Below are 57,671 nucleotides of genomic sequence, written 5' to 3'. Positions count from 1 at the left end.
GCGGGTAAAACCGGCTGGCTGTACCGCGTGGTGCTGGCAGGGCAGGTATCTGCGGATGCGCCGCTTGAGCTGGTATCGCGCCTGAGCGACGTGTCCGTTTACGACGCCTGCGCGATTGCCTGGCATATGCCGTTTGACGACGAGCAGTATCACCGCCTGCTGTCTGCGGCGGGGTTATCGACAAGCTGGACCAGAACGATGCAAAAGCGGCGCTTAAGCAACAAGATCGAAGATAATTCGCGGAGATTGTGGGGGAAATAACTTCTCCTCACCCCGGCCCGTACACCCCAAAGAGGCGGGGGTGTTTTACGTCCCCTCTCCCCTATGGGGAGAGGGTTAGGGTGAGGGGATTACGAACGCTTATACAACGGCAGCCACAGCGTTAACCGCAACCCGCCCAGCGGGCTGTCGTCGGCTTTCACCCAGCCGCGATGCTGCTGCATGGCGGTTTCTACAATCGCCAGCCCCAGCCCCGTGCCGCCAGATTCGCGGTCGCGCGCTTCGTCGGTACGGTAGAACGGACGGAAAATCTGCTCGCGGTCTTCCGGGCTGACGCCAGGGCCGTCGTCATCGACAATGACGGTAATCCCGTCTTTATCCACCGAAAACGCCACCTCAATCTTCGTGTGCGAGTAGCGCAGGGCGTTACGCACGATATTCTCCAGCGCGCTTTCCAGCGTGTTGGGGTTACCGTACAGCGGCCACGGGCCCGGCGGGAAGTTGACGGTGAACGATTTACCCATCTGCTCCGCTTCGAACGCCGCGTTGTCCAGCACCTCGTGCCACAGGTGATTGGCCTTCACCGTTTCGCTCACCAGCGCGTTTTTCTGCTGATTGCGCGACATCACCAGCAGATCGTTAATCATGCTGTCCAGACGATGGGCTTCAGTTTCAATGCGCTCCAGCTCTTTGCTTTCGCCGCTGCGGCGGCGCAGCAGGGCGGTGCCCAGCTGTAAGCGCGTGAGCGGGGTACGCAGCTCGTGCGAGATGTCTGACAGCAGGCGTTGCTGCGCGGTCATCATCCGATCCAGCGCGCTCACCATCTGGTTAAAACTGGTCCCGGCGGCCAGGAACTCCTGCGGCCCGGATTCCAGCTCTGGATGCTGTCGCAGGTTACCCTGCGCCACTTCATCGGCGGCATTTTTCAGCTTACGCGCCGGTTTTGCCAGGCTCCATGCCAGCCATAGCAGCAGCGGGGAACTGACCAGCATCGTGACAATCAGCAGCAGAAGCGGACGGTCAAACAGCAGGTTGATGAAGTCGGACTGGGAGCTGCTCGCGGGGCGAATCAGATAGAGCTGATAATTGTCTTCCCCATCACGTACCGAGAAAGGACCGACCATCTCTACCCGACCATATTTCTTCTTCTGTGGGTGATCGGCGTTATCCGCCTGGCCAATAAAGTTGCGGATGATCTGCATTTCATTGCGATCGGCTCCGATCACGCGGCCTTCGCTGGTGACCAGCAAAAGACGTTGTCCTGGCGGTGCCCACTTGTCGATAGCGCGAAACAGCCTGCGCCACCACATCAAATCGTTCGGCGGATCGTTTGCCAGCTCCGCTTCTACGTGCTGCTCGATCATCACGCCCTGACGTTGCTCGCTGTCGAGAAGCTCCGTCATCTGGCGTGAGTCGAGTTTTGGCAACATCAAAACGAGCATTAAAACCAGTGCCAGCGTCAGCCAGAAGATGGCGAAGATGCGGGCGGTTAAGCTGCCTATCATGAAGCGGAAACCATCAGATAACCGCGACCACGCAGGGTTTTAAACCATGGGTGACCGTCTTTACGCTCCGGCAGCTTGCGGCGCAGGTTAGAGATGTGCATGTCGATGGCGCGGTCAAACGGCGTGAGGCGTTTGCCCAGCACTTCCTGGCTTAAATGTTCACGCGAAACTACCTGGCCGAGGTGCTGCGCCAGCAGATACAGCAGCGTGAATTCGGTGCCGGTGAGTTCCAGCGTCTGGCCGTCGAAGCTCGCTTCCTGACGGCCCGGGTTCAGGCTCAGGGAGTCCACTTCCAGCGTTGGCGAGCTGTTGTCGGTATTCTGCTGCTGCTCGCTCCAGTGGGAACGGCGCAGGATCGCGCGAATACGGGCCACCAGTTCACGGTCGTTGAACGGCTTCGGTAAATAGTCATCCGCACCCAGCTCAAGGCCGAGAACGCGGTCAAGCTCGCTGCCGCGGGCGGTCAGCATGATAACGGGGGTCTGGTGTGTCTGGCGAAGCTCTTTTAGCGTATCAATACCGTTTTTCTTCGGCATCATTACGTCGAGCAAAAGTAGATCGATGCTGTCGTCAAGGAGACTCAGCGCCTGCTCGCCATCATGGGCAACCAGGACGTTGAAACCTTCCATGTCGAGCAACTCCTTTAAAAGGGATGTGAGCTCTCGGTCATCATCAACTAACAGGATTTTATTCATTGTTTAAATACCTCCGAGGCAGAAATTACGACATCAAGGCTATCTAATCCATGACTTTACGTTGTTTTACACCCCCTGACGCATGTTTGCAGCCTGAATCGTAGACTGTCTCTCGTTGAATCGCGACACGAAAGATTTTGGGAGCAAGTGATGCGCAAAGTTACCGCTGCCGTCATGGCCTCAACGCTGGCGTTCAGTGCGTTTAGCCAGGCTGCTGTAGCTATCATCGGCGATAACGGTTCCTCGCAAGAGGGCGCAACGCACAGCAGCCAAAGCCATATGTTTGACGGCATAAGTTTAACCGAACATCAGCGTCAACAGATGAGAGATCTGATGCAGAGGGCACGACACGACCAGCCCCCTGTTAATGTTAGCGAAATGGAGACAATGCATCGCCTTGTCACCGCAGAAAATTTTGACGAAAGCGCTGTCCGCGCTCAGGCCGAAAAAATGGCACAGGAACAGGTTGCCCGCCAGGTAGAGATGGCGAAGGTCCGCAACCAGATGTACCACCTGCTAACGCCCGAGCAGCAAGCGGTTTTGAATACCAAACATCAGCAGCGGATGGACCAGTTGCGTGAGGTTGCACGGATGCAGCGAAGCTCAGAAACGACGTTTTTCAGTAGCAATAGCAGTACCCGTAGTAACCAGTAAACCCTGTTTTCCTTGCCATAGACACCATCCCTGTCTTCCCCCACATGATGTGGGGGTTTTTTTTGCCCTGCATTCTGATTTGTTAACCGTTTATTCATCCTTTGCCTCCCCGTGCTTCCGTTATACTAGCGGCATGACATGACAGGAGCGTTTATGAATCAATCCTATGGAAGGCTGGTAAGCCGGGCCGCCATTGCGGCGACCGTCATGGCCTCTGGCCTGCTGCTGATCAAAATCTTTGCCTGGTGGTATACCGGCTCGGTCAGTATTCTGGCGGCGCTGGTGGATTCACTGGTAGATATCGCCGCCTCGCTGACCAACCTTCTGGTGGTGCGCTACTCGCTGCAGCCGGCGGATGAAGAGCACACGTTTGGGCACGGCAAAGCGGAGTCGCTGGCCGCGCTGGCGCAAAGTATGTTCATTTCTGGCTCCGCGCTGTTCCTGTTTTTGACCGGTATTCAGCATCTGGTTTCGCCTTCACCGATGAACAATCCCGGGGTCGGCGTGGTCGTCACAGTAATTGCACTTATAAGCACACTAGTTCTGGTAACGTTCCAGCGCTGGGTTGTTCGCAAAACGCAAAGTCAGGCCGTACGGGCGGATATGCTTCATTATCAATCTGATGTTATGATGAATGGGGCTATTCTTATTGCGCTCGGTCTGGCTTGGTATGGCTGGCATCGGGCCGATGCGTTGTTTGCGTTAGGGATTGGTATCTATATTTTATATAGCGCCCTGCGGATGGGGTATGACGCGGTGCAATCACTGCTCGATCGCGCTCTTCCGGACTCAGAACGTAGTGAAATTTTTTCCATCGTGACCTCCTGGCCCGGCGTCAGCGGTGCACACGATCTTCGAACGCGGCAGTCAGGGCCGACCCGCTTTATACAGATTCACATTGAAATGGAAGACAACCTGCCGCTGGTTCAGGCTCACGTGATTGCTGAACAGGTCGAGCAGGCGATTTTGCAGCGTTTTCCTGGTTCAGACGTCATCATTCACCAGGATCCCTGCTCGGTTGTACCCGGACATGTTGGGCTTTCGTAATTCGTTGTAAAAAAGTGAGCCAGGCCAGCATTTTGTGTATAAATTACCGCCATTTGGTCTGACCTGAATCAATTCAGCCAGAAGGGATTGATATACTATTTGCAGTATTCGTTGGTCGATAAGTTTCTTCCGGCAACAGATTTCAATTTTGCATTCCTAAGTTCAGAGGTAGTCATGATTAAGAAAATCGGTGTGTTGACAAGCGGCGGTGATGCGCCGGGCATGAACGCGGCAATTCGTGGGGTTGTCCGTGCAGCGCTGACGGAAGGTCTGGAAGTTTTTGGTATCTATGATGGTTACCTGGGTCTGTATGAAGACCGTATGGTTCAGCTCGACCGTTACAGCGTGTCTGACATGATCAACCGTGGCGGCACCTTCCTTGGGTCTGCGCGCTTCCCGGAATTCCGTGACGAACACATCCGTGAAGTGGCTATCGAGAACATGAAAAAGCGTGGCCTGGACGCGCTGGTTGTTATCGGCGGTGACGGCTCGTACATGGGTGCAAAACGTCTGACCGAAATGGGCTTCCCGTGCATCGGCCTGCCGGGCACCATCGACAACGACATCAAAGGCACTGACTACACCATCGGTTACTTCACCGCGCTGGGCACCGTTGTGGAAGCCATTGACCGCCTGCGTGACACCTCATCTTCTCACCAGCGTATCTCTATCGTTGAAGTGATGGGCCGCTACTGCGGTGACCTGACCCTGGCGGCGGCTATCGCCGGTGGCTGTGAGTTCGTGGTGGTTCCTGAAGTGGAATTCAGCCGTGAAGATCTGGTTGCTGAAATCAAAGCCGGTATCGCGAAAGGTAAGAAACACGCGATTGTGGCTATCACCGAGCACATCTGTGACGTTGACGAACTGGCGAAGTACATCGAAACCGAAACCAAACGCGAAACCCGCGCGACCGTTCTGGGTCACATCCAGCGCGGCGGTTCCCCGGGCCCGTACGACCGTATCCTGGCCTCCCGTATGGGCGCGTACGCTATCGAGCTGCTGCTGCAGGGCCACGGCGGCCGTTGCGTCGGTATTCAGAATGAACAGCTGGTTCACCATGACATCATCGACGCGATTGAAAACATGAAGCGTCCGTTCAAAGGTGACTGGCTGGACTGCGCGAAAAAACTGTATTGATCCTTCGAGCCCTCTTCTATCTGAAGAGGGCTTTTATTCCTCCACGTTATAGCCAATCTTTTTTTATTCTTTAATCCTCGATTCGCTTTCTGGCACGCTGCATTCATCAAAACACTACACAAGAGAGCTGGGCGATGAATAAATGGGGCGTGGGGTTAACGTTATTGCTGGCATCGACCAGCGTGCTGGCAAAGGACATTCAACTCCTCAACGTGTCGTACGACCCGACGCGTGAGCTGTACGATCAATACAACAAAGCCTTCGCGGCGCACTGGAAGCAGGAAACCGGCGATAACGTGGTGGTTCGCCAGTCGCATGGTGGCTCCGGTAAGCAGGCAACGTCTGTGATTAACGGTATTGAAGCCGACGTGGTTACCCTGGCGCTGGCCTATGATGTCGACGCCATCGCCGAGCGTGGTCGTATCGACAAAAACTGGATCAAACGTCTGCCGGATAACTCCGCGCCATACACCTCGACCATCGTCTTCCTGGTGCGTAAAGGCAACCCGAAACAAATTAAGGACTGGAACGACCTGATCAAACCGGGCGTTTCTGTGATTACCCCGAACCCGAAAAGCTCCGGCGGCGCACGCTGGAACTACCTGGCGGCCTGGGGATACGCGCTGCACCACAACAACGGTGACCAGGCAAAAGCGCAGGAATTCGTCAAATCCCTGTATAAAAACGTTGAAGTGCTGGACTCCGGCGCACGCGGTGCCACTAACACCTTCGTCGAGCGCGGAATTGGCGACGTGCTAATTGCCTGGGAAAACGAAGCCCTGCTGGCGACTCACGAACTGGGTAAAGACAAGTTTGAGATCGTGACCCCGAGCGAATCCATCCTCGCTGAGCCGACCGTTTCCGTGGTCGATAAGGTTGTTGATAAGAAAGGGACCAAAGCGGTGGCGGAAGCCTACCTGAAGTATCTCTACTCGCCGGAAGGCCAGGAAATCGCGGCGAAGAACTTCTATCGCCCACGCGATGCGGCTGTCGCGAAGAAATACGATAGCGAATTCCCGAAACTGAAGCTCTTCACCATTGATGATGTGTTCGGCGGCTGGACGAAAGCGCAGAAAGAGCACTTCTCTAATGGCGGCACCTTCGACCAGATTAGCCAGCGCTAACCCTCAACAAACGACACGGCGACCCGGTGTGAGAAATCCACCGGGTTTTTTATTTGGTCATCATTTTGCGTTACTCTTTTGCCTCTATTGAAAACAGGGAACGCGTTGTGAAAAAAATTATCTTACTGATCCTGATTGTCATCGCCCTTGCCGCAGGCGGCGTGTACTGGATAAAAGCGGGTAATCCGAATGCGTTGCGTCATATCGTTCTCGACCAGTGCCTGCCTAATCAACTGCAACACCGTAACCCGGCGCCCTGCGCGCAGGTGAAGCCTGACGCGGGCTATGTGGTGTTCAAAGACCGCAACGGGCCGCTGCAGTATCTGCTGATGCCAACGTACCGCATCAACGGCACCGAAAGCCCGCTCCTGACCGAGCCTCACACGCCAAACTTCTTCTGGCTGGCGTGGCAGTCGCGCAGCTTTATGACCCTGAAGCGTGGATCCGAGGTGCCGGACAGCGCCATTTCGCTGACGATTAACTCACCGACAGGACGCACGCAAAACCATTTCCATATCCATATCTCCTGCCTGCGCCCGGACGTGCGAGAGAAGCTCAACGCGGCGCAGGGAGACATCAGCACCCAGTGGCTACCGTTCCCGGGCGGACTGGAAGGACATGAGTATCTCGCACGACGGGTGACGGAGAATGAACTGGTCCAGCGCAGTCCGTTTATGATGCTGGCGGAAGAGCTGCCGGAAGCGCGCGACCATATGGGGCGCTTCGCGCTGGCCATGGCCCAGCAGTCGGATGGTTCGTTTGTTTTGCTGGCGACCGAGCGTAACCTGCTCACGCTCAACCGCGCGTCGGCAGAGGAATTGCAGGATCATCAATGCACTATCCTGAAATGACCCCACCATAAATCGCGTTTACTCAGGCTGCCTGTCACCGTAGACTTGCTGAAAAATTCTACAGGAGACAGGTATGTCGCTCTGGTTAATGCATCCACTGCTGCTGCCCTCGCTGATCGTCGGCGTCACCATCGTGCTGTGGGCGACGTCGCTATTGCCGGAATTTATCACCGCGCTGCTGTTCTTTACGGCGGCGATGGCTGCCAGAATCGCCCCGCCAGAGGCGATCTTCGGCGGTTTTGCCTCGTCGGCTTTCTGGCTGGTCTTCAGCGGCTTTGTGCTCGGCGTGGCGATCCGTAAAACCGGCCTGGCGGACAGGGCCGCCCGGGCGCTGTCGGCAAAGCTCACCGACTCCTGGATGCTGATGGTGGCGAGCGTGGTATTGCTCAGCTACGCGCTGGCGTTTGTGATGCCGTCGAACATGGGGCGTATTGCGCTGCTGATGCCCATTGTCGCGGCGATGGCGAAACGCGCCGGTATCGCCGACGGCTCCCGCGCCTGGTTCGGGCTTGCGCTGGCCGTCGGGTTCGGCACCTTCCAGCTTTCGGCCACTATCCTGCCTGCAAACGTCCCTAACCTGGTGATGAGCGGCGCGGCGGAAGGCTCGTACGGCATTCACCTGAACTATGTCCCGTATCTGCTGCTGCACACGCCGGTGTTGGGCATTCTCAAAGGCCTGATTCTGATTGGCCTCATCTGCTGGCTGTTCCCCGGCAGCCCTAAACCACCGAAGGATATGGCGCCGTCTGAACCCATGGGGCGGGATGAGAAGCGTCTTGCCTGGCTGCTGGCGCTGGTGCTGGGGATGTGGGTAACGGAGAGCTGGCATGGCGTAGGGCCCGCGTGGACGGGGCTGGCGGCGTCGGTCATCGTTATGCTGCCGCGCGTGGGTTTCATTACCGGGGACGAATTTTCTGCCGGGGTGAACATGCGTACCTGTATCTACGTCGCGGGCATTCTTGGGCTGGCGATCGTCGTGACGCAAACGGGTATCGGAGCGGCCGTAGGCGAGGCGCTGCTGCGCATTATGCCGCTGGATGCGGACAGGCCGTTTACCAGCTTCCTGGCGCTAACCGGAATTACTACGGCACTCAACTTCATTATGACCGCCAACGGCGTTCCGGCGCTGTACACCACGCTGGCGCAGAGCTTCTCGGACGCGACCGGTTTCCCGCTGCTGTCGGTGATCATGATTCAGGTGCTGGGCTATTCCACGCCGCTGCTGCCGTATCAGGCGTCGCCGATTGTGGTGGCGATGGGGTTAGGAAAGGTGCCTGCAAGGGCGGGGATGATGCTCTGTCTGGCGCTGGCGATAGCGACGTATCTGGTGCTGCTGCCGCTGGATTATTTATGGTTTAGCGTATTAGGTAAAGTGTAGTTCAGTGCGAGGGGTTTCCCCTCACCCCAACCCTCTCCCAAAGGAGAGGGAGGAGAAGAGCGGTGGGTAAGCGCAAGCGCCACCCGCCGCAAAGGCCATTACGCCTGTTTAGCCGCTTCTGCCGCTTTAACGATCACCGCGAAAGCGTCCGCTTTCAGGGATGCACCGCCAACCAGCGCGCCATCGATGTCTGGCTGGGTGAACAGCTCAGCAGCGTTGGAGGCGTTTACGGAGCCGCCGTACTGGATGATCACTTGCTCAGCCACTTTCGCGTCGGCTTTAGCAATGTGGTCACGGATGAATTTGTGCACCGCCTGAGCCTGCGCAGGGGTAGCTGATTTGCCGGTACCGATCGCCCAGACTGGCTCGTAAGCGATAACCGCGCCTTCGAACGCTGCCGCGCCCTGCGTTTTCAGCACGGCGTCGATCTGACGTGCGCACACTTCTTCGGTTTTGCCCGCTTCGTTTTCCGCTTCGGTTTCACCGATGCACAGAACCGGGATCAGACCCTGCTCTTTCAGCACGGCGAATTTCTTCGCGATAAACTCGTCAGATTCTTTGTGGTAGGTGCGACGCTCGGAGTGGCCGATGATGATGTATTTCGCGCCGATATCTTTCAGCATTTCAGCGGAAGTTTCACCGGTGAACGCGCCAGACAGGTTAACGTCAACGTTCTGCGCGCCCAGCACGATGTGGCTACCGTCAGCGGCACGTTTAGCCAGATCCAGGTACATATCTGGCGGAGCGATAGCAACCGCGCAGCCGGTCACGCCAGCCAGCTCTTTACGCAGGTTTGCAACCAGTTCGTTTACCATGTGGCGGCTGCCGTTCAGTTTCCAGTTACCCATCACTAAAGGATGTCGCATTTCAATTCTCCACGCTAAATAAGCGAATTAAGGAATATGGCCGCCCTGTCGGGCAGCATGGTCTGTGAATCAGTATAGAGATTTTCCCTCGAAAGGCTTTGCTTTTTGTCATTAATTCGCCCCGCCAAGGGTGTCAGATAGCGCCAGCTTAATCGGTTCAACGGCGAAGGTCAGTCCTTTTTCGCCGTTATCCGCCACCACATAACGAATCGCGCCTTCGGTGGTGGCGTAGTACCGCTTGTTTTTACCGGCGGCCAGCAGCTTTTGCAGCTTTTGCTGGCTCTGCTTTTTCGTCAGCGCAGGCGTAAACGCCTGCAGCACCGCGCTCATGTAATCAAGCGCCTTCGATTTAGCCGCTTTCTGCTCTGGCCCCTGAATCGGCAGCCAGGTGATTTGCATGCTTTTGATTTTTAACGTACCGCGCTCCAGCGCCGTAGAAGCATACAAATTCTCGTTAATTTTGCTCGCCGCACGGGTCAGGGTTGGGGTATCGCGTGAGCTATCAATGGCGCGAAATTCATCCAGCGGCAGCGCTGGGTTGGCCTGATTGAAAGCTTCGCGAAACTGGCTAATGGACTGATCGAAAGACGGTGCGCCCGCCAGTAAATACGGCGCAGCGGTGGGGGCCGCGGTGTTGGCGGCGTGCAGCGGAAAACCCGCGCCGAGCATCGCTAAACACAGGAAAAGAGAATGTGCCGAATTTTTCATCAACGTTGCACCTGGCCGTAAGTGCTCATGATTAAAACGATATCTGGTCGGCTTGTCAAAAGGTCACAACTCCAGGGTAAAATGCGGGCTAAACGATAATAAGGAACCTTACATGACCATACAGCAGTGGCTGTTTTCATTCAAAGGGCGTATTGGACGCCGTGATTTCTGGGTCTGGATGGTGACGTGGGTTGTCGCCATGCTGCTTCTGTTTTTCGTTGCTTACAACGCCTGGCTGAGTAGGCAAACGGCGGCCTTCGCGCTGGTCTGCCTGCTATGGCCAACGGCGGCCGTCGTGGTGAAACGCCTGCACGATCGCGGCCGCTCAGGCGCATGGGCATTTTTGATTATTCTGGCGTGGATGCTGGTAGCAGGTAACTGGGAGATGTTGCCGTCCATCCTGCCGTGGGTCGTGGGCAGGCTGCTGCCGTCGGTTATCTTCGTGATGATGATTGTCGATCTGGGCGCGTTTATCGGCACCCAGAGCGAAAACAAATACGGTAAAGATACCGTCGAGGTGAAATACCGCTGATCACCAGTAGTGTTCGGCGGTCATATGGCCCGGTCGGCGGCGAAGATGTTTCGTCATCTGCCGGGTATCCTTCAGAAGCTGCTGCGTGTCCCGCACCATCTGCGGGTTACCGCACAACATGACGTGGCTGGTTTCGGCCGTCATCGGTAAACCCACTGCGTCTTCCAGGGCTCCACTCTCGATTAGTGCCGGGACGCGGCCGGTAAGCGTTCCTGCTACGGTTTCGCGGCTGACCACGGTCTGAATCTTTAACTTTCCACCGTACTTCTGTTCCAGCGCCTGCATCTGCGGGAGATAGCTTAAATCTGCGGCGTAGCGCGCGGCGTGCACCAGCACGATGTTTTTGAAGCGCTCCAGATCTTTGCCGTACTGCAGAATGGAAAGATAGGGACCGATGGCCGTGCCGGTTGCCAGCATCCAGAGCGTGTCACAGTCAGGAATCTCTTCGAGCACAAAGAAGCCCGCCGCTTCGCTCACAATCTGGACATCGTCGCCGGGCTTAAGGGCGGCAAGACGCGGGCTCAGCTTGCCGTCCGGGACGGTGACCAGATAGAACTCGAGGTCCGGGTTATCCGGCGCGTTAACGTAAGAGTAGGCGCGCTGCACGCGCTCGCCGTCGACATCCAGCCCCAGCTTCGCAAATTGCCCGGCCTTAAACGGGTGCACGGGAGCACGCAGGGTGAGACTAAATAGCGCATCGGTCCAGAATTCTATCTTAGTGACTTTACCTGTTACCCAGTCCGCCATGATCTTCTCCTGTGCTATTTCTCTGTTCTATCTTCCGTACTTGTGGGAAACATTTCCAGCCCCTTCGGGCCGGAAAGCTCTATCGATCAAACGGTTTTACAGAATGTGGGTCTGCACGTCCGGGTCTTTACGGTCGAGATAGTGAATGGACTGAATGCGGCGAATGGTGCGCGATTTGCCGCGGATCAGCAGCGTTTCAGTGGTCGCCATGTTGCCCTTGCGGGTGATGCCGTCCAGCAGGTCGCCTTTGGTGATGCCGGTTGCGGAGAAGACGACGTTATCGCTGCGCGCCATGTCGTTCAGCGCCAGCACTTTATTGGCTTCGATGCCCATCGCCGCGCAGCGCGCAAGCTCGTCCTCACCGATACGACGGTTCTCGTCGCTGTCGCCTTTTACCTCATGACGCGGCAGCAGGCGCGCCTGCATATCGCCGTCCAGCGCGCGGATCACCGCCGCAGAGACCACGCCTTCCGGCGCGCCGCCGATGCCATAAAGCACATCCACTTCGCTGTCCGGCATGCAGGTCAGAATAGACGCGGCAACGTCGCCATCCGGAATGGCAAACACGCGCACGCCGAGTGCCTGCAGATAAGAGATGGTGGCGTCGTGGCGCGGTTTCGCCAGAATAGTGACGGTGAGCTCGTTGAGCGGTTTACCCAGCGCCGCTGCGATATTGCGCAGGTTGGCGTCCAGCGGCAGGCTGAGGTCGATTGCGCCTTTCGCACCAGGACCAACAATCAGCTTTTCCATGTACATGTCCGGCGCGTTGAGGAAGCAGCCTTTATCACCCACGGCCAGTACCGCCAGGGCGTTGGCCTGGCCCATCGCCGTCATGCGCGTGCCTTCGATCGGGTCGACGGCGATATCCACGGCATCGCCTTTGCCGGTACCCACTTTTTCACCGATGTAGAGCATTGGCGCTTCGTCGATCTCGCCTTCACCGATGACGATAGTGCCGTCGATGTTGACCTGGTTAAGCACAATGCGCATGGCATGGACGGCCGCGCCGTCTGCAGTATTTTTGTCGCCACGACCCAGCCATTTGTAGCCTGCGAGGGCGGCTGCTTCGGTGACGCGGGAAAACTCGATAGCAAGTTCACGTTTCATGAGGGACTCGTACAGTCAAAAGTAATTGCACGAAGTTTATCACAGAGTTGGGAGGGGGGAGGGACCGGTGCGGTCGGAGCCCCTCACCCTAACTCTCTCCCCAAAGGGGAGAGGGGACTTAAAACACCCTCTCCCCTTTGGGGAGAGGGCCGGGGTGAGGGGGGGAGTATGTCTTACTCTTCGTGCTCTTCCCACGCCAGGGCGCGTTTCACCGCTTTCTTCCAGCCGCTGTAGCGGTAGTTGCGCTCGGTGGTTTCGATGCCAGGGCGGAATTCGCGCTCGATGACCGCTTTCTCCTGCAGCTCGTCCAGATTCTGCCAGAAGCCTACCGCCAGACCGGCAAGGTACGCTGCGCCCAGCGCCGTTACTTCACGCACTTCAGGGCGCTCAACGCGGGTGCCCAGAATGTCGGACTGGAACTGCATCAGGAAGTTGTTAGCCACCGCGCCGCCGTCCACGCGCAGGGCGTGCAGACGAATGCCGGAGTCTGCCTGCATCGCTTCCAGCACGTCGCGCGTCTGGTAGGCGATGGATTCCAGGGTGGCGCGGATGATGTGGTTAGAGTTCACACCACGCGTCAGGCCGAAAATCGCACCGCGTGCATACGGATCCCAGTACGGCGCGCCCAGACCGGTGAACGCCGGCACCACGTACACGCCGTTGGTGTCTTTCACTTTGGTCGCGAAGTACTCGGAGTCGAACGCGTCGCTGATCAGCTTCATCTCGTCGCGCAGCCACTGAATGGATGCGCCTGCCATAAACACCGCACCTTCCAGGGCATAGTTCACCTCGCCGCGCGGGCCGCAGGCGATGGTGGTCAGCAGGCCGTTTTCTGATTTCACCGCTTTCTCGCCGGTGTTCATCAGCATAAAGCAGCCGGTGCCGTAGGTATTCTTCGCCATCCCTTCCTTGACGCACAGCTGGCCGAACAGCGCCGCCTGCTGGTCGCCGGCGATCCCGGCGATAGGAATACGGGTGCCGCCCTTACCGCCGATGTTGGTCTGGCCGTACACTTCGGAAGACTTACGCACTTCAGGCAGCATCGCGCGCGGAATATCCAGCGCGTCCAGCATCTTGTCATCCCACTCCAGGGTGTTGATGTTGAACAGCATGGTACGCGAGGCGTTGGTGTAGTCGGTAACGTGGACGCGTCCCTGGGTCATCTTCCAGATAAGCCAGGTATCGACGGTCCCGAACAGCAGCTCGCCGCGCTTTGCACGCTCGCGTGAACCTTCCACGTGGTCGAGGATCCACTTCACTTTGGTGCCGGAGAAGTACGGGTCAACCACCAGGCCGGTGGCGCTGCGCACGTACTCTTCCATCCCGTCACGCTTAAGTTGTTCGCAGATTTCTGACGTACGGCGGCACTGCCAGACGATGGCGTTGTAAATAGGCTTACCGGTTTCGCGTTCCCACACCACGGTGGTTTCACGCTGGTTGGTAATACCAATCGCGGCAATCTCGTCGGAACTGATATCGGCTTTCGCCAGCACTTCCACCAGCGTGGAGCTTTGTGACGCCCAGATTTCCATCGGGTCGTGTTCTACCCAGCCTGGACGGGGATAAATTTGCTCAAATTCACGTTGAGACACGCTGACAATGTTCGCGTCATGATCCATTACGACAGCGCGGGAGCTGGTAGTGCCCTGGTCGAGCGCAACGATATATTTTTTTTCGGTCATGGTATGTGTCCCGTAGTCAGATTACAGCGAAGCTTTTTGTTGTGCGGTAGAAGTCGTTTCCTTCTCCTCGTCCACACAGGTGTCGCACGGTAAGTGGCGACCAATTAATTTGCGGTAGCTAAATGCGCCCAGCGCAGCCCCGACAACCGGCGCAAACAGCGGCACCAGGAAGTAAGGAATGTCTTTGCCGCCGGTGAAGGCCACGTCGCCCCAGCCTGCGATAAAGGCGAACGCTTTGGGTCCGATATCACGCGCCGGGTTCATCGCGAAGCCGGTCAGCGGGCCCATGGATGCGCCAATCACCGCAATCAGCAGACCAATCAGCAGGGGAGCCAGCGGGCCGCGCGGAATGCCGTTTCCGTCGTCGGTCAGCGCCAGGATAACGCCCATCAGAATAGCGGTAATCACCATTTCAACTGCGAACGCCTGCACAAAATTGATATGCGGGTTAGGGTAGGTTGAGAAGATGCCTGCCAGATCCAGACTTTCGACGCTGCCGCGCACCATATGATGCGTCTGTTCGAAGTCGATGAAAAGATTGTAATAAAGCCCGTAAACTAACGCCGCTGCGCAAAACGCGCCGGCAAATTGAGAAATAATGAAAGGAACAACTTTGCGTCCGTCGAAGCACGCGAACAGCCACAGTGCGATAGTCACCGCCGGGTTAAGATGTGCACCAGAAACCCCTGCAGTCAGGTAGATGGCCATCGCCACGCCCAGACCCCAGATGATACTGATTTCCCACTGACCAAAACTGGCACCCGCCACTTTCAGTGCAGCGACACAGCCCACTCCGAAGAATATCAACAACCCGGTACCAAGGAACTCGGCAATGCACTGGCCTTTTAAGGTTGATGTCTGACTCATAATCGGAATCCTGAAGAAATTGATGTTTATTGTTAGCGTGGCCGCCCGTGACAGCCACGATGCCCTGTAGACATAGTGTTAATTTATCGTTAACGAGCAAAAACGAGAAATATCGAAATTAAAATGTGTGGTCTGTGTCAATAAAATGAGCGTTTTCGCGCCATAAAGCGCGTTTTTGCATCAGTCGCGCACGGCGAGTTGAATCATTTTTTTAACGAATGGGTTAACAACTTAGTGGTATATGCCGCGAACGCACCAGGACGAGGCCGAAAAGTGTTGCAAACCGCGATCTGCGTGGCATGCCGCTGGACAGGGGCGACTGCGCTCCATACAATCGGAACATATGTTGTGCGCGTTTACGTTAAAGCGTCGCCTTGCAATTCAGGAGAGGTAGGATCATGTCTTTAGAAGTGTTTGAGAAACTGGAATCGAAAGTACAGCAGGCGATTGACACCATCACGCTGCTGCAGATGGAAATTGAAGAGCTGAAAGAAAAGAACAACAGCCTGGCGCAGGAAGTTCAGAACGCTCAGCACGGCCGCGAAGAACTGGAGCGCGAAAACAACCAGCTGCGCGAACAGCAGAACGGCTGGCAGGATCGCCTGCAGGCGCTGCTGGGACGTATGGAAGAGGTCTAATTCCTGTTGGGATTGCACTGAACAGGCCGGGTAAGGCGACAACGCCACCCGGCTTTTTTAATGGTTTGATGTCAGTCTGCAACAACCATAAAAAAGGCCGCCAAAGGCGGCCTTAACGCTACTTGTCCTGCGCTGTCATAGTAAGAGCAATTAACACATTGGGTTCATCACTCTTTACTACGAGTACGCTGGCGACAATGAACGCAATACATAAATAGCGTTTCATTATGCGGTCCCTGCAGCTAACCGCTCCACCGTTCACCATCGGTGATAAGTCGGTGGACACAAGCCTGGTTAAAGGCTGCTTTACGGTTGTGAGTACACCTTTCCCTGGACCGATGCCCATTTGCGAGATGGCGGAAAGGGACGCAGCATCATAATGAGCAATATCTGCGTAGTTAAGGTTTCCATAGATAATTAGGAATTTATAAAGGGCTAACAGGGGTCACCTGAGGTATGAACCAGGGTAAGATAAAAATCCTGGTTAAAGGTTGCAAAATTTCCCAACGGACCGCGAATCCCGAGGGACAAAAAACCGCCACATTGCTGATGGCGGTTTTTTTATGGTTCATGCTGACTCTTTTACTACTCAATATCCAGCGGATCTTCGGAAAGGATAATACCGGTATTATCGGCGTAGAGATGGTCCCCGGAGAAGAAGGTTACGCCGCCGAAATTAACGCGCACGTCGCTTTCGCCGATGCCGTCACCCGCAGCGCCTACCGGAATGGCCGCGATGGCCTGAATCCCGATATCCAGGTCTTCGAGATCGTCTACCTGACGCACGGAGCCGTACACCACGATCCCTTCCCACTCGTTCTGGACGGCAATTCCGGCCAGTTCAGCATCAATCAGTGCGCGACGCACGGACCCGCCGCCGTCGACCACCAGAACGCGGCCACGGCCGTTCTGTTCGAGCAGATCGTACAGCAACCCGTTGTCCTCGAAACATTTCACCGTGACGATTTGCCCGCCAAACGATGACCGCCCACCAAAGTTGGAGAACAGCGGTTCAACGACGTTGACATCTTCCTGGTAGATGTCACAAAGCTCGGAGGTATCGTATTTCATAGGTTTAACGCTCAGTTGCTGCGAATGTGTTCAGTATATCGTGCGAAATGCGTTGTTGGCAAAATCATCAATTGTTAATTGATATTTGTCAGCTAACTGAGCGTCTGGCTTAACACAATCCCAATGACGAACAACAGGTTAGTCAGCAGCGCGCCTTTCACCGTTCGCTCCAGCATCGGCGGCATGGCTGCCGGGCTGAGTTCACGCATCACAAAGCGGGCCTGCTTAACCAGCAGCGGCGCGGCAAGCACAAACAGCCAGCCCCACAGGCTGTGCAGGGAAATCAGGTTAAACAGCGCCAGGCAAACCAGCGCGCCAATAAGCAGGCAGGCATGATAGCGGCGCGCATTCACCGGCCCCAGACGCACCGCCAGCGTGTTCTTGCCGTTCTCACGGTCGCTGTCGATATCGCGCAGGTTATTGATATTGAGCACCGCCGTCGCCAGCAGGCCGCAGGCGGTTGCCGGGAGGAACAGGGCAGGGATCACCGTATGCGCCTGTAAGTACCAGCTTCCCATCACGCTCAGCCAGCCGAAGAATACCAGCACGGAGATATCCCCGAGGCCAATATAGCCGTAAGGGCGCGTGCCGACGGTGTAGGTGATGGCCGCGACGATGGCGAGCAGACCCAGCACCAGGAAGCCAATGAAGTCGCTGGTGGTTTTCGAGGCAACCGTCACCAGCGCCAGGCCGGACAAGCAAATCAGTACCACGGTGATAATCAGCGCGCGCTTCATCTGTGCCTGGGTAATGACCCCTTTCTGCATCCCGCGCAGCGGCCCGATACGGTCAGGCTTATCGCTGCCTTTCACCGCATCACCGTAGTCGTTCGCGAGGTTGGAGAGGATTTGCAGCAGGCCAGCGGTAATCAATGCCAGCGCGGCGACCAGCGGATCAAAATAACCCTGCCACCAGGCAAGCGCCGTACCGACGATAATCGCGGCAAAGGCCAGAGGAAGCGTTTTAGGGCGCAGGCTTTCGAGCCACGCCTGAGTACGGCTGATATCAGTCATAGTAATTTAGCCAATAAAAATGGGGGCCTTAGCCCCCATTAACAGTGATGAGAATGCAGTAACCGCGATTATAGGATAAAACGGCTCAGATCTTCATCTGCCACTAATGCATCCAGATGTTTGCTCACATATTCTGCGTCAATGGTAATGGTTTGACCGTTGAGGTCGCTCGCATCATACGAGATGTCTTCCACCAGGCGTTCCAGCACGGTGTGCAGACGACGCGCACCGATGTTCTCGGTGGTTTCGTTGACCTGCCATGCGGCCTGGGCGATACGCTTGATACCGTCTTCGGTGAACTCAAGGTTCACGCCTTCGGTCGCCATCAGCGCCTTGTACTGTACGGTAGCAGAGGCGTTCGGCTCGGTCAGGATGCGCTCGAAATCTTCAGTGGTCAGCGCCTGCAGCTCAACGCGGATAGGCAGACGACCCTGCAGTTCCGGGATCAGATCCGACGGGCTGGCCACCTGGAACGCACCGGAAGCGATAAACAGAATGTGGTCCGTTTTCACCATGCCGTGCTTGGTGGAGACGGTGCAGCCTTCAACCAGCGGCAGCAGGTCGCGCTGTACGCCTTCGCGGGACACGTCCGGGCCGGAGCTGTTGCCGCCGCGCTTACAAATTTTGTCGATTTCGTCGATAAACACGATACCGTGCTGCTCAACCGCGTCGATAGCGTCCTGCTTCAGCTCTTCCGGGTTCACCAGCTTCGCCGCTTCTTCTTCAATCAGCAGCTTCATCGCATCTTTGATTTTCAGCTTACGCGCTTTCTGCTTCTGGCCGCCCAGGTTCTGGAACATGGACTGCAGCTGGCTGGTCATCTCTTCCATGCCCGGAGGCGCCATGATTTCAACGCCCATCGGCGCGGCCGCGAGGTCGATCTCAATCTCTTTATCGTCCAGCTGGCCTTCACGCAGTTTTTTGCGGAACGCCTGGCGCGCGGCTGAAGGCTCAGCCTGCTGTTCTGCCTGGCCCCAGTTGTTTTTCGCCGGCGGGATCAGTACGTCGAGAATGCGCTCTTCCGCCATCTCTTCCGCGCGGTAGCGGTTTTTCTCAATCGCCTGGACGCGCACCATCTTAATCGCAGAATCGGTCAGATCGCGGATGATAGAGTCCACTTCTTTACCCACATAGCCCACTTCGGTGAACTTGGTGGCTTCAACTTTGATGAACGGCGCGTTCGCCAGCTTCGCCAGACGACGGGCGATTTCGGTTTTACCGACGCCGGTCGGGCCGATCATCAGAATGTTTTTCGGCGTGACTTCGTGACGCAGCTCCTCGTCAAGCTGCATACGACGCCAGCGGTTACGCAACGCGATAGCCACGGAGCGCTTGGCGTTATCCTGGCCGATAATGTGTTTGTTCAGTTCGCTGACAATTTCGCGTGGGGTCATTTCAGACATGGGAGATCCTTACGCTTTGGAGGTCAATTCTTCGATGGTGTGGTTGTGGTTGGTATAGATGCAGATATCACCTGCAATATCCAACGCCTTCACCGCGATATCACGCGCGTTCATGTCGGTATTTTCCAACAGCGCGCGGGCTGCAGCCTGGGCATAAGGGCCGCCAGAGCCGATGGCAATCAGGTCGTTTTCCGGCTGAATCACGTCACCGTTACCGGTGATGATAAGCGAAGCGGTTTCATCCGCGACCGCCAGCAGCGCTTCGAGCTTGCGCAGCATACGGTCGGTACGCCAGTCTTTTGCCAGCTCAACGGCAGCTTTCACCAGATGACCCTGGTGCATTTCCAGCTTGCGTTCAAACAGTTCAAACAGCGTGAAGGCATCCGCCGTGCCGCCTGCAAAACCGGCGATCACTTTGTCGTTGTAGAGACGACGCACTTTCTTCACGTTGCCTTTCATGACGGTATTACCCAGCGTGGCCTGGCCATCACCGGCAATTACCACCTGGCCGTTACGGCGTACACTTACTATTGTTGTCACGAGCAGACCCCCTGGTTACAAATTCGGGAAACAGAAGCCCTGAGCCTGTGCTCAGGGCTGAATTAAATGATAGATGGGGGGGATTTTGGGGGTTTCAACCCCCGGAGGCGAGTCGAATGCAGTTTGTGTGACCGGCCACTTTCAGGCGCGAAATGGTGCCATCGGCATTTTCTTTGCCTTTGACCGGGCCAATCACCACGCGATTCCAGCCGTTGTTGGTGGTAATGCGTGAATCAAATCCTTCGAACGCCAGCTGAGCACGCACGGTTTCCGCCTGCTCGGCACCTTTAAACGAACCGCACTGCACCATCCAGCGGCGCTCGTCTTTTTTCTCTGCCGTCTGCTTCGGCGCTTCGGTCTCTTTGGTCACCGGTGCGGCCTGCTGCGTTTTCGGCTGCTGCGCGGTAGTATGCGCTGGCGTCTGGAGCAGATCCTGATACGGCTGCGCCGTTTGCTTTTGCGGCTGCGCTTTTGGCTGTTGAACAGGCTGCGACTGCGCCGTACGCGTCTGCTGCTGCGGCTGCTGGTATGGCTGGGCCTTCGGCTGCTGTACCGGCTGAGTTTGCGTCCACTGCTGCTGCTGCTGTTGCTGCTGTTGCTGCTGTTGAATTTGTGCCTGGCGCTGACGCTGCAGCTGCAACGTTTGCTGACGCTGCGCTGGCGTTTGTTCATTCCACGGCACTTCGTTCAGCTGCGTCGGCTGCTGGCGCATATCGGCCTGCATCTGTGCCAGCAGCTGCCGCTGCTCGTCCGTCAGCTGGTCGGCATTTTTCACTTCGCCACCGGCTGAGGGCTCAGTAGGTGCGCGCACGCCGGGCTGACGGCTTTCCAGCTCTTTAATATAGCGCCAGCGCTCTTCAGGTTTCGGCGGCAGACCATTTCCCACCACTTTGTTGCCCTGAAGCGCCTCGGACTCTTCTTTTTTATGGTGCGTGATGAAGTACAGGCCGCCAATAAAGGCCACCAGCACTGCCGCAGCAATAGCGACCATTGCTGGCGAGACCGCAGGCAGATTACGCTGCTTGCTTTTTGAACTACTCTTTTTGCGTCGCGAAGGTGCCGGCTGGCCGCGACGTACATAATCTCGTTGTGCCACTATCGTTTCGCTGTATTTATTCGTTCGTCAGCCCGCCATGTTACTTAAGCGGCGGGGCTTTGACCAGATAAGGGTGTCCGAAAGGCGTTTACTTTAAGTCAATGCCTGGGTCGAACCGCGAACAATCAGCTCGCAGTCCAGTAACCGCGAACCGCTACTAACCGTTTGACCCTGCAGCTGATCCAGCAGAAGCAGCATCGCTTCACGGCCAATCTGATAGCGCGGTTGTGAAACGGTGGAGAGCGGTGGATCGCAAAACTCTGAAAGCGAAATGTTATCGAATCCGATAATCGACAGGTCTTTCGGCACGCGTAACCCACGGCGCTTGGCGTGAGATAGTGCCCCCAGCGCCATCACGTCGCTGTGGCAGAACACCGCCGTTGGCGGTTCCGGCAACGCCAGCAGTCTCTCCAGCGCCTGTCCGCCCGCTTCAAAGGTAAAATCACCGCGCGCAATATAGTGCGGATCGACAACCGCCCCGGTACGGCGCAGCGCCTGAACATAGCCCTGCAGGCGATAGTGGCAGAGCGGCATCTCTTCCGGCCCGGCAATGCAGCCAATGCGCTTATGCCCCAGCTCCTGAAGATAGTTCACCGCGTTGAATGCGGCCGTCAGGTTATCGATATGCACCGTCGGCAGTTCCAGCTCAGGCGCAAACTCGTTGGCCATCACCATCGGCGGTAAATTGCGCTGTTCTTCGATGCTGGCATCAAACGGCAGGCGCGATCCAAGCAGCAGCATGCCGTCAATCTGCTTGGTGATAATGAGGTCGATAAAGGTTTTTTCCTGCTGGTTCTGGTGGGCGCAGTCGCCAATCAGCACCAGATAGCCCTGCTCCGCTGCCGTCACTTCGATACCGCGAATGATCTCGCTGAAGAAGGGATCGCAGATGTCCGGCACTATCACCAGGATGGTCCGCGATTCATTGCGCTTGACGTTCCGCCCCATCGCCTGCGGGAAATACCCCACTTCCAGGGCCGCCTGTTCGACCTTGTTACGGGTCGCCTGGGAGACTTTATCCGGGTTCATTAATGCGCGGGACACGGTTGCCGTTGAGACTTGTGCTTTCTCGGCAACGTCTTTCATGGTCGCCGTGGCAACCTCTTTCCTGGACTTCAACGTCTTCTCCTCGCCTGAACACCGAACTGCGGACGTCACCATTTTTACAGATAGTTAATGGAATCGGTTACAGAATTTTCATAAAAAGTGTGAGGCGCGTTAAATTTTTCGATCCGTCTTCAGCCTTCGATGGGATCGACGTCCAGCACCCACTTCACTTTACGCGCTTCAGGCAGGGTGTTGATGAGCGCCAGCGTGCCGCTGACGATGTGCTGCAGGCGAATACGCGAGGGGTGCTGAAGTAAAATTTGCCAGCGGAAGCGTCCACCGCGTTTTGGCGCCAGCGCCGGGACCGGGCCCAGGATCCACAGCTGGTTATCCACCAGCGGGCTGGCCTGCAGGAGATTCCTCAGCTGTTGCAGGAAAAGCGGCGCCTGCTGGTTGTTATGATCTTCCGCGCGGATGATGACGTGGCTGGTCCACGGCGGCAGCTGCATGGTCTGGCGTTCGGCCAGCGCCTGCTCGGCAAAGGCATCATAGCCTTTGTGCAGCAGCGTTTGCAGCAGCGGGTGCTCAGGGTGATGCGTTTGCAGTACCACCTCGCCCTGCTTGCCAGCGCGTCCCGCACGCCCTGCCACCTGAGTATAAAGCTGGGCGAAGCGCTCGGCGGAGCGGAAATCTGCCGAGAACAGCGCGCCGTCGACGTCCAGCAGGGCGACCAGCGTCACGTCCGGGAAGTGGTGCCCTTTGGCCAGCATCTGGGTGCCAATCAGTATGCGCGCGCCGCCGCGGTGCACTTCCGCAAGCTGCTGCTCCAGCGCCCCCTTGCGGCTGGTGGTGTCCCGGTCTATTCGGGAAATAGGCACGTCCGGGAAGAAGGGGCCAAGCGCCTGTTCAAGCTGTTCCGTGCCCAGACCCACCGGCACGATATGCGTTGATCCGCACGACGGGCACTGGCGCGGCACCGGCCGCTGGCTGTCGCAGTGGTGGCAGCGCAGGTGACGCTGGGCCTGATGGAAGGTGTAGTAGTGGTCGCAGCGCGGGCATTCGGCAATCCAGCCGCAGTCGTGGCACAGCAGGGCGGGGGCGAATCCGCGGCGGTTCAGGAACAGGATCACCTGGTTCCCCGCCTGCAAATGCTGGCGCATGCGGGTAATTAAGGCAGGCGCGAGCCCGGCCTGCACCTGCTGGCCTTTGAGATCCAGCACGTGCTGAATGGCCGGGCGGGCATTTCCCGCCCGGCGCGTCAGGCGCAGCATGTGGTACTTACGCTGGCGTACGTTATGCAGCGTTTCGAGCGCAGGCGTGGCGGATCCGAGAATAATGGGAATTTGCTCGCTGTGCGCGCGGTAAACCGCCAAATCGCGGGCATGGTAGCGCCAGCCTTCCTGCTGTTTATAAGAGCTGTCGTGCTCTTCGTCGATCACGATAACGCCAAGATTTTTAAACGGCGTAAACAGCGACGAACGGGTGCCGATCACAATCGCCGCTTCGCCGTTTTTCGCTTTCAGCCAGGCGCTGAGGCGCTCGCTGTCGTTCAGCCCGGAGTGCAGTACCTCAACCGGCGCGTTAAAGCGCTCGCGGAAGCGGGTGATGGTCTGCGGCGTCAGGCCGATTTCCGGCACCATCACCAGCGCCTGTTTGCCCTGCGCGAGCACGTTTTCCAGCACGCTCAGATACACTTCAGTCTTGCCGGAGCCCGTCACGCCCGCCAGCAGCCAGGCGGAAAAATGGTCCGAGGCGCTGTGAATGGCGCCTACCGCGGTAGCCTGCTCGGTATTCAGGCGCAGGCGATCGCCCGAGACGGAGAAGCCGTCGCGCCAGTCGTGAAGGGCGGGCGCTTCGCTGGCCAGCTCGCTCAGCCCTTTCTTTCTTAATGCCTGTAGCGCCGTTTCGCTGACCTCAAGCTCGTCGACCTGATGCCGCCAGATTTTTCCCTGACGCAGCGCCGCCAGCGCCTGCTGCTGTTTCTGCGAGCGCTTCAGGCTGTTGATGTCCACGGCCTGACCCTGTTCGGTGGCAAACCAGTACCACATCGGGGCGTGGCTGGCGCTCTTGCCCTGGCGCAGCAGGATCGGCAGAGCGTGGAAAAGGACGTCGCCAATCGGGTGATGATAATAATCCGCCGCCCACAGCAGCAGTCGCCAGGTGCTGGTGGAGTAAACCGGCTCGCTGTCCAGCACCTCAACCACCGACTTCAGTTCATTGAGGGGCAATTCGCTTTTATCGCTGACGGAGACGACGATCCCCACGCGCTGCTGTTTGCCAAACGGCACGGTCACGCGACAGCCCGCTTTGGCGCTCATGCTGTCGGGCAGCAGGTAGTCAAAGGTGCGGGGAAGCGGAACGGGCAGGGCAACGTGAGCGACGGGCATCGAATCTTCCTGACTTGAAAAGTGGCGCGTTAGTATACACATTAGTAAAAGCGGCGTGCGGATCAGTTTGCATACGTTGGTTAAATTCTGTATGATTCGCCGCCTTTGGTGTACTTTACGCCAAAGAACTTACATTCAACATCGCGTGGTGTCTGGCGTTAGGGCTGGAAGAGCGACGCGGCCTTAACTGAGGTTCTCCCATGAAAAAAGATATTCACCCGAAATACGAAATGATTACTGCAAACTGCTCTTGCGGTAACTCTATCCAGATCCGCTCTACCGTGGGTCACGATCTGAACCTGGACGTGTGCGGCAAATGCCACCCGTTCTACACTGGTAAGCAGCGTGATGTTGCAACCGGTGGCCGTGTTGACCGCTTCAACAAGCGTTTCAGCATCCCGGGCGCTAAATAAGTTTCCCGAAAAAAAGGCACCGCGAGGTGCCTTTTTTGTATCCGCTTCTCAGTATTCCCACGTCTCCGGGTCGATACCCAGTTCACGCATGATCACCTTCGCCTCTTCCGGGATTTCGTCGCTACGCTCTTTGCGCAGATCGTCATCGTTCGGCAACGGTTGGCCGGTAAACGCATGCAGGAACGCTTCGCACAGCAGTTCGCTGTTGGTCGCGTGGCGCAGGTTATTCACCTGACGACGCGTACGTTCATCGGTGAGGATCTTCAACACCTTCAGAGGAATGGAAACCGTAATTTTCTTTACTTGCTCACTCTTCTTACCGTGCTCAGCGTATGGGCTGATATATTCGCCGCTCCATTCAGCCATGAGATACCTTTAATCCTCTCAGTCATTAATCTAAAGGTGCAAACCGGTCACTGCCCGTTTTGAACCGTAATCTTGCGTAGTTTACCGTAGAGACGATACCGTGGCACGGATATTGCCGCTGCAGCGTGCACTAAAGCATATAATTTTAACGGCTATTTGCGCATTGCTCAATCTATACGCAAAGAAGTTTAGATGTCCAGATGTATTGACGTCCATACTTTCAATGTTTACTCTGGTGGCTGACTTTTCACCTCATTCGCCAGGAAGCCCTCACCATGACGCGTAAACAGGCCACGATCGCAGTGCGTAGCGGATTAAATGATGACGAGCAGTACGGCTGCGTTGTCCCGCCCATTCATCTTTCCAGTACCTACAATTTCACCGGATTTAATGAACCGCGCGCGCATGACTACTCGCGTCGTGGCAACCCTACGCGTGATGTAACCCAGCGTGCGCTGGCCGAGCTGGAAGGGGGCGCAGGGGCAGTATTAACCAATACGGGGATGTCCGCCATTCACCTGGTGACGACAGTGTTTCTGAAACCGGGCGATCTGCTGGTTGCGCCGCATGACTGCTACGGCGGCAGCTATCGTCTGTTTGACAGCCTGGCAAAGCGCGGCTGCTACCGCGTGCTGTTTGTCGATCAAAACGACGAGCAGGCGCTGAAACAGGCGCTGGCAGAGAAGCCGAAGCTGGTTCTGGTGGAAAGTCCAAGCAACCCATTGTTGCGCGTTGTCGACATTGCGAAAATTTGTCAGCTCGCAAGGGATGCGGGAGCGATAAGTGTAGTGGATAATACCTTCCTCAGTCCGGCCCTTCAGAACCCGTTAGCACTGGGTGCGGATCTGGTATTGCATTCATGTACTAAATATCTGAACGGCCATTCTGACGTGGTGGCGGGCGTGGTGATTGCAAAAGATCCCGACGTTGTCACGGAACTGGCATGGTGGGCCAATAACATTGGCGTCACCGCGGGCGCGTTCGACAGCTACCTGCTGTTGCGCGGCATCCGCACGCTTTCGCCGCGCATGGACGTGGCGCAGCGCAATGCCCAGGCGATTGTCGATTTCCTGAAAACCCAGCCGCTGGTGAAGAAGCTTTATCACCCGTCGCTGCCGGAAAACCAGGGGCACGAGATTGCCGCGCGCCAGCAGAAGGGATTTGGCGCGATGTTAAGTTTTGAACTGGACGGTGACGAGCAAACGCTGCGTCGCTTCCTGAGCGGGCTGTCATTGTTTACGCTGGCGGAATCCTTAGGTGGGGTTGAAAGCTTGATCTCCCACGCCGCGACCATGACGCACGCAGGTATGGCACCGGAAGCGCGTGCCGCCGCCGGGATTTCCGAGACGCTGCTGCGTATCTCGACCGGTATTGAAGATTCTGAAGATTTAATTGCCGATCTGGAAAATGGCTTCCGGGTCGCAGCCAAGGGGTAATCATGAGTGTGATAGCGCAGGCAGGGGCGAAGGGTCGTCAGCTGCACAAGTTTGGTGGTAGTAGTCTTGCTGATGTGAAATGTTATCTGCGCGTCGCAGGGATCATGACCGAATATTCACAGCCGGGTGACATGATGGTTGTCTCGGCGGCGGGCAGCACCACCAACCAGTTGATTAGCTGGCTGAAACTGAGCCAGACCGATCGCCTTTCTGCGCATCAGGTGCAACAGTCCTTACGTCGTTACCAGAGCGAGCTGATTGCCGGCCTGCTGCCTGCGGACGTGGCGGACGGGCTGATCGGCGCCTTCACGCATGACCTTGAGCGTCTGGCTGCCCTGCTGGACAGCGGGATTAACGACGCGGTGTATGCCGAAGTGGTGGGCCACGGTGAAGTGTGGTCCGCGCGCCTGATGGCCGCCGTGCTGCAACATCTGGGTGTCGAAGCGGCCTGGCTCGACGCGCGTGATTTCCTGCGCGCGGAACGCGCCGCTCAGCCGCAGGTGGACGAAGGGTTGTCCTATCCGCTGCTGCAACAGCTGCTGGTGCAGCATCCGGGGAAACGTATTGTCGTCACCGGCTTTATCAGCCGCAGCAACGCCGGCGAAACCGTGCTGCTGGGCCGTAACGGCTCGGACTACTCGGCAACGCAAATTGGTGCCCTGGCGGGCGTGTCCCGCGTTACCATCTGGAGCGACGTGGCCGGTGTTTACAGCGCGGACCCGCGTAAGGTGAAAGATGCCTGCCTGCTGCCGCTGCTGCGTCTCGACGAAGCCAGCGAGCTGGCGCGTCTGGCGGCACCGGTGCTGCACGCCCGTACGCTGCAGCCGGTTTCCGGCAGCGATATCGACCTGCAGCTGCGCTGTAGCTATACCCCGGATCAAGGCTCTACCCGTATCGAGCGCGTGCTGGCCTCAGGTACGGGCGCGCGCATTGTCACCAGCCACGACGACATCTGCCTGATTGAATTCCAGGTCCCTGCGGGTCAGGACTTCAGGCTGGCACATAAAGATATCGACACGATCCTGAAACGCGCCCAGGTGCGTCCGCTGGCCGTTGGCGTTCATAATGACCGCCAGCTGCTGCAGTTCTGCTATACCGCCGAAGTGGCGGACAGCGCCCTGAAAATTCTGGATGAAGCGGGCCTGCCGGGCGAGCTTCGCCTGCGTCAGGGGCTGGCGCTGGTGGCAATGGTCGGCGCGGGCGTCACCCGCAACCCGCTGCACTGCCACCGCTTCTGGCAGCAGCTGAAGGGCCAGCCGGTGGAGTTCACCTGGCAGTCGGAAGAGGGCATTAGCCTGGTCGCCGTCCTGCGTAAAGGGCCAACCGAAAGCCTGATTCAGGGCCTGCACACCTCGCTGTTCCGCGCGGAAAAGCGCATCGGACTGGTGCTGTTTGGTAAGGGCAACATCGGTTCCCGCTGGCTGGAGCTGTTTGCCCGCGAACAGGTCACGCTTTCGGCGCGTACCGGGTTTGAGTTTATTCTTGCGGGCGTGGTGGACAGCCGCCGCAGCCTGCTGAACTACGAGGGGCTGGACGCCAGCCGGGCGCTGGCCTTCTTTAACGATGAAGCGGTTGAGCAGGACGAAGAGTCGCTGTTCCTGTGGATGCGCGCACACCCGTATGACGATCTGGTGGTGCTGGACGTCACCGCCAGCGAACAGCTTGCCGATCAGTATCTGGATTTCGCCAGCCACGGTTTCCACGTCATCAGCGCCAACAAGCTGGCGGGGGCGAGCAGCACCGATAAATACCGTCAGATCCACGACGCGTTTGAAAAAACGGGTCGCCACTGGCTCTATAACGCCACCGTTGGCGCGGGCCTGCCGGTTAACCACACCGTGCGCGACCTGATTGAAAGCGGCGACAGCATTCTGACGCTGAGCGGGATCTTCTCCGGCACGCTCTCCTGGCTGTTCCTGCAGTTTGACGGCACCGTACCATTCACCGACCTGGTGGATCAGGCCTGGCAGCAGGGCTTAACCGAGCCCGATCCGCGCGTTGACCTCTCCGGTAAAGACGTAATGCGCAAGCTGGTGATCCTGGCGCGCGAAGCCGGTTATGACATCGAGCCGGATTCCGTACGCGTCGAGTCGCTGGTGCCTGCGGGCTGCGAGGAAGGGTCCGTTGACCACTTCTTCGAGAACGGCGACGAGCTGAATGACCAGATGGTGCAGCGTCTGGAAGCGGCGAACGAGATGGGGCTGGTGCTGCGCTACGTGGCGCGTTTCGAGGCGAACGGTAAGGCGCGCGTGGGTGTCGAGGCAGTGCGTCCTGACCATCCGCTGGCGGCGCTGCTGCCGTGCGATAACGTCTTCGCCATTGAAAGCCGCTGGTACCGCGATAACCCGCTGGTGATCCGCGGCCCGGGCGCGGGACGCGACGTCACCGCCGGGGCAATCCAGTCCGATATTAACCGTCTGGCTAAGCTGCTGTAATCTCTCCCCCTCACCCCAGCCCTCTCCCCAAAGGGGAGAGGGTGTAATCGTTCCCTCTCCCCTTTGGGGAGAGGGTTAGGGTGAGGGGCCTCTTCACCCCCATCATGAATTCCCCTCATCTTCCCTGAGCAAACCTCACCGTTAATGTGATTATTTCTGTTGACGTCACGCCGCTTTTCCGTCATTTTTACATCTGGACGTCTAAACGTATAGAAGTTCACAACACAACAGACAACGACACGCGAAAGATAGAGGTAAGGTATGAGCTTTTTTCACGCCAACCAGCGGGAAGCACTGAATCAGAGCCTGGCCGAAGTAAACGGCCAGATTAACGTCTCTTTTGAATTTTTCCCGCCGCGCACCAGTGAAATGGAGCAAACCCTGTGGAGCTCTATCGATCGCCTGAGCAGCCTGAAACCGAAGTTTGTCTCCGTGACCTACGGTGCGAACTCCGGCGAGCGTGACCGTACGCACAGCATTATTAAAGGCATTAAGGACAGAACCGGTCTGGAAGCGGCGCCGCACCTGACCTGTATCGATGCCACCCGCGATGAGCTGCGCGCCATTGCCCAGGACTACTGGAACAACGGTATCCGCCATATCGTTGCCCTGCGCGGCGATCTCCCTCCCGGCAGCGGCAAGCCAGAGATGTATGCGGCCGATCTGGTCGGGTTGCTGAAGGAGGTGGCCGACTTCGATATCTCCGTGGCCGCCTATCCTGAAGTTCATCCGGAAGCGAAAAGCGCCCAGGCGGATCTGCTTAACCTGAAGCGTAAGGTGGAGGCCGGTGCCAACCGCGCCATCACCCAGTTCTTCTTTGACGTGGAAAGCTATCTGCGCTTCCGCGACCGCTGCGTCTCGGCCGGTATCGACGTCGAAATTATCCCGGGCATTCTGCCGGTCTCTAACTTCAAACAGGCGAAGAAGTTCGCCGATATGACCAACGTGCGTATTCCGCTGTGGATGTCCAAAATGTACGAAGGGCTGGACGACGATGCGGAAACCCGCAAGCTGGTGGGGGCCAATATCGCGATGGATATGGTGAAGATCTTAAGCCGCGAAGGGGTGAAAGACTTCCACTTCTACACGCTGAACCGCGCGGAGATGAGCTACGCCATCTGTCACACGCTCGGCGTTCGTCCTGCGTAATCAGCAAAAAGCCCTCATAAATCGAGGGCTTTTTAATCAGATAAAAAGTTAAAAGGTATTAACTATCGAATCTGTGGATTAATTCAACTATATCTTATTGCTAGTGGTGTATATCGTAACGGTAACACTGTAAAGGGAGCATAGCGATGAGCACGTCAGACGAGACCAATAACGCGGCATCCGCCGGCAAATGTCCGTTCCATCAGGGCGGCGTCGATCACAGCGCGGGCGCAGGTACCGGCAGCAAAGAGTGGTGGCCTAAACAACTCCGCATCGATCTTCTAAATCAACATTCCAACCGTTCAAACCCGCTGGGTGAAGACTTCGACTACCGCAAAGAATTCAGCAAGCTCGACTATTCCGCCCTCAAGGGCGATCTCAAAGCCCTGTTAACCGACTCTCAACCGTGGTGGCCTGCCGACTGGGGCAGCTACGCGGGTCTGTTTATTCGCATGGCCTGGCACGGGGCAGGTACTTACCGCTCCGTGGACGGACGCGGCGGTGCCGGACGCGGCCAACAGCGCTTTGCGCCGCTAAACTCCTGGCCTGATAACGTCAGCCTGGATAAAGCGCGCCGCCTGCTGTGGCCAATCAAGCAAAAATACGGACAGAAAATCTCCTGGGCCGACCTGTTTATCCTCGCGGGTAACGTGGCGCTGGAAAACTCCGGCTTCCGCACCTTTGGATTTGGCGCCGGTCGTGAAGACGTCTGGGAACCGGATCTGGACGTAAACTGGGGCGATGAAAAAGCCTGGCTGACCCACCGTGACCCGGAAGCGCTGGCGAAACGCCCGCTGGCGGCCACCGAAATGGGGCTGATTTACGTGAACCCGGAAGGGCCAAACGCCAGCGGTGAACCGCTGTCTGCGGCTGCGGCAATTCGCGCTACCTTTGGCAACATGGGCATGAACGACGAAGAGACCGTCGCGCTGATTGCAGGCGGCCATACGCTCGGTAAAACCCACGGCGCGGGTGAAGCCACGCACGTTGGCACCGATCCGGAAGCCTCGCCGATTGAAGCGCAGGGCTTAGGCTGGGCCAGCACGCACGGCACCGGTATTGGCGCTGACGCCATCACCTCCGGGCTGGAAGTCATCTGGTCACAAACCCCGACCCAGTGGAGCAACTACTTCTTCGAGAACCTGTTCAAATACGAATGGGTGCAGACCCGCAGCCCGGCAGGCGCGATTCAGTTTGAAGCCGTGGATGCGCCTGAGATCATGCCAGATCCGTTCGACCCGTCGAAAAAACGTAAGCCAACCATGCTGGTCACCGACCTGACGCTGCGCTTCGATCCGGAATTCGAGAAAATTTCCCGTCGCTTCCTGAACGATCCGCAGGCCTTTAACGAAGCCTTCGCGCGCGCGTGGTTCAAACTGACCCACCGCGATATGGGGCCAAAAGCGCGGTACATCGGCCCGGAAGTGCCGAAAGAAGATCTGATTTGGCAGGATCCGCTGCCGCAGGCGGTGTTCCATCCGACGCAGGAAGATATTGAAAGCCTGAAAGCGGAAATCGCGGCCTCTGGCCTCTCCGTGAGCGAGCTGGTTTCTGTGGCCTGGGCATCTGCATCGACCTTCCGCGGCGGCGACAAGCGCGGCGGTGCCAACGGCGCGCGTCTGGCGCTGGCTCCTCAGCGCGACTGGGATGTGAACGCCGCGGCAGTGCGCGCGCTGCCGGCTCTGGAAGCTATCCAGCGCACCACCAACAAAGCTTCACTGGCCGATATCATCGTGCTGGCGGGCGCTGTAGGCGTTGAGCAGGCGGCGAAAGCGGCGGGCGTTTACGTCAACGTGCCGTTTACCCCGGGCCGCGTAGATGCGCGTCAGGACCAGACGGATATCGAGATGTTCAACCTGCTCGAACCGATTGCCGACGGCTTCCGCAACTACCGTGCGCAGGTGGATGTGTCCACGACGGAATCGCTGCTGATTGATAAGGCTCAGCAGCTGACCCTGACCGCGCCCGAGCTGACGGTGCTGATTGGCGGCCTGCGCGTGCTGGGTACGAACTTTGATGGCAGCAAGAATGGCGTATTCACCAGCCGCGAAGGCGTGCTGAGCAACGACTTCTTCGTGAACCTGCTGGATATGAATACCCAGTGGAAAGCGACCGACGATTCAAACGAGCTGTTTGCCGGTAGCGATCGCGCCAGCGGTGAAGTGAAATACACCGCGACCCGCGCCGACCTGGTCTTTGGCTCGAACGCTGTCCTGCGCGCGCTGGCCGAAGTTTATGCCAGCAGCGATGCGCACGAGAAGTTTGTCCGTGACTTCGTTGCCGCATGGGCGAAGGTGATGGATTTGGATCGTTTTGACGTGAAGTAAAAGCAATCCCCGCCACGGCGGGGATTTTTTTGCCAGTCATCCTGGCGGGGTAAGGCGTAGCTGTCACCCGCTTTTTCAGGTGATCGAGTTCTTATTGCGAACCTCTTCGCCCTTAAAGATTGAGGTTACCAAACGCGTTTTTCCAGTCCTGCTCGAACTTTTCTATGGCCGACTCTACCGCCGGGGTGCCGAGCATGTGTTGCGCTACGTCTAAGGGGAGCGTGATTGCCTCGCATCCTGCCAGCAGGCAGTCCAGCGCCTGACGCGGCGTTTTAAAGCTGGCTGCCAGCATGATGCTTTCCGGCGCATGCAGTTCCAGCAGGGATTGTAGCTCCTGCACCATGCGAATACCGTCGCCGCCCTGTGCGTCGACGCGATTGACGTATGGCGCAACATACTTCGCGCCTGCCAGCGCGGCCAGTAAACCCTGAGCGGCGCTGTAAACGGCGGTACCCAGCGTGGTAATACCCTCTCTTTTCAGCGCTTTAATGGCGATAAGCCCCTGCGCGGTGACTGGAATTTTCACCACAATACCCGGGATGGCGTTACTCAGGCGTTTGGCCTCCGCCACCATGCCTTCGGCGTCGCGGCTCATGGTTTGGGCAAACAGCGTGCCGTCCGGCCCGATGGCTTTTTGCAGGCGCGGCAGTACGTCCCAGATGGATTCACGGCTGGCGGCAATGATGCTTGGGTTGGTGGTGACGCCCGCAATGGGGAAAACGCGCGCAAGGCGTTCCACTTCTGCCACGTTAGCGGTATCCAGATACAGTTCCATTATTTTTCCTCGTTTTAGAGTTCTAATTCGTGCTGCAGCAGGGAGGCGATAGCCTCTTCAGAGCTGGCGTGAACCAGCGCGCTGCGAAAATCGTCATGCATGATGCGACGTGCCAGGCGGGAGAAAATACGCATATGCTGGTCGCCGGCGGCGTGTTTGTTTAGCGTCAGCATGATGATGTACTGTGCCTCCTCATCGCCCCACATGACCGGAGATTTCAGGCGTGCGACGCTGATGGTAGATTGCTCGATATGCTCTGATTTGCTGTGTGGAATGGCGAAACCAAAACCCAGCCCGGTGGAGAAGACGGCCTCGCGGGCCCAGAGATCGGCTTCCAGCTTGCGCGGATAGCGGCAACGCCCGGCGAGCAGCAGGTTATCGGTCATCCCTTTCATGACCTCTTCTTTGCTGTTCCAGTCGTTATCCAGAGAGATGCAGCGTGGCATCACCAGCGGCGTATCCTGCTGATTCATGCGGAACTGCGCCAGCAGATGCTCCACTTCAAGCGAAGTGCGACACGCCATGGCCTGGTTCAGCAGCTGGCGACAGGCGCGGCTATCAAGCTGCGCCAGGCGTGCTTTGGTGGCGGGAATGGCAGGCGAGCCCATGCTTAATTCGTCCAGCCCCAGACCTACCAGTAGCGGCAGCACTGACCCTTTCGCGCCCAGTTCACCGCAGAGGCCAATCCATTTCCCCTGGCGATGCACTGCCTGCACTGCGTAATCCAGCGCGCGCAGGAAGGCCGGGTTAAGACTGTTGTAGTGGCGCGTGACTTTAGCATTGTCGCGGTCGACGGCCAGCAGATACTGCGTCAGGTCATTGCTGCCAATACTAAAGAAATCAATCTCTTCGCAGCACTGATCGATGATGAACATCACCGAAGGCACTTCCAGCATAATGCCGAGCGGGATTTTCTCATCAAACGGAATATGTTCATTGCGAAGCTGCTGTTTTGCTTCGGCGAGTTTCTCTTTCACCCACAGGATCTCTTCCATGGAGGAGATCATCGGGATCATGATCTTCAGGTTTCCGTGAGCAGAGGCGCGCAGGATCGCCCGAAGCTGGGTGGTGAAAAGTGTTGAATACTCTTCGTATATGCGCACGGCACGGTAACCCAGGAACGGATTGTTCTCTGCCGGAATATTCAGATACTCCACCGGCTTATCGCCGCCGATATCCATGGTGCGCACGATAATGCTTCGCCTGTTTGCACTCTCCAGCGCCTGACAGAAAATGTTGTAAAGCTCGTTTTCGCCGGGCGCGCTGGTGCGATCCATATAGAGCATTTCAGTGCGGAACAGGCCCACGCCCTCGGCGCCGTTGCCAAATGCCCCCTGGGCTTCCACCGCGTGGGCGATGTTCGCGGCAATCTCTATGCGCAGACCGTCAGCCGTTCTGGCTTCACGATCGAGCCAGATGCGCTGCTGCTCGCGTATCGCCTGTTGTACCCGCGCTTCTTGTTGATAGTAGCGCGTCACCGCATCGCTGGCATTGACTACGACCGCACCGGCATTGCCGTCGACAAAGACGGGTGTATTGCGCCACTGCAGCAGGCTCTCACTGTCGATGCCGACCAGCGTGGGAATATTGAAGGAGCGTGCGAGGATCACGGTGTGTGAGGTTGTTCCGCCGCTTTTTAACAGCAGCCCTTTCAGCATGGTTTTATCCAGTTCCAGGAACTGGCCGGGAGTGAGGTCATCCGCAAGGCAGACGCTCGGCTGCGTCAGCTGCCCCGGAGCAGGGAAACGCGCTTCACCGTAGATATGCTGTAAAAGCTGATAGCAGACGTCGCGCACGTCCAACACGCGTTCCTGCAAATACGCGCTGCTGGAACGAGAGAACGTATCGCAGAAATGGTTCGCCGTGGCGATGATGGCCTGGGCGCAGCTTAAGCCCCGGTTAACTCCTGACAGAAGGTGCTGGCGCAGCGAGGTGTCCGTAGCCAGCGAGCGGTGGGCTTCAAGAATGGCGCTGGCGGTACTGTCGCCCTCCAGCGCGTGCAGCTCAATGTGCCTGGCCAGCAGCGTCAGGCCGGAATCCAGCGCCGATTGCTCAGCTTCCACGCTTTGTGCGTCGGGTAAATCGGCCAGGGCGTTGAGATCCAGCGAGGTCAGTACCGTCAGGATGCCCTGTGCGCTGCCGCTGCATACCGGAGTGGCGCGAAAAAGCGTCGGGCTCAGGCGTGTCAGTGATTCTGGTAAGGGCTCCAGCTCCGTGTTGATGACTCCTTCAAGCGGTGCGTCGCAGTGCGGGAACTCCTCTCTCAACCACTGTTCCAGACGCTGATGGGCATGTTGCTCATCTTCACCGCAGATCGCCAGACGGCAGGGATCGCCCGCCAGCGTATCGGTACCAATCAATGCCAGCGCGCTTTTGGCATCGCCTTTACGGTCAGTACGCAGGTTATGCCATTCGATTTGCGAGACAAACGTGTTGCACAGCGTTTCCACATGACTTGCCGGACGCGCGTGAACGCCGTTGGGCAATTCACAGGTAAATTCCACTACCAGAGCCATACACACTCCTGAAACCAATCATCATTCATTGGCGAACAGCATACGAGCGTGAGGATAAGGTGCGCCATGTGACAAAACTGCCAAAAGCTGGACAAATGTAATGTCACGTTAAAAGTGAGATTTCACTCACAGGTTGTGGCGTTTTGCGTAACGCATCGCTGATGTGAAATGTCGAGGCGGATCGCATTTTTATTTCGATATTACAAAAATCCAGTAAATGGCCTTTTTGTCTCCTGTCCGCCGTCTTTCTGATTGCCTATTGTTTGCCACATCATCTTTATGGTTTTAGGCCAGGAGCGACATATGAAAGCGTTGGTGCATATTCTCAAGAACACGCGGCAGCACCTGATGACCGGGGTGTCGCACATGATCCCGTTCGTGGTCTCGGGCGGCATTCTGCTGGCGGTTTCGGTCATGCTATACGGCAAAGGCGCGGTACCGGATGCCGCAACCGATCCCAATCTGAAAAAGCTCTTTGATATCGGTGTGGCGGGTTTAACGCTGATGGTGCCGTTCCTGGCCGCTTACATCGGCTACTCAATAGCAGAACGCGCCGCGCTGGCTCCCTGTGCCATTGCCGCCTGGGTGGGCAACAGCTTCGGCGCGGGGTTCTTTGGCGCGATTATCGCTGGGATTTTCGGCGGCATTATCGTCTGGTATCTGAAAAAACTGCCGGTCCCGAAAGTGCTGCGCTCCGTTATGCCTATCTTCATCATCCCGATTATCGGCACCTTTATTACCGCGGGCGTCATGATGTGGGGGCTTGGCGAGCCTGTCGGCGCGCTGACCACCAGCCTCACCCAGTGGCTGCAAGGCATGCAGCAGGGCAGCATCGTGGTACTCGCCATCATTCTCGGTCTCATGCTGGCGTTCGATATGGGCGGCCCGGTTAACAAAGTGGCGTATGCCTTCATGCTGATTTGCGTTGCGCAGGGCGTCTATACCGTCGTTGCGATTGCCGCCGTGGCTATTTGCGTACCGCCGCTGGGGTTAGGCCTGGCAACGTTGGTCGGTCGCAAGAATTTTTCCGATGAAGAGCGTGAAGCGGGTAAGGCTGCATTAGTGATGGGCTGCGTGGGCGTCACCGAAGGGGCCATTCCGTTCGCTGCTGCCGATCCTCTGCGCGTGATTCCCTCCATCATGCTGGGTTCCGCATGTGGTGCGGTCACGGCTGCCGTGATGGGCGCGCAATGCTATGCCGGTTGGGGCGGGTTGATTGTGCTTCCCGTGGTGGACGGCAAGCTCGGCTATATCGCGGCGGTTGCGGTGGGCGCAGTGGTAACGGCAATCAGCGTCAACGTGCTGAAGCGTATTGCCCGTAACAATGCAAAACAGGTCGAGGAAAAAGAGGACGACCTGGATCTGGATTTCGAAATTAACTGAGTGAGGAAGAAAACATGGCCCGAATTATCGCAGTAACCGCATGCCCGTCTGGCGTTGCTCATACCTATATGGCTGCCGAAGCGCTGGAAAGCGCCGCTAAAGCCAAAGGTTGGGAAGTGAAGGTTGAAACGCAGGGGTCGATCGGTCTTGAGAACGAACTGACGGCAGAAGACGTTGCCGTCGCGGATATGGTGATCCTGACCAAGGATATTGGCATTAAATTCGAAGAGCGCTTTGCCGGGAAAACCATTGTACGCGTCAACATCAGCGACGCGGTAAAACGCGCCGACGCCATCATGAACAAGATTGATGCCCACCTGGCGCAAACCGCCTGATGCTCTCCCGCCCTTCGGGGCGGGCTCGTTTTACCGTTACAGGAGTTCCCTCATGACGAATCGTACCCAGCGTTTGAAAGACGCCCTTTTTGCCAGCCCGCGCGAGATCTCGCTTGAGCGTGCTTTGCTCTACACCGCCAGCCACCAACAGACGGAAGGCGAGCCGGTAATTATCCGGCGTGCGAAAGCGACGGCGTACATACTCGACCATGTAAAAATCGCGATTCGTGATGAGGAGCTGATTGCCGGGAACCGCACCGTTAAACCGCGAGCAGGGATTATGTCTCCGGAGATGGACCCGTATTGGCTGCTTAAAGAGCTGGATCGGTTCGCGACCCGTCCGCAGGACCGCTTTGAAATCAGCGATGAGGATAAGCAGACCTACCGTAACGTGCTGTATCCGTACTGGGAAAACCGGTCGATGAAGGATTTCATCAACAGCCAGATGACGGATGAGGTGAAAACCGCGGTAGGGACGCAGATTTTTAGCGTCAACCAGACGGATAAAGGGCAGGGGCATATCATTATTGATTATCCGCGCCTGCTCAATAATGGCCTGGGCGCGCTGGTGGAGGAGTTGCGTGAACACTGCGCCCGCGCTCCCCATAACACCTTCTATGCTGCGGCGCTGATCCTGCTTGAGGCTTCTCAGCGTCATATACTGCGCTATGCATTACTGGCTGAAAAGCTGGCTGCCAGCAGTGACGCTTTACGGCGTGAAGAATTACTTAAAATTGCCGACATCTCGCGGCACAACGCGCAGCACAAGCCACAGACGTTCTGGCAGGCGTGTCAGCTGTTCTGGTACATGAACGTGATTTTGCAGTACGAATCCAACGCCAGTTCGCTCTCCATTGGGCGCTTTGACCAGTATATGCTGCCGTTCTATCAGGCCTCGCTCTCACAGGGCGAAGAGCCTGCGTTCCTGAAAGAGATCCTGGAATCGCTGTGGGTGAAATGCAATGACGTGGTGCTTTTACGCTCGACCAGCAGCGCCCGCTATTTCGCCGGCTTCCCGACCGGGTATACCGCATTGTTAGGCGGCCTGACGGAGAACGGCCGTAGCGCGGTAAACGTGCTCTCCTTCCTGTGCCTGGATGCCTACCAGAGCGTTCAGCTTCCTCAACCGAACCTCGGCGTGCGGGTTAACGAACTGATCGACAGGCCTTTCCTGCTTAAAACCGCAGAGACAATCCGCCTGGGAACGGGTATTCCGCAGATCTTTAACGATGAAGTGGTGGTGCCAGCCTTCCTGAATCGCGGCGTGTCGCTGGAGGACGCGCGCGACTACGCTGTCGTCGGTTGCGTTGAGCTGTCGATTCCCGGTAAAACCTACGGTCTGCACGATATCGCGATGTTTAACCTGCTGAAAGTGATGGAAATCGCGATGCAGGAGAACGAAGGCAACGCAGCGCTGAGTTATGGAGGTTTGCTGGAACATATTCGCGCCAAAATTAATCACTATATTGCGCTGATGGTCGAGGGGAGCAACATCTGCGATATCGGCCATCGTGACTGGGCACCTGTGCCGTTACTCTCTTCATTCATAAGCGATTGTCTTGAATCCGGGAAAGATATTACCGACGGCGGGGCGCGCTATAACTTCTCTGGCGTACAGGGGATTGGAATAGCCAACCTGAGTGATTCACTGCACGCCCTGAAAGGGCTGGTCTTTGAACAGCAACGCTTAAGTTTTGATGAGCTCTTAGCCGTGTTAAAAGCGAACTTTGCCACCCCGGAGGGCGAAAAGGTGCGTGCAAGGCTGATCAATCGCTTCGAAAAGTACGGCAATGATATCGATGATGTCGACAACATCAGCGCGGAACTGCTGCGCCACTACTGTAAAGAGGTCGAAAAATACCGTAACCCGCGCGGCGGGCAGTTTACGCCGGGCTCTTATACCGTATCGGCACACGTGCCGCTGGGGGCGGTGGTGGGGGCAACACCGGATGGACGCTTTGCCGGTGAGCAACTGGCGGACGGCGGGCTCTCACCGATGCTTGGGCAAGATATGCAGGGCCCAACCGCAGTACTCAAATCGGTGAGTAAGCTGGATAACTATCTGCTATCTAACGGTACGCTGCTAAACGTTAAATTCACACCGGCGACGCTGGAAGGCGATGCCGGACTACAAAAGCTGGCGGATTTTCTTCGCGCCTTCACCCAGCTTAAGTTGCAGCATATCCAGTTCAACGTGGTGAACGCGGAAACACTGCGTGAAGCGCAGCAGCGTCCGCAGGATTTTGCCGGGCTGGTGGTACGCGTAGCCGGATACAGCGCCTTCTTTGTTGAGTTATCGAAGGAGATCCAGGATGACATTATCCGCCGCACCGCGCATCAGCTGTGACGTCGTGGAAACGCGCGCCGACGTGGCGCGTATTTTCAATATTCAGCGCTACTCCTTGAATGACGGTCGCGGCATTCGTACGGTAGTTTTTTTTAAAGGCTGCCCTCACCGCTGCCCGTGGTGTGCCAACCCGGAGTCTATCTCGCCGAAAATTGAGACGGTTCGCCGGGAGAGTAAATGTTTGCACTGCACACCCTGCCTGCGTGATGTGGATGAATGTCCTTCCGGCGCGTTTGAGCGCATCGGACGCGACGTGACGCTGGACGAGCTTGAACGCGAGGTGATGAAAGACGATGTCTTCTTTCGTTCCTCGGGAGGTGGGGTAACGCTGTCGGGTGGGGAAGTGTTGCTGCAGGCGCCTTTCGCGACAAGGTTTCTACAGAGGCTGCGTCGTTTTGGCGTACATACGGCCATCGAGACGGCAGGCGATGCCCCTTTGTCCCGATTAATGCCGTTGGCCCGCCAGTGTGATGAAGTGCTGTTTGATTTGAAGATCATGGACACGGAGCTGGCCCAATCAATTGTGGTAATGAATCTTCCCAGAGTGCTGGATAATTTCCGCCAGCTGGCGGCTGACGGGATAAACGTGATTCCCCGCGTCCCGCTTATTCCTGGCTATACGCTCAACGAAACGAACATAGCGCGCGTGTTGGCTTTCCTGCTACCTTCAGGAATACGGCAGCTGCATTTATTGCCCTTCCATCAGTATGGGGAGCCAAAATACCGTCTGCTGGGACAGGAGTGGGGAATGCGGCAAGCGATCCCTCCGACAGAAGATGAAGTGTCAGCGATGCGTCGGCTTGCAGAACGCGAAGGTTTCAACGTTACCGTGGGAGGCTGAACATGACAGTGATAACGGGACGTCATCTGGTGGCGGTGACCGCGTGCGTCAGTGGCGTTGCACATACCTATATGGCTGCAGAACGGCTGGAAAAGCTCTGCCAGCAGGAGAGATGGAGCGTTAACATTGAGACGCAGGGAGCGCTGGGCGTTGAGAGCGAGCTCACTGAAGACGACATTCGGCGTGCAGATGTCGTATTGCTGATTACTGATATCGAACTGGCGGGCAGTGAACGTTTCGAACATACGCGCTACGTGAAGTGCGGAATTAACGCCTTTTTGCGTGACCCTCAGAAGGTGATGGGGGCGGTGCGTAAAATGTTATCCGCGCCGCAGCACACTCAGGTCATTCTGGACTGACCGCTTTCCCCGTAAGCTGGCTGTGATACTGGCGACGGTACTCTGACGGCGAGCGTTCCGTGTTTTTACGGAATAAGCGGCAGAAGTAGTTGCTGTCGACAAATCCGCAGGCATGTGCCACTTCTTTCACCTTTAAATCATACCCTTTCAGCAGCTGACGCGCGTGCTCCAGCCGTGTGTGGGTCAGGTATTCATTAAAACCTACCGCGCCTGTTTTCTGAAAAAGATGCGACAAATAGTTCGGAGAGATATAAAACGCCTGGGCGACGGATTCCCGGGTTAGCGGGGTCGCATAATGTTCATCAATATAAACGCGAATGGCTTCAAACAGGGCCTGGCTGCGTGAGGCGGTCTGGATCTGACTACCTAACAAGTCAACGCAGTGGCTAAGCAGGCTGGCGACGATCAGCCGTGCGGTTTGCTGCTCGTGCGGCTGCATCTGCATTTCATGAAGCGTCTGTAGCAGGAACGAGCCAATGCGGGGGCCACGGCGAGCAACGTGCTGCTTTGCCAGGTTACGCACTTCAACACCATCCCAGTGCAAAAGGCTAAACCCAAGCTGCTGTTTACCAAACAGGATGCTCAACGTCGTCGCGGGCGTTTGCCATTGCGGATCGTTCCAGCCGCCAGCCGGGACGTATAAAACATCACCCTGCTGTAAAACGGAAGCTGCCTGGTCTTTCACCGAGCCTTCGAGCACGATCTCCAGACGTGGGAAATCAACCTGTAAGGCAAGGTCGGGTGCGGAGATGGCTGGGTTTGCAAAGTGTACCTGACGCAGCGGCGTCGTGCCGTTGATCAGGTCTGTCAGAATGTGGGTAATGTCGTGGTGCATGGTGTGGATACCAGGGATCTGCCGGGTGGCGCTAGCGCTTACCCGGCCTACCTGTCGTAGGTCCGTGCAAGCGCAGCGCCGCCGGGCGTAAGCATTAACCGGTGTTACGCATACCCGCCGCAACGCCCGCAATCGTTACCATCAGCGCCTGTTCAACGCGCGGATCCGGCTCTTTACCTTCCTCTTCCGCCAGACGTGAACGGTGCAGCAGTTCAGCCTGTAAAACGTTCAGCGGGTCGGTGTAGATGTTACGCAGCTGAATAGACTCGGCGATCCACGGCAGGTCCGCCATCAGGTGCGAGTCGTTGGCGATGTCCAGCACCACTTTGATGTCGCCTTCCAGCAGCTCGCGCAGCTCTTTGCCCAGCGCCCACAGCTCTGGTTTCACCAGACGCTGATCGTAGTATTCCGCCAGCCACAGGTCGGCTTTCGAGAAGACCATCTCCAGCATACCCAGACGGGTAGAGAAGAACGGCCAGTCGCGGCACATGGTTTCCAGTTCGTTCTGTTTGCCGTCTTCCACCACTTTTTGCAGCGCCGCACCGGCACCCAGCCAGGCGGGCAGCATCAGGCGGTTCTGCGTCCAGGCGAAGATCCATGGAATCGCGCGCAGGGATTCGACGCCACCGGTCGGGCGGCGCTTCGCAGGACGCGAGCCCAGCGGCAGTTTACCCAGCTCCTGCTCAGGCGTGGCCGAGCGGAAGTAAGGAACAAAATCTTTGTTTTCACGCACGTAGCCGCGGTACAGATCGCAGGAGATATCAGACAGCTCATCCATGATATGACACCAGGACGCTTTTGGCTCCGGCGGCGGCAGCAGGTTCGCTTCCAGGATCGCGCTGGTATAGAGCGACAGGCTGCTGATGGTCACTTCCGGCAGGCCGTACTTGAAGCGGATCATCTCGCCCTGCTCGGTGACGCGCAGGCCGCCTTTCAGGCTTCCCGGCGGTTGAGAGAGCAGCGCCGCGTGAGCAGGCGCGCCACCGCGGCCAATGGAGCCGCCGCGACCGTGGAACAGGGTCAGCTCAATACCGGCTTTCTCGCAGGTTTTGATCAGCGCATCCTGAGCCTGATACTGTGCCCAGGACGCCGCCATCACGCCCGCATCTTTCGCGGAGTCGGAATAGCCAATCATCACCATCTGCTTGCCCTGAATAAAGCCGCGATACCAGTCGATGTTAAGCAGCTGGGTCATGACGTCGTTGGCGTTGTTCAGGTCGTCGAGGGTCTCAAACAGCGGGGCGACCGGCAGGGCGTAGTCGATGCCCGCTTCTTTCAGCAGAAGGTGAACGCCCAGCACGTCGGACGGAGTTTTCGCCATGGAGATCACGTAGGCGGCCACCGATCCTTTCGGTGCATCCACGATCGCTTTACAGGTGTTGAGCACCTCGCGGGTATCGTTGCTTGGCTCCCAGTTGCGCGGCAGCAGAGGGCGTTTGGAGTTCAGCTCGCGGATCAGGAACGCCTGCTTGTCGGCTTCGGACCAGCTTTCATAGTCGCCGATGCCGAGATAGCGGGTCAGCTCGCCCAGCGCTTCGGTATGGCGGGTGCTTTCCTGACGCACGTCGATACGCACCAGCGGCACGCCGAAACACTTCACGCGGCGCAGGGTATCGAGCAGTTCGCCGTTGGCGATGATGCCCATGCCGCAGGCCTGCAGTGATTTATAGCAGGCGTACAGCGGCTCCCAGAGCTGTTCGTTCTGGCTCAGCAGGCCTTCCGGCTTCGGCAGGCGCTGGCCTTTAAGACGCGCTTCCAGCCAGGCCTGGGTGGCCATCAGCTGACCGCGCAGCTTTTTCATCAGGAAGCGGTACGGCTCGCTGGCACCTTCTTCGCCGGCCAGCGCGCGCAGTTCTGGCGTCGCTTCAACCATCGACAGCTCGGAGATCAGCACCTGAATATCTTTCAGGAACAGGTCGGTCGCTTTCCAGCGGCTCAGCAGCAGGACGTGGCGGGTGATTTCCGCGGTCACGTTCGGGTTGCCGTCGCGGTCACCGCCCATCCAGGAGGTGAAACGTACTGGAACAAAGTCGACCGGCAGACGGTAGCCCAGGTTCTCTTCCAGCTGTTCGTTTAGCTCGCGCAGGTAGTTTGGTACCCCTTCCCACAGGCTGTTTTCCACTACCGCAAAGCCCCATTTGGCTTCGTCGACCGGGCTTGGGCGATGCTTACGAATTTCATCGGTATGCCAGGACTGGGCAATCAGCTGGCGCAGACGGCGCATCAGCTGGTTGCGCTCGTAGTCGGCAATGTCTTTGTTATCCAGCTGCTTGAGGCAGCTGTTCACTTCCACCATCTTGTGGATGAGGGTGCGACGGGTAATTTCGGTTGGGTGTGCGGTCAGCACCAGCTCCAGCGAAAGGGACTCCACCGCTTTTTTGATGGTGGCTTCGTTGAGGTCTGGCTGGTCTTTCAGTTTACGAAGGGTGCGGGCAATGACTTCCGGGTTGCTGGCCGCTTCGCCGTTTGGCGAAATGCTGTGGTATTGCTCAGCGGTGTTTGCCAGGTTCAGGAACTGGCTGAAGGCGCGGGCAACGGGCAGCAGCTCATCGTTTGAGAGGTTCTGCAAGGTGGTGAGCAGCTCCTGACGACTGGCCTCGTTACCGGCACGGGAAGATTTAGACAGCTTGCGGATGGTTTCAACGCGGTCGAGGATGTTCTCACCCAACGCATCTTTGATGGTATCTCCAAGCACTTTGCCGAGCATACTGACATTACTACGCAACGCGGAATATTGTTCGTTCATAAAAACCCAGTCACCCCATCATTTTTGTTTATGCCCAGGCGAAAATCTTCTGGACATTATTTTGTCATCTCCCTTTATAAAGCCACGTAAAACCCCCGTCGTCAATTGCTGCGAAAACGGTTCAGCAAACGAATAAATGCGGGCAATTTACGAAATTTAATTCGCATTGCGTCAGATAAGAGATGCTTATGGGAATGTGATGGAGATCATGCGATTTGTTGCCCTCACCCTAACCCTCTCCCACAGGGAGAGGGGACTCTTCGGTGCGGTTTTAATGCCAGCAGAAATGATGCACAACCTGGGTAATCAGTTCGCGGGTTGGCTTGATGAAGCGGGTTTCCAGATATTCATCCGGCTGATGGGCCTGGTTGATCGAGCCAGGGCCAAGGACCAGCGTCGGGCAAAGCGTTTGAATAAACGGCGCTTCGGTGCAGTAGTTCACCACGTCGGTTTTCTCGCCGAGCAGCTTTTCCACCACTTCGACCAGCTGGTGGTCCGGCGGGCATTCGTAGCCTGGAATCGGCGGATGCAGTTCGGAGACCGTCAGGCGGCCAGGCCAGCGCTCGCTTACCGGCGCCAGCGCTTCGTTAAGCAGGCCATCGAGATCGCTAAGCGTCATGCCCGGCAGCGGGCGGATGTCCATATGCAGTTCGCAGCAGGCACAGATGCGGTTGGACGCATCGCCGCCGTGCAGGCTACCGAGGTTCAGCGTCGGATACGGCACGGTGAACGCCTCGTAGTGATACCGCTCTTTCAGGTCGTCGCGCAGGGTCATGATGCGGCCGATGGCGTCATGCATCAGTTCGATGGCGTTCACGCCGCGCGCCGGATCGCTGGAGTGGCCGGACTGGCCCAGCACGCGCACGGCGGTAGAAATATGGCCTTTGTGCGCGCGAATCGGCTGCAGGGAGGTTGGCTCGCCGATGATCGCGCAATCCGGGCGAATCGACGTGTTTTCAGAGAAGTAGCGCGCGCCCGCCATGCTGGTCTCTTCATCGGCGGTCGCCAGAATGTAGAGCGGTTTTTTCAGCTTCGTCACGTCCACGTCACGCAGCGCGTCGAGGATAAAGGCGAAGAAGCCTTTCATGTCCGCCGTGCCCAGACCGTAGAGCTTGTTGTCATGCTCGGTCAGGGTGAATGGATCGCGCGTCCAGCGGCCATCGTCAAACGGTACGGTGTCGGTATGGCCAGCCAGCAGCAGGCCGCCCGCGCCGGTTCCGGTGCTGGCGAGCAGGTTAAATTTGTGGCGGGTTCCGGGGACGGGCTGAACCTCAACGTTAAACCCAAGATCGCTAAACCAACCCGCCAGCAGATTGATTAAAGACTCATTGCTCTGATCCAGCGCTTCTTCGGTCGCACTGATGGACGGTGTGGCAATCAGGGCGCGGTAGATCTCGATAAATGGCGGTAAGTTCATTTTCATTGTTGACACACCTTAGGTCGTGATAGTATCAATATTCATGCAATAAATGTGAATAAAAATACATTAACGTTGAGCATAAAGGAACCCGATGTTGAATACGCTGATTGTAGGCGCTAGCGGTTATGCGGGCGCAGAGCTTGTAAGCTACGTAAATCGCCACCCTCATATGACCATAACCGCTTTGACCGTGTCAGCGCAAAGCAATGATGCAGGAAAGTTAATTTCCGATTTGCATCCGCAGCTTAAGGGCATTGTCGATCTGCCTTTACAGCCCATGTCTGACATCAGCGAGTTTACCGACGGCGTCGACGTGGTGTTTTTAGCCACCGCGCACGAGGTCAGCCACGACCTGGCGCCGCAGTTCCTGGCGGCCGGCTGCGTGGTCTTCGACCTCTCCGGCGCGTTCCGCGTTAACGACGGCGCGTTTTACGAAAAATATTACGGCTTCACCCATCAGCACCCGGATCTGCTTGAAAAAGCGGTGTACGGCCTGGCGGAGTGGAGTGCGGATAAACTGAAAGAAGCGAACCTGATTGCCGTGCCGGGCTGCTACCCGACGGCGGCGCAGCTTTCCCTGAAGCCGCTGATCGACGCGGGCCTGCTGGATCTGAGCCAGTGGCCGGTGATCAACGCCACCAGCGGCGTGAGCGGTGCAGGGCGCAAGGCCGCTATCTCCAACAGCTTCTGCGAAGTGAGCCTTCAGCCGTATGGCGTGTTTAATCACCGCCATCACCCTGAAATCACTACCCATCTGGGCGCGGAGGTGATTTTTACCCCGCACCTGGGCAGCTTCCCGCGCGGGATCCTCGAAACCATTACCTGCCGCCTGAAGCCTGGCGTGACGAAAGAGCAGGTTAGCGAGGCCTTCACGCAGGCGTATGCGGATAAGCCGCTGGTGCGTCTGTACGACAAAGGCGTGCCGGCGCTGAAAAACGTGGTCGGCCTGCCGTTCTGCGACATCGGCTTTGCCGTGCAGGGCGAGCATCTGATTGTGGTCGCCGCGGAAGATAACTTACTCAAAGGCGCTGCCGCACAGGCAATGCAGTGTGCAAATATTCGTTTCGGCTTCCCTGAAACGCAGGCTCTTATTTAAGGTGTGATGATGAACCCATTAATTATCAAACTCGGTGGTGTACTGCTGGACAGCGAAGAAGCGCTGGAGCGTCTGTTTACCGCGCTGGTGAACTATCGCGAATCGCACCAGCGTCCGCTGGTGATCGTGCACGGCGGCGGCTGCGTGGTGGATGAGCTGATGAAAGGGCTCAACCTGCCGGTGAAAAAGAAGAACGGCCTGCGCGTCACCCCTGCTGACCAGATTGACATCATCACCGGCGCGCTGGCGGGCACGGCGAACAAAACGCTGCTGGCGTGGGCGAAGAAACACAATATTGCGTCCGTTGGCCTCTACCTGGGCGACGGCGACAGCGTAAAGGTGACCCAGCTCGACGAAGAACTCGGCCACGTTGGACTGGCGCAGCCAGGTTCGCCTAAGCTGATTAACACCCTGCTGGAAGGCGGTTTCCTGCCGGTGGTGAGCTCTATCGGCGTGACCGAAGAGGGCGAGCTGATGAACGTTAACGCGGACCAGGCGGCAACCGCGCTGGCGGCCACGCTGGGCGCGGATCTGATCCTGCTCTCCGACGTGAGCGGCATTCTGGACGGGAAAGGCCAGCGCATTGCTGAAATGACCGCCGCAAAAGCCGAGCAGCTGATCGCTCAGGGCATTATTACCGACGGCATGATCGTCAAAGTGAACGCCGCGCTGGATGCGGCGCGCACGCTGGGCCGCCCGGTGGATATCGCCTCCTGGCGCCACGCGGAGCAGCTTCCGGCGCTGTTTAACGGCACGCCGATTGGCACGCGTATTCTGGCGTAAGTATTTATTGAATGACCGTAGGCCGGGTAAGCGAAGCGCCACCCGGCGGAACTAACGAATAAAGGAACGATGTTATGGCACTTTGGGGTGGGCGTTTTACACAGGCAGCGGATCAGCGGTTCAAACAGTTCAACGACTCTTTGCGCTTCGACTACCGCCTGGCCGAACAGGATATTGTCGGCTCTGTGGCCTGGTCCAAAGCGCTGGTGACCGTTGGCGTACTGACCGCGGACGAACAGCAGCAGCTGGAAGAGGCGCTGAACAACCTGCTGGAAGAGGTGCGGCTGGATCCGCAGCAAATCCTGCAGAGCGATGCTGAAGATATTCACAGCTGGGTAGAAGGCAAGCTGATCGACAAAGTCGGCCAGTTGGGTAAAAAGCTGCACACCGGCCGTAGCCGTAACGACCAGGTCGCCACCGACCTGAAGCTGTGGTGTAAAGAGACCGTTGGCGAGCTGCTGGCGGCCAACCGTCAGCTTCAAAGTGCGCTGGTAGAGACCGCGCAGAACAATCAGGACGCGGTGATGCCGGGTTATACCCACCTGCAGCGCGCCCAGCCGGTGACCTTTGCGCACTGGTGTCTGGCCTACGTTGAGATGCTGGCGCGTGACGAAAGCCGTCTGCAGGATACCCTGAAGCGTCTGGACGTCAGCCCGCTGGGCAGCGGCGCATTGGCCGGTACGGCGTATGAAATCGACCGCGAGCAGCTGGCGGGCTGGCTGGGCTTTGCCTCGGCAACCCGCAACAGCCTGGACAGCGTCTCTGACCGCGACCACGTGCTGGAGCTGCTCTCCAATGCCTCTATCGGAATGGTGCACCTGTCGCGCTTTGCCGAAGACCTGATCTTCTTTAACTCCGGCGAAGCGGGCTTCGTTGAGCTGTCCGACCGCGTGACCTCAGGCTCATCCCTGATGCCGCAGAAGAAAAACCCGGACGCGCTGGAGCTGATCCGCGGCAAGTGTGGCCGCGTGCAGGGCGCGCTGACCGGCATGATGATGACCCTGAAAGGGCTGCCGCTGGCGTACAACAAAGATATGCAGGAAGACAAAGAAGGGCTGTTCGACGCGCTCGACACCTGGCTGGACTGTCTGCACATGGGCGCGCTGGTGCTGGACGGCATTCAGGTGAAACGTCCTCGCTGTCAGGAAGCGGCGCAGCAGGGCTATGCCAACTCCACCGAGCTGGCGGACTACCTTGTCGCGAAGGGCGTACCGTTCCGTGAAGCGCACCATATTGTGGGCGAAGCGGTGGTGGAAGCCATTCGTCAGGGTAAGCCGCTGGAAGATCTGGCGCTTGCCGATCTGCAAAAGTTCAGCGCGGTGATTGGAGATGATGTGTATCCGATTCTGGCGCTGCAGTCCTGCCTGGATAAACGTGCTGCGAAAGGCGGAGTGTCGCCGAAGCAGGTGGCGCAGGCGATTGCGGATGCGAAAAACCGGTTGGTTTGATTTGGTTTGATTTGGTTTGAATAGTGCGGGCTGGTGCCCTCACCCCGGCCCTCTCCCACGGGGAGAGGGAGCAAACACTAAAAATGGCAACTTCGGTTGCCATTTTGCTTTTACCTCGGGCTTTTTTTTTAAGCAAAAAAAAGCGGACCACGGGGTCCGCAAAAGTTCACGTTGGCTTTAGTTGTTCGAGTTTTGAGAGAAACTCGATGACGGTGCGGGGACGTCAAGGGTCAAACACGGGCCGCCTCGTCTATGTGGTGTATTATTCAACAGAAAGCTTGATAGGGATAATCGTTCGTTGCTATGCTATCTATCGCCATGAACTATCGTGGCGACGGAGGATGAATAATGAATATTCGTGATCTTGAATACCTGGTAGCGTTAGCCGAGCATCGTCACTTTCGCCGCGCGGCAGATTCCTGCCACGTCAGCCAGCCGACGCTGAGCGGCCAGATCCGCAAGCTGGAAGACGAGCTGGGCGTGATGCTGCTGGAGCGCACCAGCCGTAAGGTGCTGTTCACCCAGGCCGGTCTGCTGCTGGTGGATCAGGCGCGCACCGTGCTGCGCGAGGTCAAAGTGCTCAAGGAAATGGCAAGCCAGCAGGGGGAGGCGATGTCCGGCCCGCTGCATATTGGCCTGATCCCAACCGTTGGCCCGTACCTGTTGCCGCACATCATTCCAATGCTGCACCAGACGTTCCCGAAACTCGAAATGTACCTGCATGAAGCGCAAACCCATCAGCTGCTGGCGCAGTTAGATAGCGGCAAGCTCGACTGCGCCATTCTGGCGCTGGTGAAAGAGAGTGAAGCCTTTATCGAAGTGCCTCTGTTCGATGAGCCGATGATGCTGGCGATCTATGAAGATCACCCGTGGGCGAACCGCGATCGCGTACCAATGGCCGATCTGGCCGGTGAAAAGCTGCTGATGCTGGAAGACGGCCACTGCCTGCGCGATCAGGCGATGGGCTTCTGCTTCGAAGCGGGTGCCGATGAAGATACCCATTTCCGCGCAACCAGCCTGGAAACGCTGCGTAATATGGTGGCGGCGGGAAGCGGTATTACGCTGCTGCCTGCGCTGGCCGTGCCGCGCGAGCGCAAGCGTGATGGCGTGGTGTACCTGCCGTGCATTAAGCCGGAGCCGCGTCGCACGATTGGCCTGGTTTATCGTCCGGGGTCACCGCTGCGCAGCCGCTATGAGCAGCTGGCAGAGGCCATCCGCGGTGCGATGGATGGCCATTTCGACAGCGCGTTAAAACAGGCGGTTTAAGCCGTTCAGCGCGGCTACCCGATAGGCTTCCGCCATGGTCGGGTAGTTAAAGGTGGTGTTAACGAAGTACTCAATGGTGTTACCACCGCCTTTCTGCTCCATTATCGCCTGGCCGATGTGAATGATTTCCGCCGCGCGTTCACCAAAGCAGTGAATCCCGAGGATCTCTTTCGTCTCGCGGTGGAACAGAATTTTCAGCGTACCTACGCTCATTCCCACGATCTGCGCCCGCGCCAGATGTTTAAACTGCGCACGACCCACCTCGTAAGGCACCTTCATCGACGTCAGCTGCTGCTCGGTTTTGCCCACGGAACTGATTTCCGGGATGGTGTAGATACCCGTCGGAATATCTTCAATCAGGTGCGCCGTTGCTTCACCCTTCACCAGCGCCTGAGCGGCAATGCGGCCCTGATCGTAAGCGGCGGAGGCAAGGCTCGGGTAGCCAATCACGTCGCCGACCGCGTAAACGTGCGGCAGCGCGGTCTGGTACATGCTGTTGACCTTGAGCTGGCCGCGGCTGTCGGTTTCAAGCCCGATATTTTCCAGCCTTAGTGAATCGGTATTGCCGGTACGGCCGTTGGCGTAGAGCAGGCAGTCGGCTTTCAGCTTCTTACCGGACTTCAGGTGCATGATCACACCGTCATCGCAGCCTTCGATCTTCTCGTACTCTTCGTTGTGGCGAATCACCACGCCGCTGTTCCAGAAGTGGTAGGAGAGGGAGTCTGACATCTCCTGATCGAGGAACGCCAGCAGGCGATCGCGAGTGTTGATCAGGTCAACCTTGACATCCATTCCGCGGAAGATCGACGCGTATTCGCAGCCGATGACCCCTGCGCCGTAGATGATCACATGGCGGGGTTCATGGTGCAGGCTCAGAATGGAGTCGCTGTCGTAGACGCGCGGGTGCGAGAAGTCGACGTCGGCCGGATGGTAAGGGCGTGAACCGCAGGCGATAACAAATTTTTCAGCGGTGATCGTCTCAACCGACCCGTCGTGGCATTCGAGTGCCAGGGTGTGTTCATCCACAAAATGCGCGTTGCCCTGCAGAATTTCACAGTGGTTACGCTCATAAAAGCCCTGACGCATGCGCGTTTGCTGGTTAATGACGGTATCCGCGTGATTCAGGATGTCGGCAAAGGAGGAACGAAGAAGTCGGGAGTGGTCGCTGTAAAGAGGGTTCTGGTTGAATTCGATAATGCGGCTAACGGCGTGGCGGAGGGCTTTCGAAGGGATGGTGCCCCAGTGGGTGCAACCGCCGCCGACATTATGGTAGCGCTCAATGACCGCTACTCTGGCTCCCTGTTTCACCAGACCCATAGCAGCACCTTCGCCGCCAGGGCCGGAACCAATAACTATTGCGTCGTAATCGTAGGAATGTGGCATGGTAAGGCTTACCTGTTCTTATACATAAAAGCAACAGAATCATAACATCATTACCAGGGTAACCCAATTATCGTTGTGCTTTTTTCCGGCAGTGGAGCACAAACCGCACGTAAACAATCATTCACAAAGCCAGGCAAACAGATTAATTTTATTCTCTGGTATAGTGCCATCAGGCCTTTGGAAGGATTCAACTATTGTGATGGGCGTAAGAGCACAACAAAAAGAGAAAACCCGGCGTTCGCTGGTGGAAGCCGCATTCAGTCAACTGAGTGCTGAGCGGAGTTTTGCCAGTTTGAGCCTGCGCGAAGTCGCACGCGAGGCCGGGATTGCGCCAACGTCCTTCTATCGTCACTTCCGTGACGTGGATGAACTGGGCCTGACCATGGTCGATGAGAGCGGACTCATGCTGCGCCAGCTGATGCGCCAGGCGCGTCAGCGTATCGCCAAAGGAGGCAGCGTGATCCGCACCTCCGTGTCGACCTTTATGGAATTTATCGGCAATAACCCCAACGCGTTTCGTCTGCTGCTGCGCGAGCGTTCGGGCACGTCGGCAGCGTTTCGTGCCGCCGTCGCGCGTGAAATTCAGCACTTCATCGCGGAACTTGCCGACTATCTTGAACTCGAAAACCATATGCCGCGTGCGTTTACCGAAGCACAGGCCGAGGCGATGGTGACGATTGTATTCAGCGCGGGTGCCGAAGCGCTGGATGTCAGCATTGAACAACGCAAGCAGCTCGAAGAGCGACTGGTATTGCAGCTCAGGATGATCTCCAAAGGCGCGTACTACTGGTATCGCCGTGAACAAGAGAAACTGGCACATCAAACCGAAGAGTGAAGGTGAGTAATGAAACAGTCAGGTCAGGATAAAGGGACGCTGTTGCTGGCATTGATCGCTGGCTTATCCATTAATGGCACGTTTGCCGCTATTTTTAGCTCCATCGTTCCATTTTCGATTTTCCCGCTTATTGCGCTGGTGCTGACGGTCTACTGCCTGCATCAACGTTACCTGAACCGCACGATGCCGGTTGGGTTACCTGGGCTGGCCGCCGCCTGCTTTATTTTGGGCGTATTGCTGTATAGCACCGTGGTGCGCGCGGAGTATCCGGATATCGGCTCTAACTTCTTCCCGGCTGTTCTGTCTGTGGCGCTGGTGTTCTGGATTGGCTCGCGCATGCGTAGCCGCAAGAGCCAACTGCCAGAGTAATGAGGTCTGAGTAGGGCAGGTAAGCGAAGCGCCACCTGCCAAAAACGCCGGCTAATTACTTCGCCGTGAGCAGTACACCGCACTCCATATGGTGCGTGTACGGGAACTGATCGAACAGCGCCAGACGTTCAACCTTGTGCGTCTGGCTTAATGTTTCCAGATTCTTGCAAAGCGTCTCCGGGTTACAGGAGATGTACAAAATACGCGGGTACGCCTGCACCATCTTTTCGGTTTCGCTATCCAGGCCGCTGCGCGGCGGGTCGACAAAAATCGTCTCACACTGGTAGCTCTTCAAATCGATCCCTTCCAGGCGGTTAAACTGGCGTACACCGTTCATGGCCTGGGTGAACTCTTCTGCCGCCATACGAATGATCTGCACGTTGTCGATATGGTTAGCGGCGATGTTGTACTGCGCGGCCGCCACCGACGGCTTGGCGATTTCGGTTGCCAGGACACGATTGAAATTACGCGCCAGCGCCAGCGAGAAATTGCCGTTACCGCAGTACAGCTCAAGCAGATCGCCCTTAGACCCTTCCGTCGCCTTCAGCGCCCACTCCAGCATTTGCACGTTCATCGCCGCGTTCGGCTGGGTGAAGCTGTTCTCCACCTGGCGGTAAATCATCTCTTTACCCGCCACCGGCAGACGTTCGTCGACGTAATCCTGATCCAGCATGATTTTGGTTTTGGTCGCGCGGCCTATCAGGTGCACGTTGATGTTCTGCGCGCGCAGCGCATCGCGCAGCGCTTCGGCCTGCTCGCGCCATTCGTCGGTCAGCGCTTTGTGATACAGCAGAGAGACAATCGCCTGATTGCTTTGCGTGGTCAGATAGTCAATCTGGAACAGCTTGTGGCGCAGCACCGGATTGTTGCGCACGCCTTCAATTATCAGCGTCATCAGCTGGTTGATAAGCTCGCTCGCTGCCGGGAAGCTGTCCACGCGAATGCGGGATTTGGTCTGCTGATCGAAAATGATGTGGTACAGGTCGTCACCGTCGTGCCAGATGCGGAACTCGGCGCGCATGCGGTAGTGGCTGACAGGGGAGCGGAACACCTCGGGAACGGGCGCGTTGAACGGCGTCATCATACTTTGCAGGCGGACAACTTTCTCTGCCAGCTGCGCGTCGTACTGTTCTGTCGGGAGGTGTTCTGGGGTCATGATGCGTCCTGAGTGATAAAGAATTACGCGGGGATTGTAGGGATTGTTCAGGGGATGTCCAGATTTAATGGCCAATAGCTGTCTGGACATCTATACGTGTCTAATTGTAGCATTCTGTTTCCGGTCTCCTGAGAGTGAAAAGGGAATCCAGTGAAAATCTGGAGCTGACGCGCAGCGGTAAAGACTGGCGGGATGAGAGCTGTAGACACTGTGAAAATGGGAAGTCTTCATCCGTATAACGCCACCTAGCCCGAAGACCTGCCGGGATCACGTCGCATTTGGTTTCATCATCGCGTGCTATAGATGAGGCCTGCGGCATCCTTCTTATATTGTGGATGCTTTAACAATGATTAAAAAAGTATCGCTGTTGACGGCGCTGTCCGTCACGGCATTTTCGGGCTGGGCGCAGGATAGCGCTGACTCGTTGGTGGTGACGGCAAATCGTTTTGAACAATCTGAAAAAACAATTCTGGCAGCAACGTCGGTGGTTACGCGTGCCGATATTGACCGCTGGCAGTCAACCTCGGTGCTGGACGTTATGCGTCGCCTGCCCGGCGTGGATACGGCGCAAAATGGCGGGATGGGGCAACTCTCCTCTCTCTTTATCCGTGGCACCAACTCCAGCCACGTCCTGATTCTCGTTGACGGGGTCCGCCTTAACCAGGCGGGCGTCACGGGGTCGTCCGATCTCAGCCAGTTCCCAATCTCTCTGGTGCAGCGTATCGAATATGTTCGTGGACCGCGTTCGGCGGTATACGGCTCGGATGCGATTGGCGGTGTAGTCAACATTATTACCACCCGCGCGAAGGACGGTACGACGCTGAATGCCGGCGCAGGCTCGCACGGTTACCAGAATTATGGCGGCAGTACCCAGCAAACGCTGGGCGACAGCACGCGCGTCACGCTTGCGGGTGATTACACCTATACCAAAGGTTTCGATGTGGTTGCGGACGGCAATAATGGCGGCCTTGCCCAGACCGATCGCGACGGCTTTATGAATAAGACGCTCTACGGCGCACTGGATCATGCATTCTCAGACCAGTGGAGCGGATTTGTTCGCGGCTTTGGCTACAGCAACCGTACGGCCTATGACGGTTACTACAGCTCATTTACCCCTGACGTACTGGTCGATACCCGTCAGCTCTACAGCCAGACCTGGGATGCAGGATTACGCTTCAACGAGGATATCTTCCATTCACAGCTGCTCACCAGCTATAGCCACAGCAAGGACTATAACTACGATCCTAATTTGGGCCGTTACGATTCGACGGCCACGCTGGATGAAATCAAACAGTACAACGTCCAGTGGCTCAACTCCGTTGATGTGGGTCACGGGAACATTGGCGCGGGCGTTGACTGGCAGAAGCAGAGCACCGAGCCGGGTACAAACTACGTGACCAACGGCTATGACCTGCGTAACACCGGCGTCTACCTGACCGGGCTGCAGCAGCTGGGTGATTTCACTCTGGAAGGGGCGGTTCGCAGCGATGATAACTCTCAGTTTGGTCGCCATGGCACCTGGCAAAGCAGTGCAGCGTGGGAGTTCGTGGACGGTTACCGCTTTATTGCTTCTTATGGTACGGCCTATAAAGCCCCGAATCTGGGTCAACTTTATGGCTTCTATGGCAATGACCATCTTGATCCTGAAGAGAGCAAGCAGTGGGAAGGGGCGTTTGAAGGCCTGACGGCAGGCGTGAGCTGGCGCGTGTCCGGCTATCGTAATGACGTTGATAATCTCATCGACTTCAATAATAACCTTCAGGAATATTACAACGTCGGCAAAGCACGCATTAAGGGTGTGGAGGCGACAGCTTCATTTGATACAGGTCCGTTGACGCATACTGTAGGCTACGACTATGTGGATGCCCGCAATGCGGCAACCAACGAACTTCTGGACCGTCGTGCTAAGCAGCAGGTGAAATATCAGCTTGATACGCAGATCTATGATTTCGACTGGAGCCTGACGTATCACTATCTCGGCACGCGTTACGACACTGATTTTGGTTCTTATCCGTCAGAGAAAGTGAAAATGGGCGGCGTGAGCCTGTGGGATGTCGCAGTTTCATATCCGGTCACCTCACACCTCACAGTTCGTGGTAAAATAGCCAACCTGTTCGATAAAGATTACGAGACAGTTTATGGCTACCAAACTGCAGGACGGGAATACACCTTGTCTGGCAGCTACACCTTCTAATCCGCGCCCTACCGTGCTGGTGTTTGATTCCGGCGTCGGTGGGCTTTCGGTCTACGACGAGATTCGGCATCTCCTGCCGGATCTCCATTACATCTACGCCTTCGATAACGTCGCTTTTCCGTATGGGGAGAAGAGTGAGGACTTTATCGTTGAGCGCGTGGTTGAAATCGTCACCGCGGTACAAAAGCGCTATCCCCTTGCGCTGGCGGTCATTGCCTGTAATACGGCGAGCACCGTTTCTCTTCCCGCCCTGCGTGAGAAATTCCAGTTCCCGGTTGTGGGCGTCGTTCCTGCCATAAAGCCTGCCGCGCGCCTGACGGCGAACGGCATCGTGGGGTTACTGGCCACGCGTGGTACGGTAAAGCGTCCTTATACCCGCGAGCTGATCGACCGTTTTGCTAACGAATGCCAGATTGCAATGCTTGGCTCCGCAGAGCTGGTGGAGATGGCGGAAGCGAAACTGCACGGCGAGACGGTATCGCTCGAAGAGCTGCGTCGTATTCTTCGTCCGTGGCTGCGGATGCCCGAACCACCGGATACGGTTGTGCTGGGCTGCACCCACTTTCCTCTCTTGCAGGAAGAGCTACTAGAAGTGCTTCCGGAGGGAACGCGCCTGGTGGATTCTGGTGCGGCAATCGCTCGTCGTACGGCCTGGCTGCTGGAGCATGAAGCGCCGGATGCGAAATCTACCGATGCGAATATCGCGTTTTGCATGGCTATCACGAAAGAGACTGAGCAACTTTTACCCGTTTTACGCCGTTATGGCTTTGAAACGCTCGAAAAACTGGCGCTGTAGCACGGTTTTGAGCAAAAAAGAGACGGTTGAAAGTTTTTTTTAAAAGAGGGGTTGTCAACGTCTGAGAACTCCCTATAATGCGCCTCCACTGACACGGAACAACGGCTTGCAAGCCGCCGGGTTAGCGGGGTTCAGAGATGAACGCCAACAGAGAAAAGTGAAAATAATCGCTTGACTCTGAATGAGGAAAACGTAATATACGGGACCTCGCAACGGTGAGCTGAAAGCCGCGTTGCAACTGCTCTTTAACAATTTATCAGACAATCTGTGTGGGCACTCAAAGTGACATGGATTCTTAATGTCTTCGGACAATAAATGAATACCAAGTCTCTGAGTGAACATGCGTAA

The 57,671-nt window shown here is 57.1% G+C and carries 50 protein-coding genes and 1 riboswitch (1 of these 51 running past the window's edge); of the genes, 27 read left to right on the top strand and 23 right to left on the bottom strand.

Annotation, left to right across the window (positions count from 1 at the left end):
• Positions 1-261, top strand: partial view of a 6-hydroxyaminopurine reductase gene (gene yiiM, locus USG84_RS20505; RefSeq protein WP_151412529.1) — the 3' end only. 414 nt of this gene lie to the left of the window's left edge; the window shows 261 of its 675 coding nt (coding positions 415-675); its start codon lies beyond the left edge, outside the window; its stop codon occupies positions 259-261.
• An 89-nt stretch (positions 262-350) separates the two neighbouring features.
• On the opposite strand, the gene cpxA is transcribed toward yiiM, so the two are convergent.
• The gene (gene cpxA / locus USG84_RS20500; RefSeq protein WP_015569937.1) at positions 351-1,724 is read right to left on the bottom strand and encodes an envelope stress sensor histidine kinase CpxA; all 1,374 of its coding nucleotides are present in this window, start codon (positions 1,722-1,724) and stop codon (positions 351-353) included.
• Positions 1,721-2,419 (bottom strand): envelope stress response regulator transcription factor CpxR, encoded by a 699-nt coding sequence (gene cpxR, locus USG84_RS20495; protein ID WP_006179159.1) that lies wholly within the window; start codon positions 2,417-2,419, stop codon positions 1,721-1,723. Before cpxR ends, cpxA begins: the two co-directional genes overlap by 4 nt.
• Positions 2,420-2,569: 150 nt before the next feature.
• Between cpxR and cpxP the strand changes: the two genes are divergently transcribed.
• The 6 genes from cpxP (at position 2,570) to USG84_RS20465 (ending at position 8,610) form a co-directional block, all read left to right on the top strand.
• Complete coding sequence (cpxP, locus tag USG84_RS20490; protein ID WP_151412528.1) at positions 2,570-3,073, top strand: cell-envelope stress modulator CpxP; 504 nt, start codon at positions 2,570-2,572, stop codon at positions 3,071-3,073.
• Positions 3,074-3,226: 153 nt separating this feature from the next.
• Positions 3,227-4,120, top strand: coding sequence for a CDF family cation-efflux transporter FieF (fieF, locus tag USG84_RS20485; protein ID WP_061096504.1), 894 nt, complete (start codon positions 3,227-3,229; stop codon positions 4,118-4,120).
• A gap of 174 nt (positions 4,121-4,294) precedes the next feature.
• Complete coding sequence (gene pfkA / locus USG84_RS20480; protein WP_028014852.1) at positions 4,295-5,257, top strand: 6-phosphofructokinase; 963 nt, start codon at positions 4,295-4,297, stop codon at positions 5,255-5,257.
• Positions 5,258-5,391: 134 nt separating this feature from the next.
• Positions 5,392-6,381 carry a sulfate ABC transporter substrate-binding protein gene (locus tag USG84_RS20475; protein ID WP_028014851.1) on the top strand — a complete coding sequence of 330 codons (990 nt, stop codon included), beginning with the start codon at positions 5,392-5,394 and terminating at the stop codon, positions 6,379-6,381.
• A gap of 107 nt (positions 6,382-6,488) precedes the next feature.
• A complete protein-coding gene (locus tag USG84_RS20470) occupies positions 6,489-7,232 on the top strand; it encodes a CDP-diacylglycerol diphosphatase (protein WP_061099596.1) in 744 nt (247 codons plus the stop codon).
• A gap of 73 nt (positions 7,233-7,305) precedes the next feature.
• Positions 7,306-8,610 carry an SLC13 family permease gene (locus USG84_RS20465; protein ID WP_253543438.1) on the top strand — a complete coding sequence of 435 codons (1,305 nt, stop codon included), beginning with the start codon at positions 7,306-7,308 and terminating at the stop codon, positions 8,608-8,610.
• Between the two features lie 98 nt (positions 8,611-8,708).
• Here USG84_RS20465 and tpiA read toward each other — a convergent pair whose 3' ends face one another.
• On the bottom strand, positions 8,709-9,476 hold the full coding sequence (tpiA, locus tag USG84_RS20460) for a triose-phosphate isomerase (RefSeq protein ID WP_006808674.1): 768 nt from the start codon (positions 9,474-9,476) through the stop codon (positions 8,709-8,711).
• A gap of 111 nt (positions 9,477-9,587) precedes the next feature.
• The gene (locus tag USG84_RS20455; protein ID WP_061096502.1) at positions 9,588-10,184 is read right to left on the bottom strand and encodes a DUF1454 family protein; all 597 of its coding nucleotides are present in this window, start codon (positions 10,182-10,184) and stop codon (positions 9,588-9,590) included.
• A gap of 112 nt (positions 10,185-10,296) precedes the next feature.
• Here USG84_RS20455 and USG84_RS20450 point away from each other — a divergent pair, with 112 nt between their 5' ends.
• Complete coding sequence (locus USG84_RS20450) at positions 10,297-10,716, top strand: DUF805 domain-containing protein (RefSeq protein WP_151412527.1); 420 nt, start codon at positions 10,297-10,299, stop codon at positions 10,714-10,716.
• On the opposite strand, the gene fpr is transcribed toward USG84_RS20450, so the two are convergent.
• The 4 genes from fpr to USG84_RS20430 all read right to left on the bottom strand — a co-directional run bounded on the left by fpr (position 10,717) and on the right by USG84_RS20430 (position 15,119).
• Complete coding sequence (gene fpr / locus USG84_RS20445; RefSeq protein WP_061096500.1) at positions 10,717-11,463, bottom strand: ferredoxin--NADP(+) reductase; 747 nt, start codon at positions 11,461-11,463, stop codon at positions 10,717-10,719.
• Between the two features lie 96 nt (positions 11,464-11,559).
• Positions 11,560-12,570, bottom strand: a complete 1,011-nt coding sequence (gene glpX, locus USG84_RS20440) for a class II fructose-bisphosphatase (protein WP_248071978.1) — start codon at positions 12,568-12,570, stop codon at positions 11,560-11,562.
• Between the two features lie 173 nt (positions 12,571-12,743).
• Entirely contained in the window at positions 12,744-14,252 is a 1,509-nt protein-coding gene (gene glpK, locus USG84_RS20435; RefSeq protein WP_028014844.1) for a glycerol kinase GlpK, read from the bottom strand.
• Between the two features lie 21 nt (positions 14,253-14,273).
• Positions 14,274-15,119 (bottom strand): MIP/aquaporin family protein, encoded by an 846-nt coding sequence (locus tag USG84_RS20430; protein WP_013099317.1) that lies wholly within the window; start codon positions 15,117-15,119, stop codon positions 14,274-14,276.
• Positions 15,120-15,517: 398 nt separating this feature from the next.
• Between USG84_RS20430 and zapB the strand changes: the two genes are divergently transcribed.
• Entirely contained in the window at positions 15,518-15,757 is a 240-nt protein-coding gene (zapB, locus tag USG84_RS20425) for a septal ring assembly protein ZapB (RefSeq protein WP_010436935.1), read from the top strand.
• Positions 15,758-16,342: 585 nt separating this feature from the next.
• Here the strand turns inward: zapB and rraA are convergent.
• The 7 genes from rraA to priA form a co-directional block, all read right to left on the bottom strand.
• The gene (rraA, locus tag USG84_RS20420) at positions 16,343-16,828 is read right to left on the bottom strand and encodes a ribonuclease E activity regulator RraA (RefSeq protein ID WP_014885702.1); all 486 of its coding nucleotides are present in this window, start codon (positions 16,826-16,828) and stop codon (positions 16,343-16,345) included.
• Between the two features lie 92 nt (positions 16,829-16,920).
• On the bottom strand, positions 16,921-17,847 hold the full coding sequence (gene menA, locus USG84_RS20415) for a 1,4-dihydroxy-2-naphthoate polyprenyltransferase (RefSeq protein WP_253543521.1): 927 nt from the start codon (positions 17,845-17,847) through the stop codon (positions 16,921-16,923).
• Positions 17,848-17,909: 62 nt separating this feature from the next.
• Positions 17,910-19,244, bottom strand: a complete 1,335-nt coding sequence (gene hslU / locus USG84_RS20410) for an HslU--HslV peptidase ATPase subunit (RefSeq protein ID WP_010436948.1) — start codon at positions 19,242-19,244, stop codon at positions 17,910-17,912.
• Positions 19,245-19,253: 9 nt separating this feature from the next.
• Positions 19,254-19,784: an ATP-dependent protease subunit HslV gene (hslV, locus tag USG84_RS20405; protein ID WP_014072345.1), complete on the bottom strand. Its 531-nt coding sequence runs from the start codon at positions 19,782-19,784 to the stop codon at positions 19,254-19,256.
• Positions 19,785-19,878: 94 nt separating this feature from the next.
• Positions 19,879-20,880 (bottom strand): cell division protein FtsN, encoded by a 1,002-nt coding sequence (gene ftsN, locus USG84_RS20400; protein ID WP_151412525.1) that lies wholly within the window; start codon positions 20,878-20,880, stop codon positions 19,879-19,881.
• 93 nt (positions 20,881-20,973) lie between these two features.
• Positions 20,974-21,999, bottom strand: a complete 1,026-nt coding sequence (gene cytR / locus USG84_RS20395; protein ID WP_253543437.1) for a DNA-binding transcriptional regulator CytR — start codon at positions 21,997-21,999, stop codon at positions 20,974-20,976.
• 119 nt (positions 22,000-22,118) lie between these two features.
• Entirely contained in the window at positions 22,119-24,314 is a 2,196-nt protein-coding gene (gene priA, locus USG84_RS20390; RefSeq protein ID WP_320738438.1) for a primosomal protein N', read from the bottom strand.
• A gap of 200 nt (positions 24,315-24,514) precedes the next feature.
• Between priA and rpmE the strand changes: the two genes are divergently transcribed.
• Complete coding sequence (gene rpmE / locus USG84_RS20385; protein ID WP_003862040.1) at positions 24,515-24,727, top strand: 50S ribosomal protein L31; 213 nt, start codon at positions 24,515-24,517, stop codon at positions 24,725-24,727.
• Positions 24,728-24,775: 48 nt separating this feature from the next.
• Here the strand turns inward: rpmE and metJ are convergent, their stop codons facing one another.
• A complete protein-coding gene (gene metJ, locus USG84_RS20380) occupies positions 24,776-25,093 on the bottom strand; it encodes a met regulon transcriptional regulator MetJ (protein ID WP_003862042.1) in 318 nt (105 codons plus the stop codon).
• 275 nt (positions 25,094-25,368) lie between these two features.
• Here metJ and metB point away from each other — a divergent pair, with 275 nt between their 5' ends.
• The 4 genes from metB to katG all read left to right on the top strand — a co-directional run bounded on the left by metB (position 25,369) and on the right by katG (position 32,440).
• The gene (metB, locus tag USG84_RS20375) at positions 25,369-26,529 is read left to right on the top strand and encodes a cystathionine gamma-synthase (RefSeq protein WP_021242813.1); all 1,161 of its coding nucleotides are present in this window, start codon (positions 25,369-25,371) and stop codon (positions 26,527-26,529) included.
• Between the two features lie 2 nt (positions 26,530-26,531).
• On the top strand, positions 26,532-28,964 hold the full coding sequence (locus USG84_RS20370) for a bifunctional aspartate kinase/homoserine dehydrogenase II (protein ID WP_253543435.1): 2,433 nt from the start codon (positions 26,532-26,534) through the stop codon (positions 28,962-28,964).
• Between the two features lie 261 nt (positions 28,965-29,225).
• A complete protein-coding gene (metF, locus tag USG84_RS20365; protein WP_061096490.1) occupies positions 29,226-30,113 on the top strand; it encodes a methylenetetrahydrofolate reductase in 888 nt (295 codons plus the stop codon).
• Positions 30,114-30,259: 146 nt separating this feature from the next.
• Positions 30,260-32,440, top strand: a complete 2,181-nt coding sequence (katG, locus tag USG84_RS20360) for a catalase/peroxidase HPI (protein ID WP_253543434.1) — start codon at positions 30,260-30,262, stop codon at positions 32,438-32,440.
• 112 nt (positions 32,441-32,552) lie between these two features.
• On the opposite strand, the gene fsa is transcribed toward katG, so the two are convergent.
• Both fsa and ptsP read right to left on the bottom strand, forming a co-directional pair.
• Positions 32,553-33,215, bottom strand: a complete 663-nt coding sequence (gene fsa, locus USG84_RS20355; RefSeq protein WP_061096487.1) for a fructose-6-phosphate aldolase — start codon at positions 33,213-33,215, stop codon at positions 32,553-32,555.
• Positions 33,216-33,229: 14 nt separating this feature from the next.
• Complete coding sequence (ptsP, locus tag USG84_RS20350; RefSeq protein WP_253543433.1) at positions 33,230-35,731, bottom strand: phosphoenolpyruvate--protein phosphotransferase; 2,502 nt, start codon at positions 35,729-35,731, stop codon at positions 33,230-33,232.
• A gap of 303 nt (positions 35,732-36,034) precedes the next feature.
• Here ptsP and USG84_RS20345 point away from each other — a divergent pair, with 303 nt between their 5' ends.
• The 5 genes from USG84_RS20345 to USG84_RS20325 are packed head-to-tail and all read left to right on the top strand — an operon-like array spanning position 36,035 to position 40,996.
• Positions 36,035-37,114, top strand: a complete 1,080-nt coding sequence (locus USG84_RS20345) for a PTS fructose transporter subunit EIIC (RefSeq protein ID WP_253543432.1) — start codon at positions 36,035-36,037, stop codon at positions 37,112-37,114.
• A gap of 14 nt (positions 37,115-37,128) precedes the next feature.
• Entirely contained in the window at positions 37,129-37,449 is a 321-nt protein-coding gene (locus tag USG84_RS20340; RefSeq protein WP_151412524.1) for a PTS fructose-like transporter subunit IIB, read from the top strand.
• A gap of 52 nt (positions 37,450-37,501) precedes the next feature.
• On the top strand, positions 37,502-39,796 hold the full coding sequence (locus tag USG84_RS20335; RefSeq protein ID WP_253543431.1) for a formate C-acetyltransferase: 2,295 nt from the start codon (positions 37,502-37,504) through the stop codon (positions 39,794-39,796).
• Positions 39,762-40,637, top strand: a complete 876-nt coding sequence (locus USG84_RS20330; protein WP_151412523.1) for a [formate-C-acetyltransferase]-activating enzyme — start codon at positions 39,762-39,764, stop codon at positions 40,635-40,637. Before USG84_RS20335 ends, USG84_RS20330 begins: the two co-directional genes overlap by 35 nt.
• Positions 40,638-40,639: 2 nt before the next feature.
• Positions 40,640-40,996 carry a PTS fructose-like transporter subunit IIB gene (locus tag USG84_RS20325; protein WP_061096483.1) on the top strand — a complete coding sequence of 119 codons (357 nt, stop codon included), beginning with the start codon at positions 40,640-40,642 and terminating at the stop codon, positions 40,994-40,996.
• On the opposite strand, the gene USG84_RS20320 is transcribed toward USG84_RS20325, so the two are convergent.
• The 3 genes from USG84_RS20320 to argE form a co-directional block, all read right to left on the bottom strand.
• Positions 40,983-41,831, bottom strand: coding sequence for a helix-turn-helix transcriptional regulator (locus USG84_RS20320; RefSeq protein ID WP_151412522.1), 849 nt, complete (start codon positions 41,829-41,831; stop codon positions 40,983-40,985). The genes USG84_RS20325 and USG84_RS20320 overlap by 14 nt on opposite strands.
• 94 nt (positions 41,832-41,925) lie before the next feature.
• Positions 41,926-44,577 (bottom strand): phosphoenolpyruvate carboxylase, encoded by a 2,652-nt coding sequence (ppc, locus tag USG84_RS20315; protein WP_061096481.1) that lies wholly within the window; start codon positions 44,575-44,577, stop codon positions 41,926-41,928.
• A gap of 271 nt (positions 44,578-44,848) precedes the next feature.
• Positions 44,849-46,000: an acetylornithine deacetylase gene (argE, locus tag USG84_RS20310; protein ID WP_008501790.1), complete on the bottom strand. Its 1,152-nt coding sequence runs from the start codon at positions 45,998-46,000 to the stop codon at positions 44,849-44,851.
• A gap of 88 nt (positions 46,001-46,088) precedes the next feature.
• Here argE and argC point away from each other — a divergent pair, with 88 nt between their 5' ends.
• The 4 genes from argC to oxyR all read left to right on the top strand — a co-directional run bounded on the left by argC (position 46,089) and on the right by oxyR (position 50,590).
• On the top strand, positions 46,089-47,093 hold the full coding sequence (gene argC, locus USG84_RS20305; RefSeq protein ID WP_151412521.1) for an N-acetyl-gamma-glutamyl-phosphate reductase: 1,005 nt from the start codon (positions 46,089-46,091) through the stop codon (positions 47,091-47,093).
• A 6-nt stretch (positions 47,094-47,099) separates the two neighbouring features.
• Positions 47,100-47,876 (top strand): acetylglutamate kinase, encoded by a 777-nt coding sequence (gene argB, locus USG84_RS20300; RefSeq protein ID WP_151412520.1) that lies wholly within the window; start codon positions 47,100-47,102, stop codon positions 47,874-47,876.
• A gap of 74 nt (positions 47,877-47,950) precedes the next feature.
• The gene (gene argH / locus USG84_RS20295; protein ID WP_061096479.1) at positions 47,951-49,324 is read left to right on the top strand and encodes an argininosuccinate lyase; all 1,374 of its coding nucleotides are present in this window, start codon (positions 47,951-47,953) and stop codon (positions 49,322-49,324) included.
• 348 nt (positions 49,325-49,672) lie between these two features.
• Positions 49,673-50,590, top strand: a complete 918-nt coding sequence (oxyR, locus tag USG84_RS20290; RefSeq protein ID WP_025758848.1) for a DNA-binding transcriptional regulator OxyR — start codon at positions 49,673-49,675, stop codon at positions 50,588-50,590.
• Here the strand turns inward: oxyR and sthA are convergent.
• Positions 50,573-51,973, bottom strand: coding sequence for a Si-specific NAD(P)(+) transhydrogenase (sthA, locus tag USG84_RS20285; RefSeq protein ID WP_061096478.1), 1,401 nt, complete (start codon positions 51,971-51,973; stop codon positions 50,573-50,575). The genes oxyR and sthA overlap by 18 nt on opposite strands.
• Positions 51,974-52,169: 196 nt before the next feature.
• Between sthA and fabR the strand changes: the two genes are divergently transcribed.
• Together fabR and USG84_RS20275 are read left to right on the top strand one after the other, a co-directional pair.
• Positions 52,170-52,808, top strand: a complete 639-nt coding sequence (gene fabR / locus USG84_RS20280; RefSeq protein ID WP_008501784.1) for an HTH-type transcriptional repressor FabR — start codon at positions 52,170-52,172, stop codon at positions 52,806-52,808.
• 9 nt (positions 52,809-52,817) lie between these two features.
• A complete protein-coding gene (locus USG84_RS20275; protein ID WP_008501783.1) occupies positions 52,818-53,177 on the top strand; it encodes a YijD family membrane protein in 360 nt (119 codons plus the stop codon).
• Between the two features lie 55 nt (positions 53,178-53,232).
• Here USG84_RS20275 and trmA read toward each other — a convergent pair whose 3' ends face one another.
• Positions 53,233-54,333, bottom strand: a complete 1,101-nt coding sequence (trmA, locus tag USG84_RS20270) for a tRNA (uridine(54)-C5)-methyltransferase TrmA (protein ID WP_253543430.1) — start codon at positions 54,331-54,333, stop codon at positions 53,233-53,235.
• Between the two features lie 104 nt (positions 54,334-54,437).
• A riboswitch (cobalamin riboswitch) is annotated at positions 54,438-54,614 on the top strand.
• A 65-nt stretch (positions 54,615-54,679) separates the two neighbouring features.
• Here trmA and btuB point away from each other — a divergent pair.
• Entirely contained in the window at positions 54,680-56,527 is a 1,848-nt protein-coding gene (gene btuB / locus USG84_RS20265) for a TonB-dependent vitamin B12 receptor BtuB (RefSeq protein ID WP_151412519.1), read from the top strand.
• Entirely contained in the window at positions 56,472-57,323 is an 852-nt protein-coding gene (murI, locus tag USG84_RS20260) for a glutamate racemase (RefSeq protein ID WP_028014824.1), read from the top strand. The genes btuB and murI overlap by 56 nt, the downstream gene beginning before the upstream one ends.
• The last annotated feature ends 348 nt before the right edge of the window (positions 57,324-57,671 follow it).

The organism is Enterobacter sp. 168J2 (genome assembly GCF_034107265.1).
Taxonomy (GTDB): domain Bacteria; phylum Pseudomonadota; class Gammaproteobacteria; order Enterobacterales; family Enterobacteriaceae; genus Enterobacter; species Enterobacter nematophilus.
This window is presented reverse-complemented; position numbering and strand designations above follow the sequence as displayed.

What these genes read in the sequence shown, in the direction of transcription:
- trmA (WP_253543430.1), bottom strand. Translation starts at nt 54,333, where the DNA reads ATGACCCCAGAACACCTCCCGACAGAACAGTACGACGCGCAGCTGGCA.
- USG84_RS20465 (WP_253543438.1), top strand. Translation starts at nt 7,306, where the DNA reads ATGTCGCTCTGGTTAATGCATCCACTGCTGCTGCCCTCGCTGATCGTC.
- ppc (WP_061096481.1), bottom strand. Translation starts at nt 44,577, where the DNA reads ATGAACGAACAATATTCCGCGTTGCGTAGTAATGTCAGTATGCTCGGC.
- metJ (WP_003862042.1), bottom strand. Translation starts at nt 25,093, where the DNA reads ATGGCTGAATGGAGCGGCGAATATATCAGCCCATACGCTGAGCACGGT.
- tpiA (WP_006808674.1), bottom strand. Translation starts at nt 9,476, where the DNA reads ATGCGACATCCTTTAGTGATGGGTAACTGGAAACTGAACGGCAGCCGC.
- metF (WP_061096490.1), top strand. Translation starts at nt 29,226, where the DNA reads ATGAGCTTTTTTCACGCCAACCAGCGGGAAGCACTGAATCAGAGCCTG.
- argB (WP_151412520.1), top strand. Translation starts at nt 47,100, where the DNA reads ATGATGAACCCATTAATTATCAAACTCGGTGGTGTACTGCTGGACAGC.
- zapB (WP_010436935.1), top strand. Translation starts at nt 15,518, where the DNA reads ATGTCTTTAGAAGTGTTTGAGAAACTGGAATCGAAAGTACAGCAGGCG.
- cpxA (WP_015569937.1), bottom strand. Translation starts at nt 1,724, where the DNA reads ATGATAGGCAGCTTAACCGCCCGCATCTTCGCCATCTTCTGGCTGACG.
- fpr (WP_061096500.1), bottom strand. Translation starts at nt 11,463, where the DNA reads ATGGCGGACTGGGTAACAGGTAAAGTCACTAAGATAGAATTCTGGACC.
- argE (WP_008501790.1), bottom strand. Translation starts at nt 46,000, where the DNA reads ATGAAAATGAACTTACCGCCATTTATCGAGATCTACCGCGCCCTGATT.
- argC (WP_151412521.1), top strand. Translation starts at nt 46,089, where the DNA reads ATGTTGAATACGCTGATTGTAGGCGCTAGCGGTTATGCGGGCGCAGAG.
- USG84_RS20430 (WP_013099317.1), bottom strand. Translation starts at nt 15,119, where the DNA reads ATGAGTCAGACATCAACCTTAAAAGGCCAGTGCATTGCCGAGTTCCTT.
- argH (WP_061096479.1), top strand. Translation starts at nt 47,951, where the DNA reads ATGGCACTTTGGGGTGGGCGTTTTACACAGGCAGCGGATCAGCGGTTC.
- fieF (WP_061096504.1), top strand. Translation starts at nt 3,227, where the DNA reads ATGAATCAATCCTATGGAAGGCTGGTAAGCCGGGCCGCCATTGCGGCG.
- glpK (WP_028014844.1), bottom strand. Translation starts at nt 14,252, where the DNA reads ATGACCGAAAAAAAATATATCGTTGCGCTCGACCAGGGCACTACCAGC.
- metB (WP_021242813.1), top strand. Translation starts at nt 25,369, where the DNA reads ATGACGCGTAAACAGGCCACGATCGCAGTGCGTAGCGGATTAAATGAT.
- USG84_RS20320 (WP_151412522.1), bottom strand. Translation starts at nt 41,831, where the DNA reads ATGCACCACGACATTACCCACATTCTGACAGACCTGATCAACGGCACG.
- pfkA (WP_028014852.1), top strand. Translation starts at nt 4,295, where the DNA reads ATGATTAAGAAAATCGGTGTGTTGACAAGCGGCGGTGATGCGCCGGGC.
- katG (WP_253543434.1), top strand. Translation starts at nt 30,260, where the DNA reads ATGAGCACGTCAGACGAGACCAATAACGCGGCATCCGCCGGCAAATGT.
- USG84_RS20330 (WP_151412523.1), top strand. Translation starts at nt 39,762, where the DNA reads ATGACATTATCCGCCGCACCGCGCATCAGCTGTGACGTCGTGGAAACG.
- oxyR (WP_025758848.1), top strand. Translation starts at nt 49,673, where the DNA reads ATGAATATTCGTGATCTTGAATACCTGGTAGCGTTAGCCGAGCATCGT.
- priA (WP_320738438.1), bottom strand. Translation starts at nt 24,314, where the DNA reads ATGCCCGTCGCTCACGTTGCCCTGCCCGTTCCGCTTCCCCGCACCTTT.
- USG84_RS20340 (WP_151412524.1), top strand. Translation starts at nt 37,129, where the DNA reads ATGGCCCGAATTATCGCAGTAACCGCATGCCCGTCTGGCGTTGCTCAT.
- hslU (WP_010436948.1), bottom strand. Translation starts at nt 19,244, where the DNA reads ATGTCTGAAATGACCCCACGCGAAATTGTCAGCGAACTGAACAAACAC.
- btuB (WP_151412519.1), top strand. Translation starts at nt 54,680, where the DNA reads ATGATTAAAAAAGTATCGCTGTTGACGGCGCTGTCCGTCACGGCATTT.
- USG84_RS20450 (WP_151412527.1), top strand. Translation starts at nt 10,297, where the DNA reads ATGACCATACAGCAGTGGCTGTTTTCATTCAAAGGGCGTATTGGACGC.
- murI (WP_028014824.1), top strand. Translation starts at nt 56,472, where the DNA reads ATGGCTACCAAACTGCAGGACGGGAATACACCTTGTCTGGCAGCTACA.
- glpX (WP_248071978.1), bottom strand. Translation starts at nt 12,570, where the DNA reads ATGAAACGTGAACTTGCTATCGAGTTTTCCCGCGTCACCGAAGCAGCC.
- fsa (WP_061096487.1), bottom strand. Translation starts at nt 33,215, where the DNA reads ATGGAACTGTATCTGGATACCGCTAACGTGGCAGAAGTGGAACGCCTT.
- USG84_RS20475 (WP_028014851.1), top strand. Translation starts at nt 5,392, where the DNA reads ATGAATAAATGGGGCGTGGGGTTAACGTTATTGCTGGCATCGACCAGC.
- USG84_RS20370 (WP_253543435.1), top strand. Translation starts at nt 26,532, where the DNA reads ATGAGTGTGATAGCGCAGGCAGGGGCGAAGGGTCGTCAGCTGCACAAG.
- sthA (WP_061096478.1), bottom strand. Translation starts at nt 51,973, where the DNA reads ATGCCACATTCCTACGATTACGACGCAATAGTTATTGGTTCCGGCCCT.
- USG84_RS20345 (WP_253543432.1), top strand. Translation starts at nt 36,035, where the DNA reads ATGAAAGCGTTGGTGCATATTCTCAAGAACACGCGGCAGCACCTGATG.
- USG84_RS20275 (WP_008501783.1), top strand. Translation starts at nt 52,818, where the DNA reads ATGAAACAGTCAGGTCAGGATAAAGGGACGCTGTTGCTGGCATTGATC.
- rraA (WP_014885702.1), bottom strand. Translation starts at nt 16,828, where the DNA reads ATGAAATACGATACCTCCGAGCTTTGTGACATCTACCAGGAAGATGTC.
- ptsP (WP_253543433.1), bottom strand. Translation starts at nt 35,731, where the DNA reads ATGGCTCTGGTAGTGGAATTTACCTGTGAATTGCCCAACGGCGTTCAC.
- cpxR (WP_006179159.1), bottom strand. Translation starts at nt 2,419, where the DNA reads ATGAATAAAATCCTGTTAGTTGATGATGACCGAGAGCTCACATCCCTT.
- USG84_RS20455 (WP_061096502.1), bottom strand. Translation starts at nt 10,184, where the DNA reads ATGAAAAATTCGGCACATTCTCTTTTCCTGTGTTTAGCGATGCTCGGC.
- cpxP (WP_151412528.1), top strand. Translation starts at nt 2,570, where the DNA reads ATGCGCAAAGTTACCGCTGCCGTCATGGCCTCAACGCTGGCGTTCAGT.
- rpmE (WP_003862040.1), top strand. Translation starts at nt 24,515, where the DNA reads ATGAAAAAAGATATTCACCCGAAATACGAAATGATTACTGCAAACTGC.
- USG84_RS20335 (WP_253543431.1), top strand. Translation starts at nt 37,502, where the DNA reads ATGACGAATCGTACCCAGCGTTTGAAAGACGCCCTTTTTGCCAGCCCG.
- USG84_RS20325 (WP_061096483.1), top strand. Translation starts at nt 40,640, where the DNA reads ATGACAGTGATAACGGGACGTCATCTGGTGGCGGTGACCGCGTGCGTC.